The following is a 56,648-nucleotide window of genomic DNA, read 5'->3' as shown; positions in this document are numbered from 1 at the left end:
GGCAGCGATCTTCATGGCAAAACTCCTTCTTCATAAAAAGATGTCCACCCACTAATGACCGCTGAAGCCTGCCGTGGTTGCCGCAAAAGCCTCAACCCCGTTCACGGACAGCCTGGCAACCCTGTTGCCTTGGGCATGAATTCATAACGATCCCATACCTCCTGGCCGCCGCGCTTGTAGATCACCGGCACCGTCTCGGCCTGCCAGCCCGCCTGATAACAACTCAAATGCAGCACATCGGTCCGGGAAGCGCTCTCGGCCTCTTCGGCTTCAGGCTTGCCTGCACAACCGCCCAGCAACCCTGCGATGAGGAACCACGGTAACGCCCTGACCATGTACGACTCCTTGTCCAAATGCCTGGATTCAGGCCTTGGCGCGTTGTTCAAGCACTTCAACTGCGGGCAGAACCTTGCCTTCCACGAATTCGAGGAACGCGCCGCCGCCTGTGGAAATATAGGAAATCTGTTCAGCTACACCGTATTTGTCGATGGCTGCCAGTGTGTCGCCACCGCCCGCAATGGAGAACGCAGAGCTTTCGGCAATGGCTTTGGCCAGCGTCTTGGTGCCTTCGCCGAACTGATCGAATTCAAACACACCGACCGGGCCGTTCCACAGGATAGTCTTCGAAGATTTCAACAAGTCGGCGAAGTGCGCTGCGGTCTGCGGACCAATGTCCAGAATCATGTCGTCATCGGCCACATCGGCAATCAGCTTGACGGTTGCAGTGGCGCTTTCAGCGAATTCCTTGGCGACCACAACATCGGTCGGCAATGGCACGCTGACCTTGGCGGCGATTTCACGCGCAGTGTCCAGCAGGTCCGGCTCGTAGAGGGACTTGCCGACCTTGTGACCGGCTGCGGCCAGGAATGTGTTGGCGATGCCACCGCCGACAATCAACTGATTGCAGATCGCGCTCAGACTGTTAAGCACGTCCAGCTTGGTGGACACCTTGGAACCGGCAACGATGGCCGCCATCGGCTGGGCCGGAGCGCCGAGCGCCTTGCCCAGAGCATCCAGCTCGGCAGCCAGCAGCGGACCTGCCGCAGCGACCTTGGCGAACCTGGCTACGCCGTGAGTCGAGCCCTCGGCACGGTGTGCGGTGCCGAAAGCATCCATCACGAACACGTCACACAGGGCAGCGTATTTCTGCGCCAGTTCGTCGGCGTTCTTTTTCTCGCCCTTGTTGAAACGCACGTTCTCGAACAACACGATATCGCCCGGCTTGACGTCAACGCCGTCCAGGTAATCGGCAACCAGCGGAACGTCACGACCGAGCGCCTTGCTCAGGTAGTCGGCAACCGGCTTGAGGCTGTTCTCGGCCGAGAACTCGCCCTCGGTCGGACGGCCCAGGTGCGAGCAGACCATCACGGCCGCCCCCTTTTCCAGCGCCAGCTTGATGGTCGGCAGCGAAGCAAGGATGCGTGCATCGCTGCTGACGACGCCGTCCTTCACAGGAACGTTGAGGTCTTCACGAATCAGTACACGTTTACCTTGCAGATCGAGGTCGGTCATCTTCAACACGGTCATGAGGCGTTCCTGTTTTTTACTGTTGTTGGTCAGCGACGCGCAGAAAGTGCTCTGCAACGTCGAGCATTCGATTGGCAAAGCCCCACTCGTTATCGAACCAGGCCAGCAGATTTACCAGCCGGGGTCCCGAAACGCGGGTCTGACTCGCATCAACAATCGCCGAATGCGGGTCATGATTGAAATCGCAGCTGGCGTGCGGCAACTCAGTGTAGGCCAGCAGACCCTTCAACGGGCCACTGGTGGCGGCCTCGCGCAGGATTCGGTTGATCTCTTGTGCGTCGGTGTCACGAGCCGTCTGCAACGTGATGTCCAGACAGGACACATTGACGGTCGGCACGCGAACAGCTTTGGCCTGAATTCGGCCGGCAAGTTCCGGAAGCAGCCTTTCGATTCCGCGAGCAAGGCCCGTGGAGACCGGAATGATCGACTGAAACGCCGAGCGCGTGCGGCGCAGATCTTCGTGATGGTAGGCGTCGATCACCGGCTGGTCGTTCATGGCCGAGTGGATCGTAGTGATGGTGACGTACTCCAGCCCGACAGCCTGATCCAGCAGGCGCAGCAGCGGCACACTGCAGTTGGTGGTACAGGAGGCGGCCGACACCAGCAGTTCGTTGCCGGTCAGTTTCTGCTGGTTGATGCCGAACACCACCGTGGCGTCGACATCGCCCTCGCTGGCCATCGGCTGCGAGAACAGCACGCGTGGCGCACCGGCGTCCAGAAAGCGCTGCCCGTCTTCACGGGTGTTGTACACACCGGAGCATTCGAGCACCAGATCGACGTCCAGCGCCGCCCAGTCAATCTCTTCAGGCGTCGAGCTGCGCAGAACCTTGATCCGGTGATCATTGATGTGCAGATACTGCCCTTCGACCCTGACCTGACCGGGAAACCGGCCGTGGGTGGAATCGAAGCGCGTCAGGTATTCGAGACTGGCCATGTCGGCCAGATCATTTATTGCAACCACTTCAAACCCGGCTCTCGTCCCTCGCTCACACAGCGCACGCACGACACAACGACCGATGCGGCCGTAACCGTTCAGGGCAACTTTGTAAGCACGGGGCTGAGGCATGAGGTTCTCTCGGATTTAAGCTGAACCCGCAAAAACGCGCCTGCCAGCTAATGCAACGGTCCAGACAACGAGCTGTCGTCCGAACCATTCATTCGCGGGCAAGCGCGCTCCTGCAAGGAGACACACGTCTTGCTTAGTCTTCGAGCAGCTCTTCGGCGGTGCTCAGGACATTTTCCAGCGTGAAGCCGAACTCTTCGAAAAGCGCAGGCGCAGGCGCCGATTCGCCGAAGGTGGTCATGCCAATCACGCGACCTTCCAGACCGACGTACTTGTACCAATAGTCGGCATGCGCTGCCTCGATGGCGATGCGTGCGCTGACTTGCAGAGGCAGAACGCTCTGCTTGTACCCGGCGTCCTGAGCTTCGAACACGCTGGTGCATGGCATGGAGACTACGCGCACCTTGCGGCCCTGCTCGATCAGTTTGTCGTAAGCCTGAACGGCCAGACCGATTTCCGAGCCGGTGGCGATCAGGATCAGCTCAGGCTCGCCGACGCAGTCGCGCAGCACGTAGCCACCGCGAGCGATGCCAGCCAGTTGGGCTTCGTCACGCGCCTGGTGAGGCAGGTTCTGACGCGAGAAGATCAGCGCCGAAGGACCGTCGTTACGCTCGATGGCGTATTTCCAGGCCACGGCGGATTCCACGGCATCGGCTGGACGCCAGGTGTCCAGATTCGGCGTGGTGCGCAGGCTGGTCAGCTGTTCGACCGGCTGGTGAGTCGGCCCGTCTTCGCCCAGACCGATAGAGTCGTGGGTGAACACATAGATCACGCGCTTCTTCATCAGCGAAGCCATGCGCACTGCGTTACGGGCGTATTCCATGAAGATCAGGAAGGTGGCGCCGTACGGCACGAAACCGCCGTGCAACGCGATGCCGTTCATCATTGCGCCCATGCCGAACTCACGTACACCGTAGTGCAGGTAGTTGCCGTTAGGGTCTTCGCCGGTGATGCTCTTGCAGCCTTTCCAGATGGTCAGGTTGGAGCCGGCCAGGTCAGCCGAACCGCCGAGGATCTCAGGCAGCAAAGGCCCCAGCGCGCTCAGGGCGTTCTGGCTGGCTTTACGGCTGGCGATGGTTTCGCCCTTGGCGTTGACTTCAGCCACGTAAGCAGCAGACTTCTCGGCGAAGTCAGCAGGCAGTTCGCCGCTCATGCGACGGATGAAATCGTTGGCCAGTTCAGGATGCGCAGCGGAGTAGGCCGCAAAACGCTGATCCCAATCGGCTTCGGCAGCCAGACCTTTTTCTTTTGCGTTCCACTCGGCATAGATGTCAGCCGGGATTTCGAAAGGACCGTGGTTCCATTTCAGAGCGGCACGGGTCAGGGCGATTTCGTCAGCGCCCAGTGGAGCACCGTGGGACTCTTCCTTGCCCTGCTTGTTCGGCGAACCGAAACCAATGGTGGTCTTGCAGCAGATCAGGGTCGGCTGATCGCTCTTGCGAGCGGTGTCGATAGCAGTCTTGATCTCGTCGGAATCATGACCGTCGACGTTGCGGATGACCTGCCAGCCGTAGGACTCGAAACGCTTCGGGGTGTCGTCGGTGAACCAGCCTTCGACTTCGCCGTCGATGGAGATACCGTTGTCATCGTAGAACGCGATCAGCTTGCCCAGTTGCAGCGTGCCGGCCAGCGAAGCGACTTCGTGCGAGATACCTTCCATCATGCAGCCGTCACCCATGAACACGTAGGTGTGGTGATCGACGATGGAATGGCCCGGACGGTTGAACTGCGCCGCCAGTGTCTTCTCGGCAGCGGCGAAACCGACCGCATTGGCAAAACCCTGACCCAGCGGACCCGTGGTGGTTTCAACGCCCGGTGTGTAACCGTACTCGGGGTGACCCGGCGTGCGGCTGTGCAACTGGCGGAAATTCTTCAGGTCGTCGATGGACAGGTCGTAGCCGGTCAGGTGCAGCAACGAATAGACCAGCATCGAGCCATGACCGTTGGACATGATGAAACGGTCACGGTCGGCGAACGCAGGGTTGGCCGGGTTGTGCTTCAGATAATCGCGCCAAAGAACCTCGGCGATATCCGCCATGCCCATGGGGGCACCCGGATGGCCGCTGTTGGCTTTTTGCACGGCATCCATGCTGAGTGCACGAATAGCGTTGGCACGCTCACGACGGCTTGGCATCGCTGATCTCCTGGGAATAAAGGATTGGGATCTTAAAAAGGCGGCCATTTTCCCTCAGGGACCGGCCGGGGGCAATCACAGATAGTAGACCTTAGGCTTTTTTCCTGTGTTGTGGACATTAATTAGCCTGTCACTACTGGATAACGCCAGCTCGCGACAAGTTCAGCGGGATCGACAGACGCCACCCATCGAGCAATATCAAAACTTTTTGATATTGGCCTTGCGACCTTACGAATCGATCACTAGACTGCGGACCCTATGAACCTGCGCGTGCCTGCAATCCGCCATGATGCATGCGACGACCTCTCTGCATTGTGCAAGGCCGGCGGCGATCCGTTGCGACTCAACGTTCTGCGTGCCCTGACCAACGACTCGTTCGGCGTGCTGGAGCTGGCGCAGATTTTCGCGATTGGTCAGTCGGGCATGAGTCATCACTTGAAAGTGTTGGCGCAGGCCGATCTGGTCGCGACGCGGCGTGAGGGCAACGCGATTTTTTACCGCCGCGCCCTGCCCCATACCGACTTGCCCGGTGGCAGATTGCACGCCGCCCTGCTCGATGAAGTGGACACGCTGGCATTGCCGGATGACGTTCAGGGGCGTATTGGTCTGGTGCATCGTCAACGCGCCTTGGCCAGTCAGGATTTCTTTGCCCGGACAGCGGAAAAGTTTCGTGCTCAGCAGGACCTGATCGCCGGCCTCGCCCAGTACAGTGAAAGCCTGCTGACACTGCTGGACAAACTCAGCTTCGGCAACGAGGCAACAGCCCTGGAAGTAGGCCCCGGCGACGGCGGCTTTCTCCCGGAGCTGGCAAGACGTTTCAGGCATGTGGTCGCGATGGACAACAGCCCGGCGATGCTGGAACTGGCCCGCAACCTTTGTCAGCGCAAGGCACTGCTCAATGTCGAGCTGAAGCTGGCCGATGCACTGACCGACAGTAAAGTGCGTGCCGACTGCGTCGTCCTGAACATGGTGCTCCATCATTTCGCCGCACCGGCCGAAGCGCTGGCGCAACTGGCCGAATGCGTGCAACCCGGCGGTAGCTTGCTGGTAACAGAATTGTGTAGTCATGACCAGAGCTGGGCCAGGGAGGCCTGTGGCGATCTCTGGTTAGGTTTCGAGCAGGAAGACCTGGCCCGTTGGGCCATCGCTGCGGGGCTAGTTCCCGGGGAAAGCCTCTATGTAGGCTTACGTAATGGTTTCCAGATCCAGGTTCGCCATTTTCAGCGACCGGCTGGCGACACTCACCATCGGTAAAATGAAGGAAACCCGTAGAGATGAGCGAATACTCACTTTTCACCTCCGAGTCCGTGTCCGAAGGGCATCCGGACAAGATCGCCGACCAGATTTCCGATGCGGTTCTGGACGCCATCATCGCTGAAGACAAATACGCCCGTGTGGCGTGCGAAACACTGGTCAAGACCGGTGTGGCGATCATCGCTGGCGAAGTGTCGACTTCGGCCTGGGTCGATCTGGAAGACATCGTGCGTAACGTCATCCTCGACATCGGCTACAACAGCTCCGACGTCGGCTTCGACGGCGCGACCTGCGGCGTGATGAACATCATCGGCAAACAGTCGGTAGACATCGCCCAGGGCGTTGACCGCAGCAAGCCTGAAGATCAGGGTGCCGGCGACCAGGGCCTGATGTTCGGCTACGCCAGCAACGAAACCGATGTACTGATGCCTGCTCCGATCACCTTCTCGCACCAACTGGTCGAGCGTCAGGCCCAGGCCCGTAAATCCGGCCTGCTGCCCTGGCTGCGCCCGGATGCGAAATCCCAGGTCACCTGCCGTTACGAAGACGGCAAGGTCGTGGGCGTCGACGCGATCGTTCTGTCGACCCAGCACAACCCGGACGTTTCCTACAAAGACCTGCGCGAAGGCGTGATGGAACTGATCGTCAAGCACGTCATCCCAGCGCACCTGCTGCACAAGGACACCCAGTTCCACATCAACCCGACCGGCAACTTCATCATCGGTGGCCCGGTGGGTGACTGTGGCCTGACCGGCCGCAAGATCATCGTCGACACCTACGGCGGCATGGCCCGTCACGGCGGCGGCGCGTTCTCCGGCAAGGACCCATCGAAGGTTGACCGTTCGGCTGCGTACGCCGGCCGTTACGTTGCCAAGAACATCGTCGCTGCAGGCCTGGCCGAGCGTTGCGAGATTCAAGTGTCCTACGCCATCGGCGTCGCACAACCGACCTCGATCTCGCTGAACACCTTTGGTACCGGCAAGCTGTCCGACGACAAGATCATCAGCCTGGTTCGCGAGCACTTCGACCTGCGTCCATACGCGATCACCACCATGCTGGATCTGCTGCACCCGATGTACAAGGCCACTGCGGCCTACGGCCATTTCGGTCGTACCCCGGTCGAAATGACCGTTGGCGATGACACCTTCACCGCCTTCACCTGGGAAAAAACCGACCGCGCCGACGCCCTGCGCACTGCTGCCGGTCTGTAATTCTCCTGCGGTCATCAAAAGCCCCCCGGCGACGTGAGTCTCCGGGGGCTTTTGTTTAGGGGGTGTCGCGCTCACTCAGTCAGGATTTTTACTCAAAGAGGGCGTGTATTCGGGCAAGCACATCGTTGATCACAACATCGGGAGCGGCCTCGATACACGTTGCCCCGCGAGCCTCCAGGTCAACCGTGCGAATCTGGTTACATAGAACCACACCCTGCGTCTCGGTGCCTGAACCGCTCAACGGGACTGCAAATCCGGCATAACGGGCGAAATCACCGCCTTGCATTATCGGCGCAACGATTGCCAGGCCCGAGACGTTATACGCGGCGGGAGTAAGAACAAGCGCTGGGCGAAAATCGCCCTGCTGCTCCCGGCCAGCGGTCGGATTCAAATTAATGCGGACGATATCCGCACGATTGAATCTGGGCCGCCTCACACTTCGCGCCCTGTCGGCTGCATGGCGTTCCAATCAGACAATTCCTCAGGCTCGGCTGCTTCCAGATCGCACTGAGCCATCAGGTCGGACAGGCGATAATGCAGCTTGGCCCTGGCAGGCTTGAGCGTTATCACTTCCGTAGAAGCATCGAGCACCAGCACGTCGCCGCTGACAAGGCTCATCTGCTTGAGAACATTGGCTGGCAACCGTATTGCTGCGCTATTGCCCCATTGCTGAATTTTGACTTCCATACATCACCCCGCCAAATAGTAGATACATTGTAGAAACGTCACACCCTCTGCGCAAACAGTTATTTACACGAACACCGGCGCTCATCATCGACCCTTTTTGTAACAGCGAACGAACCTTCCCGACTGGATACAAGCAACATCACGTGCAATGCACCAGGATCGCAAAACCCGGTAACTATGCCGACAAGCCTCACCATCAGGCGACAGCTAGCCTTCCCCGGCCAATCCCAAGCAAGGATGCTTCGATGCTGTCTGTTAACCGCCTGTTGAGCTTCGCCCTCCTGATCACCCTTTCCCCTTTCACCGGCGCCAGCCAATGCCCGAACTGGGCTGCCAGCAAGGCACAGGCAGAAATGCTGTCGCTTCAACAACAGATCGCCGCGTGGGACGACAGCTATCACCGCCTGGGCATCTCACGAATTCCCGATGAGCTTTACGATCAGTCCCGCCAGAAACTGGAGACCTGGCGTGGATGCTTTGCCGTTTCGACGCCGAGCGACAACCCATTGAAGACCGCAGGCGGCTCGGTGACGCACCCGGTTGCGCACACAGGTGTGAACAAGCTGGCTGACGAGACGGATGTCAGAGACTGGCTGCAAGGCCGGACCGACCTGTGGATTCAACCCAAGGTCGACGGTGTGGCCGTCACACTGATTTACGCCAAAGGCAGACTGACCCAGGCCATCAGCCGAGGGGATGGCGTGAAAGGGCAGGACTGGACGCCTCAGGCGCTGCTGATCAAAGCCATTCCCAAACAATTGCCGTGGCCGGACGACCTCATCCTGCAAGGCGAGTTGTACGAGCGATTGCCTGACCATGTCCAAGCATCCTCGGGCAGCGTCAATGCCCGCAGCAAGGTCGCAGGCCTGCTCGCACGCAAGACGCTGAGCCCCGCACAAGCCGACACCATCGGGCTGTTCGTCTGGGACTGGCCCAACGGGCCGAGCACCATGAGCGAGCGTCTGGCCGGACTCAAGGCGCTGGGGTTTGCCGACAGCGCCGCCTACACGCTGCAGCTCACAGATCCCGCTCAGGCCGCACAATGGCGCGAGCACTGGTTTCGCAACCCGCTACCCTTCGCCACTGATGGCGTCATCATGCGTCAGGGCGAACGCCCCTCTTCCGAACGCTGGCAAGCGAAAGCGCCTTACTGGATCGCCGCCTGGAAGCACCCTTATGCGCAAGCGCTGGCCGAGGTGCGCAAGGTGAATTTCACGATTGGTCGCAGCGGCAGGATCACGCCGATGCTTGAGCTGGTGCCGATCCGTCTGGACGACCGGACCGTCAGTCGCATCAGCACCGGCTCGCTGCAACGCTGGCAGACGCTGGACATCCGCCCCGGCGATCAGGTGGCAATCAGTCTGGCCAGGCTGACCATTCCACGCCTCGACGGTGTTATTACACGCAGTGTCGAGCGGGCGCAGGTGAGCGTTCCGCAGGCCAGTGACTTTCATGAACTCAGTTGCTGGCAACCGACTCAGGGCTGCGAAAGTCAGTTCCGGGCGCGGCTGACCTGGCTCAGCGGCAAGAAGGGGCTGGCCTTGAGTGGCGTAGGCCCGGGGACCTGGGACAAGCTCATTGAAAGCGGGAAAATCAACGGACTGGTCGATTGGATGACCCTCGATCAGGCTGAGCTTGTTACCATTCCCGGTCTTGCCGAGCGTAGCAGCGCTAAACTGTTCGCCAGCCTGCAGACGGCGCGTCAAAAGCCGTTCAAGACATGGCTCAAGGCTATCGGCCTGCCGCCTGCCGGAAGCGCTCGACTGGATGTCGATTGGGATCAGTTGGCAGCGCGCAGTGTTGAACAGTGGCAGGCCGAGCCCGGCGTCGGTCCGGGACGAGCGGCAAAACTCACTGCGTTTTTCAACGACCCGCACGTGCAGGCATTAAGCCAGCAATTGCGTGTTTCAGGTATTTCAGGTTTCTAGAGTCCGGGTTTCACTTTTTATGCCCGGACATTGTTGTGTTCAAAAGGAGTTCATATGAAGTTTTTATCACCGCTGGTTCTTTTCACCAGCTGCACGTTACTGGTTACACCGCTGTTCGCCACCGAGCAGGCGCCCCCTTCCGAGTGCCTGCTCAAGAGCCAGGAAATCAATAACAAGATTCAGGAAGCCAAGACCGAGGGCAACAAGGCTCAGCAGGCTGGCCTGGAAACGGCACTGGCCGAGGTCAATGCCAACTGCACCGAGGCGTCACTGGTCAAGCAGCGTGAACAAAAGGTATTGGACGCCAAACGTGAAGTCAGCCGCCGCCAGTCCGACCTGAACAAGGCGATGGACAAGGGCGATCCGGAGAAGATCAACAAGCGCAAGGACAAGCTGGCAGAGTCGCGCAAGGAATTGCAGGATGCGCAGGCAGAACTTGAGAAGGTGCAGCCGGACGAGTAAGCGGCACACCACTTGCGCTGAGTCACATCACCTGATGAGCAGCCACAGGGTTCAGCTGATGCATCGAGTCTGCCGGCTCCCGGCAGATCGCCAGCAAGCCGCCTCCCACAGCCCCGTATTGGCTGCCAGACTGCGCTTTCTCACGGATGCCGGATGGAATCCGTCAGAAAACCTGATCCAGGCAGAGCCTGCAGTCGACGGTGTTTCAGCCAGTCACGCCGCAGCCGGGAATGCCGACACACCGAACAGGGCAATGATCAGCCCCATCCCGACCAGCCAGGCAAGCGAGCGCAACGCTGCCAGATCGGCCAGATAGAAGATGATGTAGAGCAGGCGGCTGGTGATGAACAACACCGCAAGCACGTCGATGGTCACTAGCTGCGCGTTACCCGCAATATGCGCAATGATCACTGCCGCAGCAAACGAGGGTGTCACTTCATAGCTGTTCAGTTGCGCTGCGTGTGCGCGCTTCGGAAACCCTTCCAGATTGTCGAGAAAAGCGCGAGGGTCGTGATTATCGCCTCGCTTGAATTTGCCGCTGCCGATCTTGGCGATGCCTGCACAGGCGATCGGCAAAAGGATCGCCACCAGCACACACCAGAAAGCTACTGTCATACATCCATCCTTTGTTTTTTGGCTTCATCTAGAAGCATGCCAGGCACGAGCAGCCTTAAAGCTCAGAGCAGGATGCGGCCCAAAGGTTCTTCCGGCTTACACCAGTCTGGGGAAAATCAGGCTGAACGTCGTGAACTGCCCTGGCTCACTTTCGACCTTAACCTGCCCTTCGTGCAGGCTCATGATCGACCGGACGATGGCCAGCCCCAGGCCTGTGCCGCCCTGCTGCCGGGCGCGACTGACGTGAACCCGGTAAAAACGGTCGAACAGACGCGGCAGGTGCTCGGCATCTATGCCTTCCCCGGCATTGCGCACCGCCAGCGTGATGTCTTCGGCGCGTGTGGTAATCCTGATCATGATGGCGCTGCCACTCGACCCATGGCGGATCGCATTGGACAGCAGGTTGGAGATCGCCCGCTGAATCATCAGCCGGTCGCCCATGGCTTTCCCGCTGCCTTCGATCTGCAAGGTAATGTCACGATCTTCGGCCGATGCCGAAAACAGCTCGGCCACTTTTTCCGACTCGTCACGCAGATCGATGGGTTCGAGCGCCAACGGGGCCGAGGGCTGGCTGACGCTTGCGAGAAACAGCATCTGGGCGATCATGCGCGACATGCGTTCCAGCTCTTCGGTACAGGACTCAAGCGCCTGCCTGTACTCCTCTGGCGGACGGGGTCGTGACAATGTCACCTGCGCCTTGCCCATCAGGTTATTCATGGGCGAGCGCATCTCGTGGGCCAGATCGTCCGAGAACTGCGACAGTTGCTGAACATCGCCGTCCAGCCGGTGCAGCATGAAGTTCACGGCGTGGGCCAGATCGCGCAGTTCGTCCGGCAGGCCGGTCACTTTCATGCGGTGCGACAGGTCGCGGGCCGAAATCAGCGCGGTCACTTTCCGGAACGCGCCCAGCGGCCTGAGCCCGCGGCGCACGATCCACCAAGCCCCCAGCCCGACCAGCAAAAGGATCACCGGCAGAATCATGAAGGTGGACATCATGTAGGCATGCAGCAGCGAAGAGTCGTTCTTCCGGTCAAGCGTCAGCATGACCAGGATGTTTTCATCCGTCTTGAGACGAATGTTCTTGTAGCCCACCAGCAGCTTGTGACCTTCGCTGGATTCCAGCTCATGAAAACCTTCAGCCTGACCGTCGGCCGCGGGAGGTGGCAGGTTCCGACCCTCCTTGTTGCCGATATTCATGAGAGGCTGGCGCGGCATGCTTGAATCGAAGATGCCCAGCGCAAAACTGTCGTGACCCACAATCTGATCCCGCAACGTATGCGGGTACTGGACGATGTCGCCAACGGACAGGAATCCCTCACTGAGCCCGTGTTCGATTTGCTCGAACTTCTCCCGAAGGCTGTCTGCAGCACGCAGATCAAGCTGATGGGAAATGGCCGCGTAAGCGAACAGCTCCATGATCACCACCAGAAACGCACTCAACGCGGTGACTGTCAGGCCCAGCCGCGTCGAGAGGCGCGTGGGTTTCATTCGCGCACTTCCAGCACATAACCGACGCCACGCAGGGTATGGATCAGCTTGGTCTCGAACGGGTCATCGATCTTGGCCCGCAGGCGGCGGATCGAAACCTCGACCACATTGGTGTCGCAATCGAAGTTCATGTCCCAGACCAGCGAAATGATCTGGGTACGCGACATCACCTCTCCGGTATGGCGCATCAGCAGGTGCAGGAGGGCGAATTCCTTGGTGGTCAGGTCGATACGCTGCTTGCCACGAAATGCCCGGTGGCGCCCCTGATCCAGCTCCAGGTCACCGACCTGCAGGACCTGCGGCGTGCTCGGCTGTTCGGAGCGACGCATCAGGGTCCGGACTCTTGCCAGCAACTCGGGAAACTCGAAAGGCTTGACCAGGTAGTCGTCGGCGCCCATTTCCAGGCCCTTGACCTTCTCTTCAAGACGCCCTCGCGCAGTGACCATCATGATCCGGGTACTGACGGTTTTCCTGAGCCGGGCCAGGACCTCCCAGCCATCCATTTCAGGCAGGTTCACATCCAGAATGACGATGTCATACGCCTGGTGCTGCGCGAGATAGAGACCGTCGAGTCCGGTGGCGGCGATATCGACGACATAGCCACTTTCGGTCAGCCCCTGATGCATGTACTCGGCAGTTTTCGGCTCGTCCTCCACTACAAGGATTCGCATGGATAAATGTCCTGTCTGATGTCGGTTGATCCGCAGTGTACGGGCAAACAGCCAGCCTCCACAGCAGATAACGGAATTGTAATTTTGCAGCAATCCCTCTGATACCTCCGGTTACATAAAGTCCTCCCCATTCAGGTTCAACAGGCCTTTTGGCGCGGTTGTTCTTTCCACTGACGGGGGTGTTGTATGCAACTGGAGAGCCACGATCGTGCTCGGGTTTAAGCAGGCGTCCAGGTGGACGCAGATCAGAACGGGTGCACTGTGCGTGCTGTTGTTTCCATTGATGGCACCTGTCGCAATCGCCCAGGGTCTGAGCCTGCCACAGGCCATCGAAGCGGCGTTTGCCGAAAACCCTGATCTGGCGGCAGCCCGCTGGGAAATCGGGGTGGCTGAAGGCGAGCGCCAGCAGGCGGGCTTGATACCTAACCCGGTCGCGTCCTGGGAGGCGGAGGACACACGCAGCGAGACCCGAACCACCACCGTGATGCTCAGCCAGGCGCTGGAACTGGGCGGCAAGCGCGGTGCGCGAATCGAAGCGGCCAGCCGTGGACAGGACGCCGCCCGGATCGAGCTTGAACGGCGCGGCAACGAATTGCGCGCCGAGGTTGTTCAGGCGTTCTATGCCGCAGCCCGTGCGCAGGCCGGTCTGGATCTGGCGCGACAATCAAGGTCACTGGCCGAGCGTGGCCTGCAGGTGGCCGAAGGTCGCGTCCAGGCGGGCAAGACCTCACCGGTCGAAGCGACACGCGCTCAGGTGCAACTGGCCGAAACCGATCTGCTGGTACGCCGTGCCGAGACCCTGAAAATCAACAGCTACCGCGAGCTGGCACGCACGACAGGCTCACCGACCGCCTCGTTCGACCGGCTGGACTACACCGACCTGTCGCCCGGCAAAGTACCGCCTTCAGCCAGATTACTGACCGCCCTCAACGAAACCGCCGAACTGCGGCTTGCTCAAGCCCAGATCGACCAGCGCGAAGCCGCGCTGGGTTCGGAGCGCGCCAAGCGAGTTCCAGACCTGACAGTCAGCGTCGGCAGCCAGTACAGCCGTGAAGATCGCGAGCGCATCAATGTGGTCGGTCTGTCGATGCCGATTCCCTTGTTCGATCGCAATCAGGGCAATGTGCTTTCTGCTGCCAGACGTTCGGATCAGGCACGCGATCTGCGCAATGCCGTGGAGCTGAAGCTGCGCACCCAGATCCAGTCGGCGCTCGATCAATGGGCCACTGCATCGCGCGAAGTCGAGTCGTTCAACCGGGTCATCCTGCCTGCGGCGCAGCGCGCGGTGGACACGGCAACCCGTGGCTTCGAGATGGGCAAGTTCGGGTTCCTCGAAGTGCTGGATGCCCAGCGCACACTGATTTCCGCCCGTAGCCAGTACCTGGAATCGCTGGCAACGGCCACCGATGCCAGCGTCAGCGTCGAACGCATCTATGGCGATCTCGACCGGTTCAGCCTCAAACCCTGATTTCTCTTTTGCGCACCTATCGAGCGCACCGCAGCGTGCGCAGCACCTACATGATTGCCGGGAGCATCCATGGACAACAAACGAAGCATTGGCATCGCCCTGGCGGTGGTGGTCATCATTGGCCTGGGCAGCCTGACCGTGAACCCTGGCCTGCTACCCTTCAGCGCCCAGGCTGAATCGGACAAGCACGCCAACGAATCGGCAGACGCCCACGCCGGAGAAGAAGCCCACGCCGACGAGGAACATGGTGAGGACAGCCATGGCAGCGAGTCAGAACAGCACGGCGCCGCGAAAGCGGAACCCGCGCACGAGGAAGAAGAAGGTCACCTTGAGCTCAGTGCCGAACAGATCAAGGCCGCCGGCATTGAACTGGTCGCTGCCGAATCGCGGCCGATGAGCACCTCGGTCACCTTCCCCGGCGAAATCCGCTTCGATGAAGACCGCACCGCCCATGTAGTGCCTCGGGTCGGAGGCGTGGTCGAATCGGTCAAGGTCGAGCTGGGGCAGAGCGTCAAAAAAGGCCAGGTGCTGGCGGTCATCGCCAGTCAGCAGATTTCCGATCAACGCAGTGAATTGAGCGCGGCACAGCGCCGTCAGGAGCTGGCGCGACTGACGCTGCAACGCGAGAAGAAGCTCTGGGAAGACCGGATCTCGGCCGAACAGGATTACCAGCAGGCGCGTCAGGCGTTTCAGGAAGCGGACATCAGCCTGTCCAACGCCCGGCAGAAGCTCAGCGCCATCGGGGCAAGTGTCAGCCCTACCGCAGGCAATCGTTACGAGCTGATCGCCCCGTTCGACGCCATGGTCGTGGAAAAACACCTGGCCATCGGCGAAGTGGTCAGCGACGCGAGCAACGCGTTCACGCTGTCAGACCTGTCCCGCGTCTGGGCCACCTTCGGCGTCGCGCCAAAGGATCTGGACAAAGTGATCGTGGGTCGTCCCGTCACCGTCAGCGCACCCGACCTCAACGCTCGCGTAGAGGGGCGCATTGGTTATGTCGGCAGCCTGTTGGGTGAGCAGACACGTGCCGCGACTGTTCGCGTCACCCTCGCCAACCCGAATGGCGCATGGCGACCAGGGCTGTTCGTCTCGGTCGATGTGGCGGCAGAACAGAGCCAGGTCGCAGTCAGCCTGCCCGAGTCAGCGATCCAGACCGTCGAAGACAAGCCTTCGGTGTTCGTGCGCAACGACGAGGGCTTTCAGCTGACGCCCGTCACGCTCGGCCGCAGCGATGGCGGCTACGTGGAAATCGTCCAAGGCCTGGCCGCAGGCTCTCAAGTGGCCGCCGCCGGCAGCTTCATTCTCAAGTCGGAGCTGGGCAAAGGCTCCGCCGAGCACGCCCATTGACCTGCGTCGTACGAGTATTCCCCCATGTTTGAACGGTTGATCAAATTCGCGATTGAACAGCGCATCGTGGTGATGCTCGCGGTCCTGCTGATGGCAGGACTGGGCATCGCCAGCTACCAGAAACTGCCCATCGATGCGGTCCCCGACATCACCAACGTACAGGTGCAGATCAATACCTCGGCACCCGGCTTTTCGCCGCTGGAAACCGAGCAACGCATCACCTTTGCCATCGAAACCAACATGGCCGGCCTGCCCGGCCTGCAACAGACGCGTTCCTTGTCGCGCTCGGGCCTGTCGCAGGTCACAGTAATCTTCGAGGACGGCACCGACCTGTTCTTCGCCCGCCAGCAGGTGAACGAACGGCTGCAGATTGCCAAGGACCAGTTGCCCGAAGGTGTCGAGACCATGATGGGGCCGGTCTCTACCGGTCTCGGCGAGATTTTCCTGTGGACCGTCGAAGCCCGTGAAGGCGCACGCAAGGAGGACGGCACGCCGTACACGCCGACCGATCTGCGGGTGATTCAGGACTGGATCATCAAGCCGCAGTTGCGCAACGTGCCGGGTGTGGCCGAAATCAACACCATTGGCGGCTTCGCCAAACAGTATGAAATCGCGCCAGATCCCAAGAAACTTGCAGCCTACAAGCTGACCCTGAATGATCTGGTCGCGGCGCTGGAGCGCAACAACGCCAACGTCGGTGCAGGCTATATCGAACGAGGCGGCGAACAACTGCTGATCCGCGCACCGGGCCAGCTCGAAAACATCAATGACATTGCCAATATTGTCATCGCCAACGTTCAGGGCACGCCCATCCGCGTCAGCAGCGTGGCCGAAGTCGGCATCGGCAAGGAAATGCGCTCCGGCGCGGCCACTGAAAATGGCCGCGAAGTGGTCCTGGGCACCGTATTCATGCTGATTGGCGAAAACAGCCGCACGGTTTCCCAGGCCGTGGCCGCCAAGCTCGCCGACATCAACCGCACGCTGCCCGCAGGCATCGAAGCGGTCACCGTGTACGACCGCACCAACCTCGTCGAAAAAGCCATTGCAACGGTCAAGAAGAACCTCGTCGAAGGCGCGATTCTGGTTATCGCGATCCTGTTCCTGTTTCTGGGCAACATCCGCGCCGCGCTGATCACCGCGATGGTCATTCCGCTGGCGATGCTGTTTACCTTCACCGGCATGTTTGCCAACAAGGTCAGTGCCAACCTCATGAGCCTCGGCGCACTGGACTTCGGCATCATCGTCGATGGCGCGGTGGTGATCGTTGAGAACTCGATTCGCAGGCTGGCCCACGCCCAGCAGAAACACGGCCGGATGCTGACCCGCGCCGAACGTTTCCATGAAGTCTTCGCTGCGGCGAAAGAAGCTCGCCGTCCGCTGATCTTCGGCCAACTGATCATCATGGTCGTGTACCTGCCGATCTTCGCTCTCACCGGCGTCGAAGGCAAAATGTTCCACCCGATGGCGTTTACCGTGGTCATCGCCCTGCTCGGCGCCATGATCCTGTCGGTCACCTTCGTGCCTGCGGCCATCGCCATGTTCGTGACCGGCAAGGTCAAGGAAGAAGAAGGCTTCGTGATGCGCACGGCTCGTCTGCGTTATGCGCCGGTACTCGGCTGGGTGCTGGGGCATCGCTGGATTGCCTTCACCCTGGCGTTCGTGGTGATGGTGTTGTCCGGATTTACCGCCAGTCGTATGGGCAGTGAGTTCATCCCGAGCCTGAGCGAAGGCGACTTTGCACTACAGGCCCTGCGCGTGCCCGGCACCAGCCTGACGCAATCGGTGGACATGCAGCAGCGCCTCGAAAAAGCCGTGACCGAAAAGATGCCGGAAGTGGAGCGCATGTTCGCGCGCACCGGCACTGCGGAAATCGCCGCCGACCCGATGCCGCCCAACATCTCCGACAGCTACGTGATGCTCAAGCCGCAAAGCGAATGGCCGGATCCGGACAAATCGCGGGAAACCCTGATTGCCGAGCTGCAAAAGGCCGCTGCCAGCGTGCCGGGCAGCAATTACGAGTTGTCCCAGCCGATCCAGTTGCGCTTCAACGAACTGGTGTCAGGCGTGCGCAGCGATGTGGCCGTCAAAGTGTTTGGCGATGACATGGCCGTGCTCAACCAGACGGCCGCCAAAATCGCCGCTGCCATGCAAAAGGTGCCGGGCGCGTCAGAAGTGAAGGTGGAACAAACCACCGGCCTGCCGGTGCTGACCATCAATATCGACCGCGACAAGGCAGCGCGATACGGTCTGAATGTCGCTGATGTGCAGGACGCCATTGCTACCGCACTGGGCGGACGTCAGGCCGGCACGCTTTACGAGGGTGATCGCCGCTTCGACATGGTCGTGAGGTTGTCCGAACAACTGCGAACCGACGTGGCCGGGCTCTCCAGCCTGCTCATCCCGGTGCCCGCCAGCGCAGGCAGCAGCAACCAGCAGATCAGCTTCATCTCGCTGTCGCAGGTCGCCAGCCTCGATCTGGTGTTAGGTCCGAATCAGATCAGCCGCGAGAACGGCAAACGACTGGTGATCGTCAGCGCCAACGTGCGCGGCCGTGACCTGGGCTCGTTCGTCGAAGACGCGGGCCAGACCATTGATAGCAGCGTGCAGATTCCGGCGGGCTACTGGACCAACTGGGGCGGTCAGTTCGAACAGTTGCAATCGGCCGCCAAACGCCTGCAGATCGTCGTCCCCGTGGCGCTGCTGCTGGTCCTGACGTTGCTGTTCCTGATGTTCAACAACCTCAAGGACGGCCTGCTGGTTTTCACCGGCATCCCGTTCGCCCTGACTGGCGGCGTCATGGCGCTGTGGCTGCGAGACATACCGCTGTCGATCTCCGCTGGCGTGGGGTTCATCGCCCTGTCCGGCGTGGCAGTACTCAACGGACTGGTGATGATCTCGTTCATTCGCAACCTGCGCGAAGAAGGCCGCTCCCTGCACGACGCCATCACCGAAGGCGCCCTCACCCGCCTGCGCCCGGTGCTGATGACCGCGCTGGTCGCATCGCTGGGCTTCATTCCCATGGCGCTGGCAACAGGCACCGGCGCCGAGGTGCAACGGCCGCTGGCGACCGTGGTGATCGGCGGGATTCTGTCGTCTACGGCGCTGACCCTGCTGGTGCTGCCTGCGCTGTATCAGTGGGCGCATCGGCGGGAGGAGGAAGAGGTCGAAGCCAAGTGATTGCCTGAGCCATGACGCATAACGAAAAAACGCCCCTCGGGGCGTTTTTTTGTTGCTTGGCGAACAGTCAGAGAACACTCAACGGGTATTCCACAATCACCCTTACCTCATCCAGATCAGACTCAAATGCAGTCGCTCGGGTCGTGGCCTGACGCACACGTACGGACAGATCCTTCATGGTGCCGGTCTGAACGATGTACTTGGCTTCGATGTTGCGCTCCCAGCGTTTCTGGTCGGTCAGCGGGTTGCCCTGCGCGTCGCGGCGCATGTAAGTGCTGTTGGCATTGGAGTAATCGGCATCGGTGCCTTTGCCATAGCGGGTCATGAACGTCAGACCGGGCACGCCGTAGGGCGTCATGTCCAGGTTGTAGGTGACCATCCACGAGCGTTCTTTCGGTGAGTTGAAGTCGCTGTACTGGATGGAGTTGGCCAGAAAGATCGAGTCGGACAGTCTCAGGTAATCGAAGTCGTCATCGCCCTGGTTGCGTTGATGGGAAACCGCCAGGCTATGTGCGCCGTATTTCAGGCCGACACTGGCACTCCAGATGTCGTTGTCAAACTCGCCGAGCAACCGTTTGCCTTCGTCGGTCGCGTTGTAATAGTTCAGGCTGCTGGTCATGGTCAGGTCGCTGGTGATCGGCAGCGCGTAGGAGGCCGAGCCGTATTTCTGATCCCAGGCATCCTTCAACCGGCTGGTGTACAGCGAGAGGTTCAGTCTGTCGGTGGCCTCATAGTCGCCGCCGAAGTAGGCGAGCCAGGGCGAGTCGACCGGGCCGGCGTAGAACGTGGAAAAGCCTTCCTTCATATCGCTGGACGCGGGCTGGCTCATCCCGTTGAGGCGACCACCCTGCACGGTCAGGCCTTTGATGCTGGTGTTACTGGCTGTCACGCCGCGAAAGCTTTCCGGCAACAGACGCGCATCGCCGTAGGCGACCACCGGCGTCACGGGAAACACATCGCCGATATGAACCACGGTGTCGAAGGCTCTGGCTTTCAGCGCGCCGCCGACTTTGGTGTACTCGTCGCGGGCGTTGCCGTCCGAGTCGACAGGCATCACCGAGAACGGAGTCTGCAGGCCGTTGCGGCCGTCACCCGTGTCCAGCTTGATGCCCACCATGGCGAACGCATCGAGGCCAACACCGATGGTGCCTTGAGTAAAGCCGGATTCGAACCGCCCCATGATGCCGTGCGCCCAGCCTTCGGAGTAGCCGCTGCCCGTCGGGCTCGACTCGCCATTGCGGTGGTCACGGTTCATGTAGAAGTTTCGGTTGAGGATATTGAGCGTGCTGCCTTCGACAAACCCTTCTTTCTGCTCTTCTGCGAAGGCGGCAAAGGGGGTCATCCCGGCGAGGGTCGAACACAAGGCGAGGGAAAGTCTTTTACGTTGATTCATGTGCACTCCGTTCATTTGGCAGATCGGGTAAACGTGTCGACCTGGCATGTTGTTATCAATAAAAGGCTGCCAGTGACACACGATCTTGAAGAGGTGGAGATAACGTGAAGATGACGGGCGGATTACAAATCTGAAAGAAAACCCTGCCTGCACTAAAAATGGAATAACACTTCAGAAAGACGCAACTAATACAATATGCCAACTGGCATATTGTGCTTTTCAAAAGCGCAAAAAAAAGCGCCCCGAAGGACGCTTAAAGATTCGCCTCAACCAAAGGAGCCGGAAAGCTGCCAAAGGCGAACAAGGGTGCTGCTCATTGCAGACCAAACGCGTTAGCCTTCGGTCTTGTCGGATTTGTCAGACTTGGATTTCTCATCCGAGTTGACGTACTGCTCACCCTGCTTGCCGGCCTGACGCTCCTGGAAACGCTGCTCCTGGGCCATGCGCATCTTGTCTGCAGCGGTGCTTGCGAATTCGTTGCCGTCGTCAGCAAAGGCACTTGTAAAGGACAAGGCGGCGACTGCAAAGACCATCGATTTAATCAGTTTCATCGTCATTTCCTCTTTCTCTCGTTAATGTTTGGATCCTGTTATGCGCTGGGCGCTTTTCAGGAATGAGCCCATCTTACGAGCCGGTACCTAACAGGAAGGTGAGCGGAAAATGACAAATTTGTCATAAATAAAAAACGTTAAAAAAACCGGGTAATCTCCAAACTTACAAAAACGTAATTATTCAGTAACGTTCGCGTTAACCCTCGACCGTTACATTGAACTCACTTTCAAACAACGGAGAAAACGAACATGCGTACCACTGCTAAATCCCTGCTGCTGGCTCTGGCGATTCTTTCCCCTCTGAGCGCTTTTGCTTACACCTCGGATGAGGTAAAGGCAGAAACCCTGATCAAGGATCACCAGGCCGCCATCCAGAAATACGCAACGCTTCACAAGAAGACGATGCCTGAGATCCAGGAGTACAAGTACGGGATGAAACTGGACGTTGCCAAAGTCGTCCGCAAATCCCCGGACCTGAAGACCTGCAGCGTAATGCCGAAACTGATGACGTATCAGGATTCCAAGGGCGATCTGAAGACTGTTCAGTATCAGGTTCTCAGCGGGTGCCGAAACAGCCAATGATTTCAGACCTGCCAGGAGGCCACCCCGATACCCCGAACCCCATGTTCCACCCACCCTCAGCCCGGACAGTCGTCCGGGCTGATTTTTTTGCATTTTCCGCTTTTTATTCCGCCGCCGATTACAACCCTTCGTCCCATTGATTGCCGAGCTTTTGCAACGCCTGCGTCTTTGCATGGTCAACGCAGACCCTCGTGCGTGTTTGAAGCAATGTGCCTGAACAGCTATCCGGGCCATCACAGTCTGCTCCGGGCATGACTCGGTCACGCTGAACGCTGCCGACCACGCTGCAATTGAAACTGGATACACGGATTCTGGAATGACGGATGCTTGAACTTGTTGCTGCTTTTATCTGCCTCACTTCGCTGCTGACCTATGTGAATTTTCGCTTCATCGGTCTGCCCCCCACCATCGGCGTGATGGTCACTGCGCTGATGTTCTCGCTGATCCTGCAGGGCCTGAGCCTGATGGGTTTTCCGGGCCTCGAAAATCGCGTTCAGGAACTGATCGGCCAGATCGATTTCGGCGATCTGCTGATGAACTGGATGCTTTCGTTCCTGCTGTTTGCAGGCGCCCTGCACGTCAACCTCGCGGACCTGCGCAGCTATCGCTGGCCCATCGGGCTGCTGGCAACGTTCGGCGTGTTGATCGCAACCACGGTGATCGGCGCCCTGGCGTACTGGATCTTTGCCCTGTTCGGCTGGCACGTCAGCCCGCTCTACTGCCTGCTGTTCGGCGCGCTGATTTCGCCGACCGACCCCATCGCGGTACTGGGCGTGCTGCGCACCGCCAATGCCTCAAAGCCGCTCAAGACCACCATCGTCGGCGAAAGCCTTTTCAACGACGGCACTGCGGTTGTGGTGTTCACGGTTTTACTGGGCATCGCGCAACTGGGTGAAACCCCGACCGTGGGCGAAACGGCCATGCTGTTCGTGCACGAAGCCGTTGGCGGCGTGCTGTTCGGCGGTCTGATCGGCTATGCCGTGTACCTGATGATCAAGAGCATCGAGCAGTATCAGATCGAGGTCATGCTGACTCTGGCACTGGTCATCGGCGGTTCGGCGATGGCGTCGGAGCTGCATGTTTCCGGCCCAATCGCGATGGTCGTGGCCGGTCTGATCATCGGTAACCTGGGACGCAACCTGGCGATGAACGACATGACCCGTCGCTACATGGACGGTTTCTGGGAATTGCTGGATGACATGCTCAACGCGATGCTGTTCGCGCTGATCGGCATGGAGCTGTTGCTGCTGCCGTTCTCGTGGCAGCACCTGATTGCCGCCAGCCTGTTGGCCGTGGCCATTCTGCTGTCGAGGTTTGTCACCGTGGCACCGGCGATTCTGCTGCTGCGTCGCTGGCGCTCTGTGCCACAGGGCACCGTGCGTATCCTGACCTGGGGCGGTTTGCGTGGCGGTGTTTCAGTCGCCCTGGCGCTGGCCCTGCCGACCGGACCGGAACGCGACCTGCTGCTGAGCATTACTTACATCGTGGTGCTGCTGTCGATCCTGTTGCAGGGCCTGACCATCGGCAAACTGGTCAAGGCCGTGACGCGGGAGCCGCAGGTCAAGGACTCGGCGCACTGAGTGATCCGCAACCGGTTGCGAACTCTCAGGCGCTGCGCGCGGTGTTGAACAGGGTCATCGCCATGGCGCGTCGGTAATCGCTGGGTGTCTGGCCCGTCTCGACGCGAAAGTGCCGGTTGAAGTTGGAGAGGTTGGCATAGCCGACCTCGAAGCAGATGTCCGAAACCGACATGTCGGACTGCAGCAGCAGTCGACAGGCGCGCTGAATCCTCAGTTTGCGCATCAGGTCGATGAAACCGTGCCCAGTGTTGCGTTTGAAGAAGCGTGAAAAACCGGGATCGGTCATCTCGAGACGCTGCGCGATCACCGAGAGACGGATGTCGTTGGTCAGCTCGGTCAACAGATAGTCGAACGCCTTGTTGATCCGCTCGGAACTGCGCGCGTCCAGCGTCGGTGCGTAGCAACTGCTGGCGAGCAGGTGAGCGTCCCGAGACGGAGCCTTGACCAGCGTGTTGATCAATTGCAGAAAAAGTATCAGCCGCTCCAGACCTTGCGCCCTGCCGATGTCTTCCATCAGCCGCGCCGCCTGCACCGCCGTGGCCCCCGTGAACTCAAGACCACGACGCGCCTGTTCGAACAGACACTGCAGCTCGCCCAACTCCGGCAGCGTCTTGCGCAATGCCAGCAGCGCAGCACCATCGAACTGCAAGACCACGTCGCGCCCCTGCAAATGCTCGCCCGGCGCCAGATCACCTATCCAGTCATGGGGCAGGTCGGGACCGATCAACGCAACATGGCCTGCGTCGAACCCGCCGATGTAATCGCCCGCCACCAGTTTGCCGCTGCCACGGCGGATCAGGTGAATCTCGAATTCCGGATGATGATTCCATCGCGCCAAGGCGTAGGGATAGTCGTGTTCGTACCAGCGAAAGCACTGGTCGGGCTCGGGAAGGATGACTTCAAGTTCGGCAGGACGCTGCTCGAAAAGAGCCGCTCGGCTGTCAGGCATTGCAGGCCCCTTTTATCGTTATGGGTGCTTCGTGCAGGCACCAACATACGCTTGCCCGATCCTGCCTCGCTAGCGGTGATTGTGACCGGCACTGATACTTTTTTGATTTCGGACGGCCGGAGAGCGTTCGGTTAAAAAAGTATCGGCGCGTTGTGCGCAACGCGTTTGTTCGGGTCTTGCCTGACTGCTGTAATCCACTCGCCGCCGTGGCAGTCGCTTGAATCTGTGGGAAGCCGCATGGTTTCACGAACACCACGGCCAACAACAAAAACAATTACTCCCGCCATCAGCGGCGCGGAGTGGAGAGCACGACGATGAAGATGCACAAAGCGCTTTTCCTGTCTGCCGGTCTGTCCTTTGCCCTCGTCGGCCACGCGGCTGAAACCATCACCATCGCCACCGTGAACAACGGCGACATGATCCGCATGCAGCGCCTGTCGAAAATCTTCGAGCAGCAGCACCCCGACGTGAAGCTCAACTGGGTGGTGCTGGAAGAAAACGTGCTGCGCCAGCGACTGACCACCGACATCGCGACCCAGGGCGGTCAGTTCGATGTGTTGACCATCGGCACTTACGAAACCCCGCTGTGGGGCGCCAAACAGTGGCTTGAGCCCATCACCGGTTTGCCGCCTGAATACGATTTGCAAGACATCTTCCCCGCCGTGCGTCAGGGCCTGTCGGTGAAGGACACGCTGTACGCCCTGCCGTTTTACGGCGAAAGCACCCTGACCTATTACCGCACCGACCTGTTCAAGCAGGCCGGACTGAGCATGCCGGAACACCCGACCTGGACGCAGTTGGGCGAATTCGCCGCCAGACTGCATCAGCCGGACAAGGGCCTGTATGGCATGTGCCTTCGTGGCAAGGCCGGCTGGGGCGAAAACATCGCGCTGCTCAGCACCATGGCCAATGCGTTCGGCGCGCGCTGGTTCGATGAACAATGGAAGCCTGAACTGACCAGCCCGGAATGGACCAGAGCAGCCAACTTCTATGTCGACACCCTCAAGAAGTACGGGTCTCCCGGCGTGACCAGCAATGGCTTCAACGAAACGCTGGCCCTGTTCAACAGCGGCAAGTGTGCACTGTGGGTGGACGCCAGCGTCGCAGGCTCGTTTACCACCGACAAGGAACAAAGCCGCGTCGTCGACAGCGTCGGCTTTGCGCCTGCGCCTACCGAAGCCACCGACAAGGGATCATCGTGGCTCTATGCGTGGTCGCTGGCAATTCCTGTCACGTCCAAACATAAAGAGGCAGCCAAGGCGTTCATCACCTGGGCGACGTCCAAGGAATACATCCAGTTGGTGACCGAAAAAGACGGCATCAGCAACGTACCGCCGGGCACTCGCACCTCGACCTATAACGAGGCGTATCTGCAGGCAGCGCCGTTCGCCAAAGTGACCTTGCAGATGATGCAGCACGCCGACCCCGCCCATCCGTCCGCCAAACCGGTGCCTTACGTGGGCATTCAATACGTGACCATCCCGGAATTCCAGGCCATCGGCACCTCGGTCGGCAAACTGTTCACTGCGGCGTTGACCGGGCAGACCACCGTCGAACAGACCCTCGCTGCGGCCCAGACAGTGACTGAACGGGAAATGAAGCGCGCCGGGTATCCCAAGTAATCCGACACACTCTGAAGGACGGATAACGAATCATGAAAAGACTGGAAGGTAAAAGTGCGCTCATCACAGGCTCTGCCCGCGGCATCGGGCGCACCCTGGCGCAGGCCTATATCCGCGAAGGCGCAACCGCCGCCATCGCCGATATCAATCTGGAACGTGCACAAGCCACCGCAAACGAACTCGGGCCGAACGCTTATGCAGTCAGGATGGACGTGACCGATCAAGCCTCCATTGATCACGCAATCGCTGCGGTGGTGGCGCAGACCGGCAAGCTGGACATTCTGATCAACAACGCCGCGCTGTTCGATCTGGCGCCGATTGTCGACATCACCCGCGAAAGCTTCGAGCGTCTGTTCTCGATCAACGTCGGCGGCACGCTGTTCACCCTGCAGGCGGCAGCCCGGCAGATGATTGCCCAGGGGCACGGCGGCAAGATCATCAACATGGCCAGCCAGGCGGGACGTCGAGGGGAAGCACTGGTCGGTGTGTACTGCGCGACCAAAGCCGCAGTGATCAGTCTGACCCAGTCGGCCGGGCTGGACCTGATCAAACACCGGATCAACGTCAACGCCATCGCGCCCGGCGTGGTGGACGGCGAACACTGGGACGGGGTCGATGCGATGTTCGCCCGCTATGAAAACCGGCCTCTGGGTGAAAAGAAAAGACTGGTCGGCGAGCAGGTACCCTTCGGGCGCATGGGCACGGCAGACGACCTGTCGGGCATGGCCGTTTTCCTGGCCTCGGCGGACAGCGAGTACGTGGTAGCGCAGACGTACAACGTGGACGGCGGCAACTGGATGAGCTGATCCTGTGAACAAAAGCCGGTCGCCACTTCCATTGACGGGGCGATTGGCTAAGATGCCCGGACCGCACGTCGTGATCCGCGGCATCACCGAGGCACAGGAGCTGCAATGTCCACCGAAGAGGAGCTCGCCATATCCGGCGGCACACCGATGATTCCCGATCAGCGTCGGGAGCTGATGCTGCGTCAGTTGCGCAAGCATCAGGTGCTCAGCGTGCATCAGTTGATGGAGATGTTCGAGTGCTCGCACATGACCATCCGCCGTGACATCGCGTTGCTGGAACAGGAGGGTCGTGCCTATTCGGTCACCGGCGGCGTGCGTATTGCCAGTCAGGTGCACAGCGAGCCCAGCCATCAATCCAAGGCCGTGGTGGAGCTTCCTCACAAACAGGGCATGGCAAGGCTGGCGGCCGGTCTGCTGCATCCGGACATGACGATTTATCTGGACGCAGGCACCAGCACTCTGGAAATCGTGCCGCACATTGTCGCGTTGTCCGGCATGACCGTGGTCACCAATGATTTTGGCGTGGTGAATGCACTGGCCGATGCCGGGCACGTGGATGTGATTCACACCGGCGGCCTGCTCGATCATCCGAATCGCTCAAGCGTCGGCGGGCTGGCGGCTGCGACCCTGCGGCAACTGGCGACGGATGTGGCGTTCATGTCCACCAGTTCGTGGGATCTGCAACGCGGGACCACGACGCCCTCGGCACTGAAAGTCGAGGTCAAGCAGGCTGCCATGCAGTCCGCTTCGCAAACCGTGCTGGTCGCGACCAGCTCCAAGTACGGCACCTTTGGCATGTACAAGGTCGCCGCGCTGGACCAGTTCGACACCATCATCACCGACGCCGCCCTGGCCGAAGCCGCCGCCGACGGTATCCGCAAACAGCGCATCGAACTGCTGCTCGCCCCAGTGAGCGGCAAACGCTAGGGTCACATCCCGAAGCGGACGCAGAGCGTCCAGAGATGCATTCCCACGCTGGAGCGTGGGAACGAGCGTGTGTCTCAAGCCCCCCATCGATCCTGCGCCTGTGACCCTCTGCGTCACCGCCTCACGCTGTCCGATGGAAAAACCCTATCGATGTTAACTTATGTGAAAAATAAAAATACTTCACATTATTTACTCATTGATCCACTATCCATTTCACAGATCAGAACAATATCGTCCACCTGCCGGCATCACAGGCGCGGACACTGACTTTGAGGATTACTGCATGAACACTAAGAATGTTGGCGTCATCGGCCTGGGTGCGATGGGTCTGGGCATTGCCCGTTCATTGCTGCGCAGCGGCTTCAATGTGCATGCCTGCGATGTGCGCACCAGCGTGACCGAGGCGTTCGCTCAGGAAGGTGGTGTTGCCTGTGAATCCCCGGCGGCCATGGCCGCTGCCTGTGACGTGATCGTCACGGTCGTGGTCAACGCCGAGCAGACCGAAACCGTGCTGTTCGGCGAGAACGGCGCCATTGCAGCGCTGCGTCCGGGCAGTCTGGTGATCGGCTGCGCCACCGTCGCGCCGACCTTCGCTGTCGAGCTGGGCGAGCGTCTGGCCGCACAGAATCTGCTGTACCTCGACGCCCCGATCTCCGGCGGCGCAGCCAAGGCCGCTTCCGGCCAGATGACCATGATGACCTCCGGCCCGGCCGAGTCGTATGCCAAGGCAGAAGCGATCCTCAACGGCATGGCGGGCAAGGTCTATCGCCTGGGCGACGTCCATGGCCTGGGCTCGAAAGTCAAAATCATCAACCAATTGCTGGCAGGCGTGCACATCGCCGCGAGCGCCGAAGCCATGGCACTGGGCCTGCGCGAAGGTGTCGATGCCGACGCGCTGTACGAAGTGATCACCAACAGCGCCGGCAACTCGTGGATGTTCGAAAACCGCGTGCCACACATTCTCAATGCCGATTACACGCCGCTGTCGGCCGTCGACATTTTCGTCAAGGACCTGGGGCTGGTGCTGGATACCGCCCGCAGCAGCAAATTCCCGCTGCCGCTGTCGGCCACCGCACACCAGATGTTCATGCAGGCCTCCAGCGCCGGTTTCGGTCGCGAGGATGACTCGGCCGTAATCAAGATCTTCCCGGGCATCGAACTGCCGAAAGCCAAGACCGATAAAGCCTGAGGAGCCTTTGATGAGCCTTAACGACTCTCGCCCGCTGCTGGGCTGCATTGCCGATGACTTCACCGGCGCGACTGACCTGGCCAACATGCTGGTGCGCGGCGGTATGCGCACGGTGCAAAGCATCGGTATCCCGAGCGCCGAAATGGCAGCCGGTCTGGATGCCGACGCCATAGTCATCGCCCTCAAATCCCGCACCACGCCGTCGGCCGACGCGGTCGCCGAGTCGCTGGCAGCCCTGGAATGGCTGCGCGAACGCGGCTGTGAACAGATTTTCTTCAAGTACTGCTCGACCTTCGACTCCACCGCCGCAGGCAACATCGGCCAGGTCAGCGAAGCGTTGCTGGAACAACTGGGCAGCGACTTTACCCTGGCGTGCCCGGCATTCCCGGAAAACGGCCGCACGATTTTCCGTGGCCATCTGTTCGTGCAAGACCAATTGCTCAGCGAATCGGGCATGCAGAATCATCCGCTGACGCCGATGACCGACGCCAATCTGGTGCGCGTCCTGCAAGCGCAGACCGCCCACAAAGTCGGCCTGCTGCGTTACGACAGCGTCTCCAAAGGCGTGGAAAGCGTGCGCGGCAGGATTGCCGAGCTGCGTGCCGAGGGCGTGAGCATGGCGATCGCCGATGCGTTGTCCGATGCCGATCTGTATGTGCTGGGAGAAGCCTGCGCCGACCTGCCGCTGTTGACGGGCGGTTCTGGCCTGGCGCTGGGCTTGCCGGGCAACTTCCGTAAGGCAGGCAAACTGCGCGATATGGACGCAGCCAGACACGTTGACGTCGGCGGCGGCGAAGTGGTGCTGGCAGGCAGTGCGTCGGTCGCTACCAACGGTCAGGTTGCGGCTTGGCTGGAAGGCAATCGCCCTGCCCTGCGCATCAATCCGCTGGACCTGGCTGCGGGCAAACCCGTGGTCGAGCAGGCACTGGCGTTCGCCAGAGATGCCGGGCAAACCGTGCTGATCTACGCGACCAGCACACCGGATGAAGTCAAGGTCGTGCAGAACGAGTTGGGTGTCGAACGCTCCGGTGCGATGGTCGAGGAAGCGCTGGGCCAGATCGCCAGAGGCCTGCTCGACGCCGGCGTGCGACGCTTCGTGGTCGCAGGCGGCGAAACGTCCGGGGCAGTGGTTCAGGCGCTGGGCGTGCAACTGCTGCAGATCGGCGCACAAATCGATCCGGGCGTTCCGGCCACCTTCAGCAACGGCGCCCAACCGCTGGCGCTGGCGCTCAAGTCAGGCAACTTCGGTGCCCGCGACTTCTTCGCCAAAGCCCTCAAGCAACTGGCGGGGGAAGCCTGATGATCGACGAGAACGCACTGCGTCAGGAAATCTGTGATGTCGGCAGGCTGCTTTACGGCCGTGGCTATACGGTCGGCAGCGCGGGCAACATCAGCGCGCGTCTTGATGACGGCTGGCTGATCACGCCGACCGATGCCTGCCTGGGCCGCATGGACCCGGCCGACATCGCCAAGGTCAACCTGGCGGGCGAATGGGTGTCCGGCAGCAAGCCGTCCAAGACCCTCGCTCTGCACCGCGAAGTCTACGACCGCAACCCGAACGTCGGCGGCGTCGTACATACCCATTCCACGCACCTGGTGGCGCTGACCCTGGCAGGCGTGTGGCGTGAGGACGACATTCTGCCGCCACTGACGCCGTATCAGGTGATGAAAGTCGGGCATATCCCGCTGATCGCTTACGAGCGTCCAGGCTCGCCGAAAGTGGCCGAGCAGGTCGCGCAACTGGCCAACAGCGTGCGCGGCGTGATGCTTGAGCGTTTGGGCCCGGTGGTCTGGGAAAGCTCGGTGGCCAAGGCCTGCTACGCCTTGGAAGAGCTCGAAGAAACGGCCCGTCTGTGGCTGATGACAAACCCCAAACCTGCCCCGCTGGAGCCCGCAGCTCTGGAAGAACTGCGGCAGGTATTCGGCGCCAGGTGGTAACCGAAGCGTATTGATCGGGAGGCGCATCGCGTCTCCCGGACAACCCCGGCGTGGCCGGAAAACAATAACAACAGGAATCGAGAGCATGACTTACCTACATCCCGTTTTTGTTCGGATTTGCTCGCTGTCACCCTTTGTCACTCCTGAAGGGAGCGCTCAGGCATGACGCCAATCATGTTGATGGTCGTGGCCGGTGCGGGCATCGCACTGCTGTTGTTCCTGGTCCTCAAGTATAAATTCCAGCCTTTTGTCGCCCTGATGCTGGTCAGCATCATCGTGGCGCTGGTCGCGGGCGTTAAGCCTGCCGATCTGGTCGCCACGATTGAAGGCGGCATGGGCAAGACTCTGGGTCATATCGCGATCATCATTGCCCTGGGTGCGATGATCGGGCGCATCATCGAACTCTCCGGTGGCGCCGAGGCGCTGGCCAGAACCCTGATCAACCGCTTCGGCAACAAGCGCACGCCGCTGGCGCTGACGGTGGCGGGTTTCATGGTCGGCATTCCGGTGTTCTTCGAAGTCGGCGTGATCATTCTCATGCCACTGGCTTATGGCGTGGCTCGTGCCGCTCGCAAGCCGCTGATGATCTTCGCTCTGCCGATGTGCGCTGCCTTGCTGGCAGTCCACGCCTTTCTGCCGCCGCATCCGGGCGCTGTTGCCGCAGCCAGCCAGTTGGGCGCGGACCTGGGTCGCGTACTGATGCTGGGCATTCCGATTGTTGCCGTGCTGTGTGTCATCGGTTACTTCGTGGCCGGTCGCATGACCCGCAAGACCTACCCGATGACCGACGACATCCGCGCCGAAGTCTATGGCCCGCACGTCACCAACGAAGACCTGGAAGCCTGGGCGCGCAACGACTATTCGACGGTGCGTGAAACCACCGAAACCCGCACGGTGGGTGTCGAGGAAAGCGCCAGCAGTCTGGCGAGCAAACTGCCGCCGGCTCCGGCGCCGGGCTTCGGTCTGATCATCGCGCTGATTCTGCTGCCGATCGTGCTGATTCTGATGGGCACGCTGGCAACCACCCTGTTGCCCGCCGATTCCACATTGCGCGCCATCCTGACCGTCCTCGGCGCTCCACTCGTGGCGCTGTTGATCGACACATTGCTGTGTGCCTGGCTGCTGGGCTCGCGCCGTGGCTGGAGCCGCACGCAGGTCTCTGACGTGATCGGTTCGGCGTTGCCGGGCGTGGCGATGGTGATCCTGATCGCGGGTGCCGGTGGCGTCTTCGGCAAGGTGCTGGTCGATACCGGCATCGGTGCGGTCGTCTCCGAGGCGCTACGCAATACCGGTCTTCCGGTACTGGCGCTGGGCTTCCTGCTGACCCTGCTGCTGCGCGCTGTGCAAGGTTCGACCACCGTTGCACTGGTCACTACCGCCGGCATTCTGAGCCCGCTGATCGCGACCCTGGACCTGAGCGCCAACCATCTGGCCCTGCTGTGCCTGGCCATGGGCGGTGGCGGTCTGGCGATGTCGCACATCAACGATGCCGGTTACTGGATGTTCACCAAACTGGCTGGCCTGAACGTCGCCGACGGCTTGCGCACCTGGACCGTACTGGTCACGCTGCTGGGCACACTGGGCTTCGTGATTACCTTGCTGCTTTGGCCATTCGTCTAACCCTTTGAAGACTGGAGTCAACATGCCCCGTTTTGCCGCCAACCTCAGCATGCTGTACCCGCAGCACGATTTCCTTGAGCGCTTTGCCGCAGCGGCCGCCGATGGTTTCGGCGCGGTCGAGTACCTGTTTCCCTACGCCTGGACCCCGCAGGAGCTCAAGCAGCGCCTGAGCGACAACGGCCTGGTGCAGGCACTGTTCAATGCACCGCCAGGCGACTGGGACGCGTGCGAGCGAGGCATTGCCACACTACCGGGTCGTGAAACGGAATTTCGCAGCGGTATCGAGCGTGCGCTGGAGTACGCGCAGGTGCTGGGCAATGACCGAATTCACGTCATGGCCGGTCTGCTGCCCAGCGAAGACCTGCGCGAGCGTCATCAGGCAGTGTATCTGGAGAACCTTGCGTTCGCGGCCCAACAGGCCAGGGGGGCAGGCGTCACGATCTTGATCGAGCCGATCAACACCCGCGACATGCCGGGTTTCTTCCTCAATCGTCAGGACCAGGCGCAGGACATCTGCAAACTGGTGGGTGCCGATAACCTCAAGGTTCAGTTCGACTGCTACCACTGCCAGATCGTCGAAGGCGACCTGACCAGCAAACTGCGTCGCGACTTTGCCGGTATCGGCCACATTCAGATTGCCGGTGTGCCGGATCGCAACGAGCCGGACCTGGGCGAACTGAACTACGAGCACCTGTTCAACGTCATCGATGAGCTGGGCTACCAAGGCTGGATCGGCTGCGAATACCGCCCCAAAGGCGATACCAGCGAAGGTCTGGCGTGGTTGCGGCAGTTGCAGGGGCAGTAGGCGACCCGATCATGCCCATGCTCTGCATGGGCATGCACCCCGTGACGTTCTGCGTCACATCCGAGAGCCGACGCAGAGCGTGTAAACGATCAATACTGCTTACTCGGTCGCGTCAAACTGATCCTTGATGTAGCGAATCTCGGTCCGGCCATGCGGCGCGGGCTGGCCGTCTTCGCCCAGGTTCACGAACACCATCTTCTCGACTGTCAGGATGCTCTTGCGGGTGATCTTGTTGCGGACCTGACACATCAGCGTGATCGAGGTGCGACCAAACTCGGTGGCAGTGATGCCAAGCTCGATGATGTCGCCCTGACGCGACGCACTGACAAAGTTGATCTCGGAAATGTACTTGGTCACCACACGCTGATTGCCCAACTGGACAATGGCGTAGATGGCCGCCTCTTCATCGATCCAGCGCAACAGGCTGCCGCCGAACAGGGTGCCGTTGGGGTTCAGGTCTTCAGGCTTGACCCACTTGCGGGTATGGAAATTCATGTTCACTCCTGAGCGTCTTCGATAAGAGAACCGCATGATGGCAGAGCCAGCCGCTCGCGCCCATGCCTTGCCCCATTGTGACTGTGTATCGGTGCAATTGACGCCCCGCGACCTTCATGAACAAACAGAACAACCAAGCTGCTGTGCGATAAGCACATTCCGGCTAACGCCGATCCAGAGGCTCGTCAGCCGACAGAAAACCTTGGGAAGAATCGCGAGCGAGGCTATACTGCCATCCGTTTCAAGCGGCCATCCTCGCTGATGCCGTTCCCGCCACCTGTCCGAGGGGCGCTGCAGCAGGTTCTCCCTGTCAGGCTCGGATGGGGCGTTGTTTGACCGACTGATGCCCAGTCGGCAAGCCTTAAACGCACAACGGCGCCCATTCGCATTTTTATGGAATGGAGACTCTCAATGAGTGCTGTAATCACGCCCGCAGAATTCAACGATTTCAAGGTTGCCGACATTTCCCTGGCTGCCTGGGGCCGTCGCGAAACCATCATTGCCGAATCCGAAATGCCAGCCCTGATGGGTCTGCGCCGCAAGTACGCCGGTGAGCAGCCTTTGAAAGGCGCGAAAATCCTCGGCTGCATTCACATGACCATTCAGACTGCCGTGCTGATCGAAACCCTGGTTGCCCTGGGTGCCGAAGTGCGCTGGTCGTCCTGCAACATTTTCTCCACTCAGGATCAGGCCGCTGCTGCCATCGCCGCAGCCGGTATCCCTGTGTTCGCCTGGAAAGGCGAGACCGAAGAAGAGTACGAGTGGTGCATCGAACAGACCATCCTGAAGGACGGTCAGCCATGGGACGCCAACATGATCCTCGACGACGGCGGCGACCTGACCGAGATCATCCACAAGAAATACCCGGCGATGCTGGACAAGATCCACGGCGTCACCGAAGAAACCACCACGGGCGTTCACCGCCTGCTGGACATGCTGGCCAAGGGCGAACTGAAGATCCCGGCCATCAACGTCAACGACTCGGTGACCAAGAGCAAGAACGACAACAAGTACGGCTGCCGTCACAGCCTGAATGACGCCATCAAGCGCGGCACCGACCACTTGCTGTCCGGCAAGCAGGCGCTGGTGATCGGCTACGGTGACGTGGGCAAGGGTTCGGCCCAGTCCCTGCGTCAAGAAGGCATGATCGTCAAAGTGACCGAAGTTGACCCGATCTGCGCGATGCAAGCGTGCATGGACGGTTTCGAACTGGTTTCCCCGTTCATCGACGGCGAAAACGACGGCACCGAAGCGAGCATCGACAAGGCACTGCTGGGCAAGATCGACCTGATAGTTACCACCACCGGTAACGTCAACGTCTGCGACGCCAACATGCTCAAGGCATTGAAGAAGCGTGCCGTGGTCTGCAACATCGGTCACTTCGATAACGAAATCGACACCGCTTTCATGCGCAAGAACTGGGCATGGGAAGAAGTGAAGCCACAGGTTCACAAGATCCACCGCACCGGCCCTGGCGCGTTCGACGCCCAGAACGATGACTACCTGATCCTGCTGGCCGAAGGCCGTCTGGTGAACCTGGGCAACGCCACTGGCCACCCGAGCCGCATCATGGACGGATCGTTCGCCAACCAGGTTCTGGCCCAGATCTTCCTGTTCGAGCAGAAGTACGCCAACCTGTCGCCAGCCCAGAAAGCCGAGCGCCTGACCGTTGAAGTACTGCCGAAGAAACTCGACGAAGAAGTGGCCCTGGAAATGGTCCGCGGTTTCGGCGGCGTCGTGACCAAACTGACCAAGACCCAGGCCGACTACATCGGCGTGACCGTCGAAGGTCCGTTCAAGCCACACGCTTACCGCTACTGATTGATCTTCTGTGAGCGTGCGTGGCATTTTCTGATGCTCTGCATGCTCGCAGCAGTCGATGACCGTAGGAGCGGACTTGTCCGCGAAGGCATTTGGTTTATTACCCGTCTTTCGGTGACAGGCAGATTACTTCGCGGACAAGTCCGCTCCCACTCTGCGACCTCCCGTTCGCTTCAAGATGAGATCGGCCTCCATGAGCCAAGAACGTCGCTACAGCTTCGAGTTCTTCCCGACCAAGACCGATGCTGGACATGAAAAGCTGCTGAACGTTGCCCGTCAGCTGGCAAGCTACAACCCGGATTTTTTCTCCTGCACCTACGGTGCCGGTGGTTCGACCCGCGACCGCACGCTCAATACCGTGCTGCAGCTGGAAAACGAAGTCAAAGTACCGGCCGCGCCGCACCTGTCGTGCGTGGGTGACAGCAAGGCAGACCTGCGCGGCCTGCTGAGCCAGTACAAGGAAGCCGGCATCAAGCGCATCGTTGCACTGCGCGGCGACCTGCCTTCCGGCATGGGCATGGCCAGTGGTGAACTGCGTCACGCCAATGATCTGGTCAGCTTCATTCGTGAAGAGACCGGCAGCCATTTCCATATCGAAGTCGCCGCCTACCCGGAAATGCACCCGCAGGCCCGCAATTTCGAAGACGACCTCAAGCACTTCGTCAACAAGGCCAACGCCGGTGCCGACAGTGCGATCACTCAGTACTTCTTCAACGCCGACAGCTATTTCTATTTTGTCGAGCGTGTGCAGAAGCTGGGCGTGAACATCCCCGTCGTGCCGGGCATCATGCCGATCACCAACTACAGCAAGCTGGCACGCTTCTCCGACGCCTGCGGTGCGGAAATCCCGCGCTGGATCCGCAAGCAGCTGGAAGCGTACGGCGATGACGTGCAGAGCATTCAGTCGTTCGGTGAGGAAGTCATCACCGAAATGTGCGAGCGTCTGCTGCAAGGCGGCGCGCCCGGCCTGCACTTTTATACCCTGAATCAGGCGGACCCGAGCCTGGCAGTCTGGAACAACCTCAAACTGCCACGCTGACAACCGCTGCAATACCGCGATTTCCCTGACAATTTCCGGGAGATCGCGGCGCAATACACCGTTGGGCAGCAGGAACGCGGCGGATTGCGCTCGCTCTGTTATACTCCAGCCTTCCCGCCAGGCTTACGCCCGGACGCTCGGTCTTGCAAACGCCACCTCGCTCACGCCAACAGCACGTTTTTCATCCAGTGCAGGCGTCAGGAGAAGGCTGAAGACCCCGCAGGACCGGACGGGATCGCGTTGTCTTTACACGCCATTCACGCCAGGCAAGACATCCCTTGAGCTTAAGCTCCAACAGAACAGGATTACTCATGTCCTTTGCTTCCCTCGGTCTCTCCGAGGCTCTAGTCCGCGCCATCGAGGCAGCGGGCTACACCCAGCCTACTCCGGTGCAACAGCGGGCCATTCCCGCCGTGTTGCAAGGTCGTGACCTGATGGTTGCGGCACAGACAGGTACTGGTAAAACCGGCGGTTTCGCCCTCCCTATTCTGGAGCGGCTGTTTCCCAATGGTGTTCCGGACAAATCCCAGCGTCACGGCCCGCGCCAACCCCGCGTTCTGGTCCTGACCCCGACCCGCGAACTGGCCGCACAGGTGCATGAGAGCTTCAAGATCTATGCCCGTGATCTGAAGTTCGTCAGCGCCTGCATCTTCGGCGGCGTCGGCATGAACCCGCAGGTTCAGGCCATGTCCCGCGGAGTAGACGTCCTGGTGGCCTGCCCTGGCCGCCTGCTCGATCTGGCCGGTCAAGGCAGCGTCGACCTGTCCCACGTTGAAATCCTGGTGCTCGATGAAGCAGACCGGATGCTCGACATGGGCTTCGTCCACGACGTGAAAAAGGTTCTGGCCCGCTTGCCTGCCAAGCGTCAGAACCTGCTGTTCTCGGCGACCTTTTCCAACGACATCACAGCGTTGGCGGGCAAGCTGCTGCACAACCCCGAGCGCATCGAAGTCACGCCGCCGAACACCACGGTCGAGCGTATCGAGCAACGGGTTTTCCGTCTGGCGGCCAACCACAAGCGTTCGCTGCTGGCGCACCTGATCACCGTTGGCGCCTGGGAACAGGTGCTGGTGTTCACCCGCACCAAGCACGGCGCGAACCGTCTGGCCGAGTACCTGGACAAGCATGGCCTTTCGGCCGTCGCCATCCACGGCAACAAGAGCCAGAACGCGCGCACCAAGGCCCTGGCTGACTTCAAGGCGGGCGAGGTCCGCATCATGGTCGCCACCGATATCGCCGCTCGCGGTCTGGACATCGACCAGTTGCCGCACGTGGTCAACTTCGAACTGCCGAACGTTGACGAAGACTACGTTCACCGCATCGGTCGTACTGGCCGTGCCGGTCGTTCGGGCGAGGCGATCTCGCTGGTCGCTCCGGATGAAGAGAAGCTGCTCAAAAGCATCGAGCGCATGACCAGGCAGAAAATCCCGGACGGCGATCTGATGGGCTTCGACATCACTGCAGTCGAGGCTGAAAAGCCTGAAGTGCGTGAGCGTCCGGATGTTCGCAATCCACGTGGCGCACGTCCGGCCCGTGGTGATGGCGACAAGAACAACGGCGGTCGTCGCGACAAGGGAAAGGATAAAGGCAAGGAAAAACCAGCCGCAGCGGCCGCCAATGGCGAACGTCCTGCCCGCCCGCCACGCGAAAAAAAACCTCGTGAAGGCACGCCTCGCGGCGAACAGCGTTCTTCGCAGGCTGCAGCACCACGTCCACAATCGGACCGTGCGCCTGACGAGTTTCTGGATGACGAAGTGGATAACTTCGGCAACCGCGCCGATTACGTCAGCCCGTATCAGGGCAAAGGCCAGAATCGTGGCCGTCGTCCGGCGGCAGCGCCTGGCGCAGCACCGGCGGCCGGTGGCGCAGCGCGTCCAGCCAACCCGGGTCGTACCGGTGGTGGCGCACGTACAGGTTCCGGCACCGGCGCACCGAAGCGTAACGGCGCAGGCGCAGGCTCTGCACCCCGCTCGCGCGATGGTCAGGCTCCGCGCAACCGTCGTCCGTCAGCACCTCGTGAAGACCGCGCACCTCGTGAGCCACAGGAACCGGCAGTTCGCAGCCAGCGCGAGGGTCAGCCACAGCCGAAGATCGTGCACAAGGAGTCCAAGATCGACCGCTTCCCGTCGGCCGAGCAACTGGATCAATTGCCAGCCCGTCCACGCGGTGAAAAACCGGCCCTGCTGACCCGCAACCGCGACAGCTGATAGCCGAGCAGCAAACAAAACGCCCCAGCTTGCCGGGGCGTTTTTGTGTGTGTCGGTTACACGTCTTGATGCAACCAACGGGTTGTGGGAGGCGGCTTGCCGGCGAGGCTTTTCTAAAGCGACACCTCGTTGACTGAACTGAGGCCATCGCCGGCAAGCCGCATCCCACGGGTATGCATTCAGTCAGACACTTTCGCTTCGCCCCCCGTTTTGCGCGATGTCCAGACCTCTGCGCGGGCATACAGCCCATGAAGCTGTGCGTCACCTCCTCAGACTGCACAGACGCCACACACAAAAACGCCGACCCAAGGGTCGGCGTTTTTTCGTTCAGGCGAACACTTACTTCTTCTGTACGCCTTCGAAGGTGATGTCCAGATCCAGCGTCTGCGACGTCGGGCCTGGGCCTTTGATGCCGAAGTCGTTCAGGTTCAGCGTCGAAGTACCGTTGAAGCCGGCACGGTAGCCGCCCCACGGATCCTTGCCTTCGCCGTTGAAGGTCGCCTTGATCACGATTGGCTTGGTCACGCCGTGCAGGGTCAGGTCGCCGGTCACGTCAGCAGTCTTCTCGCCGGTGGACTTGACGCTGGTGGACACGAACTTGGCTTCCGGGAATTTGCCGGCGTCCAGGAAGTCCTTGCTCAGGATGTGCTTGTCACGTTCAGCGTGGTTGGTGAACAGGCTGGCGGTCTTCAACTCGACAGCGATCTTGCTGGCTTCCGGCTTGGCAGCGTCGAAGCTGAAGGTACCGTCCCAGTCCTTGAACGTGCCGTGGATGAAGCTGTAACCCAGGTGGCTGATCTTGAAGTCAACGAAAGCGTGCTGACCTTCCTTGTCGATAACATAGTCGGCAGCCATTGCCTGGCCGGCGGACAACAGTGCGGTACCCAGAGCCAGAGCGGCGAGAGACTTCTTCAACATGCTTTTATTCCCGTTTTGGTTGAACAATCAATGACGACCCAACATGCGTTTGAGGGTCACATCGCGATCGATGAAGTGGTGTTTCAGTGCAGCCAGGCCATGGAGCCCCGCGAAGATCACGAGGGTCCAGGCCAGATACAGGTGAATCCAGCCAGCGGTTTCCGCCTGTTCCGGAAGGCCGGAAACCAGAGCAGGTATTTCGAACAGACCGAATACCGGAATCCCGACGCCATCGGCGGTGGAGATCAGGTAGCCGGCAAACATCACGGCAAAGAGTGCGACGTACAGAAACAGATGACCAAAGGTCGCGCCGATGCGCGTCAGGCGGCTGTAGCTGGACAACGGCGGAGGCGGCGGGCTGAGCAAACGCCAGACCACGCGGACCAGCATGACTGCAAACAGCGTGATGCCAATGCTCTTGTGCAGATCAGGCCCGGCCTTGCGCCAGGTATCGTAGTAATCCAGGCCGACCATCCAGAGCCCTAGCGCGAACAAACCAACCACTACAGCGGCTACACCCCAGTGCAGCACCATGCTGACCAGACCGTAGCGAGAGGATGAGTTACGTAGCTGCATTGCCAATACCTTGTCAGAAGTGTTACCAGACTAGCTTTTTATCTATCGAATGAAAGCGCAAAATTTCGCTTTGATGCATCGAAGAATATGATCGATCGTTTGCAGAAGTTTTTATGCCTGACCGATTTTTCACGTCCTTCGTTACCTGAAACAGGCCCATCACCCCTTCCAGATTACTCAATGCTGGCTTTGCTGCATCAGCATCCCGATAATTTCAGCGCTGTAACACTTTGCCGGGACCATCGGCCGTTCGATGCCGATGAACGGCATCATGGAACCCGCGAAACGGTTTCACCGCCTGCCCTGAAGATCAAACGAATTCGTCGACCATAAAAAAAGGGGCGCGGTTTGCACCGTGCCCCCTTCTGCTCAGCGACAGCCGTCAGTTCTTGACGTCGGCAGGCGCTGTATCGGTTGTGGCCTTGGCCGCAGGCTTTTTGGCCTCGTCGGTCTTGGCCGGAGCCTTTTTCACCGGCTCTTTTTTCACAGGTTCTTTCTTGGCCGGTTCTTTTTTCGCAGGCTCCTTGTGCTGCGTCTTCTTCGCAGGCTCCGCCTTCGCGGCAGGCTTCTTGACCGGCTCAGCCTTGACGGGCGGTGTCACTACAGGTGCAACAACCGGCGCAACAGGAACCGGCGCAGGTGCAGGAGCGGGTTCTGGTGCCTTCTCGACAGGCGCAGGCGCTGCCACCGGCGTGTCCGAACCACCGAACAGGCGCGAGAAGAAGCCAGGTTTCTCCGCTTGCGGCTTGGCAGGCTCGACCGGTTTATCGGAAGTGCAACCAAACAGGCTGGTAAAGAAGTTACAGTCCGACTTCTGCGATGCCGGTGCCGGTGCCTTCGGCGGCGCAACCTTGACCGGCTCGAACGACTTGCCTGCCGCCAGATCCTGCACCTGACTGGCCGCACGCTGACCACTGCGCAGCGCGCCTTCCAGCGTGCCAGGGTAAAGGGTATCGGTGTGTTCACCCGCGAACGCTACACGCTGGATCGGCCTTTCCCACAGACGCCAGTATTTGCTGATCTGGCCGGGACCAAAGGCCAGATAAGAACCGCCGGTCGAAGGGTCGACGCTGTAACGACGGATTTCGTAGCCGGTGTAGGCACCGCGAGCCTCAGGGTAGAACGCATGCAGACGAATCAGCACCTGATCCACCAGTTGCTTGTCGCCAAAGGCCTGCATGATCCGGGCGTTGTCGCCGGACAGGTTGATCACCACGTTGGCGCCGCCCTTGAGCGCGGGCTCGATCCACAGCATGCCCAGGCCCGTATTGCTGAATACTTCACCCGACATACGCGCCTTGCTGTCCCAGACCGGGGTCTTGAACTTGAGCATGATCTGGTCGCGCCAGCCGTAGTTGGTGCTCTTGATCGCGCCCATGTGCTGGGCATCCAGCGACGGCGTCATCTGGATCTTGCCCAGCGAACGCAATGGCACGGCCATGACGAGGTAGTCGGCGGTGTAGCTCGCCGCGCCAGCCTTCACTGTGACGTGGTCCTTGTCCTGAACGACGGACGAGACGGGCGAATTGGTCTTGATGGTTTTCAGCTGTTTGACGAACGCCTGAGCCAGCACCGTGCTGCCACCCGGCAGGCGCGAGGCGCGCAGGTCACGCTCATCCACCGAGCGGTAGACGCTGGACTGCTGAGCGAAATACAGCAGTGACAGGCGCGAAGGCTCGTCGTAACGGGTGCGAATCTGCTGATTGATCAACTGACGCGCCGTCGCAGGCAGGTTCAGGCGATCCAGCCAGTTGGCGACGTTGATCTGGTCCAGTGCGAAAAGGGTGCTGTTGGACGCCGGGTTTTCCGGATCAGTAATGGAGCGCGCCAGGTTGTCCAGCGTGTCGTTGTAACGCTTGATGGCTTCTGCGGTGGCTGGCTGCTTGACCGCCAGATCCGCCTGGGTGAAGTGAACACCGTCGATCAGGTAGCTGGGCGTACGTACGAACTCGGGAGCAGGCACGGTGGCCAGCTTGAAGGTGTCCAGATAACGGTTCAGCACCGGCTGCGCCTTGGTGTTGCCGATCCATTCGCTGGTGGCCAGACCCGAACGTCCGCCCAGACTCGGCTTGGCTTCCAGCAGCGTGACCTGCCAGCCCTTGGCCTGCAGTTCGTAGGCCGCCGTCAGGCCTGCCATACCGCCGCCGACGACAATCGCGGTTCGTTGTTTGTCATCGGCGAGCGTCGAAACGCTGACCAGCCCTGTCACTATCAGCGCACACGCGCGCAGCCACCCAGAAAGCATTCCGTGAACTCCGAAAAAACAAGGGGAAGGTTGGGCAAGTCAGCCCGGAACATCGAATAGCAAGGCAGGATACGCGAGCCATCAGATAGCCGCCAGCAATGTCCGTCGCCCCTTAAAACTGCATCAAAGGTTGTGACACAGCCGGGCATTGCATAGGCTTGCGCGATTGTTCGTCCTCGCCTCAAGCGAGTCGCTACCCGGAGATTGCAAATGGGCCTGAATGACCAGTGGATGCAGCGTGACCTCAAGGTCCTGTGGCACCCCTGCACCCAGATGAAAGACCACGAAAGCCTGCCGCTGATCCCCATCAAGCGGGGCGAAGGCGTGTGGCTCGAAGACTTCGAAGGCAAGCGCTACCTGGACGCCGTCAGCTCCTGGTGGGTCAACGTGTTCGGGCACGCCAACCCGCGCATCAATCAGCGCATCAAAGATCAGGTCGATCAGCTGGAGCATGTGATCCTGGCCGGCTTCAGCCACCAGCCGGTGATCGAGCTGTCGGAGCGTCTGGTCAAGATCACCCCGGAAGGTCTGACACGCTGTTTCTATGCCGACAATGGTTCGTCCTGCATCGAAGTCGCATTGAAAATGAGCTTTCATTACTGGCTCAATCGCGGTCAGCCCGATAAAAAGCGTTTCGTGACCCTGACCAACAGTTACCACGGCGAAACCATGGCAGCGATGTCGGTCGGCGACGTGCCGCTGTTCACCGAAACTTACAAGGCGCTGTTGCTGGACACCATCAAAGTGCCCAGCCCCGACTGCTACCACCGCCCGGACGGCATGAGCTGGGAAGAGCATTCGCGCACTATGTTTGCGGCCATGGAGCAGACCCTGGCGGAGAATCATGCCAGCGTGGCTGCCGTGATCGTCGAGCCGCTGATTCAGGGCGCAGGCGGCATGCGCATGTATCACCCGATCTACCTCAAGCTGCTCCGCGAAGCCTGCGACCGTTATGGCGTGCACCTGATCCACGACGAGATCGCAGTGGGCTTCGGCCGCACCGGCACGATGTTCGCCTGTGAACAGGCAGGAATTCGTCCGGATTTCCTCTGTCTGTCCAAGGCGCTGACCGGAGGCTATCTGCCACTGGCGGCCTGCCTGACGACCGATGATGTCTACGATGCGTTCTACGACGACTACCCGACTCTGCGGGCCTTTCTGCATTCGCACAGTTACACCGGCAATCCGTTGGCCTGTGCTGCAGCGCTCGCCACACTGGATATCTTCGAGCAGGACAACGTCATCGAGAACAACAAGGCGCTGGCTCAACGCATGGCAACCGCCACGGCGCACCTTGTGGATCATCCCCATGTGGCCGAAGTGCGTCAGACCGGTATGGCGATTGCCATCGAGATGGTTCAGGACAAGGCCAGCAAGACCGCCTATCCATGGCAGGAGCGCCGTGGCATGAAAGTGTTTCAGCATGCCCTGGAACGCGGCGCGCTGTTGAGACCGCTGGGCAGCGTGGTGTATTTCCTGCCGCCTTACGTGATCACGCCGGAGCAGATCGACTTTCTGGCCGAGGTCGCCACCGAAGGCATCGACATCGCCACGCGCAGCAGCATCAACGTGGCGGTGCGCAAGAATTTCCATCCGGATTTCAGGGATCCGGGCTGATCCGGCGAGAACCGGCCGACACCGTCCCAAGACAAACACATCCGTATGCCCACAGAGAAACACCATGAGACTGTCCCGCTTTTTCACCGACACGCCCCTGAGCCTTGGCGAGCACGAATTGCCCGAAGCCCAGGCGCATTACATCAGTCGCGTGCTGCGCATGACCGAAGGCGACGCACTGCAGTTGTTCGACGGCTCCGGCAGCGAGTTTCGCGGCACCTTGCTGGAAGTCGGCAAGAAGCGCGTGCGCGTGCAGCTGGATGAATGCTTTGCCGGACAGGTCGAATCCGGTCTGCGTCTCCATCTGGGTCAGGGTCTGTCGCGGGGCGAGCGAATGGACTGGGCGATTCAGAAAGCGACCGAACTGGGCGTCAGCGAAATCACCCCGATCATCAGCGAACGCTGCGAAGTGCGCCTCAAGGACGAGCGTGCGGAAAAACGCCAGATGCATTGGCAGCAGATCGCGATCAGCGCCTGCGAACAATGCGGCCGTTCAGTGGTGCCGGTGATCCATCCACCGATGCCGCTGGCCGACTGGCTGAAACAGACTGAGGCTGATCTGAAACTGGTCCTGCACCCGGTTGCCGAACCCCTGACCAGCCACGAAAAGCCGGCAAGCCTGGCCTTCCTCATCGGCCCGGAAGGCGGGTTGAACGACGCTGAAGTCGATCAGGCCAAAAACGCCGGCTTCCACGCCGCCCGCCTAGGCCCACGCGTCCTGCGCACCGAAACCGCCCCGGTTGTAGCGCTTAGCGTGGCGCAGCAATTATGGGGAGATTTCCAGGTATGACGCGCAGTCCTTGTGGGAGGGGGCTTGCCCGCGATGAACGATGACGCGGTAGGTCAGGAAAATCGTGCCATCGCCGGCAAGCCGCCTCCCACGGGATCTTTAGTCAGGCAGCCGCTATTGTTTCAGACTGATTGCGCTTTTTTGACCTGTGTACAACGCTGAGTGTTGTACGTGGTAACGCTTCTCGGGAGCCCCCGGAGTGGTGATCAAATCCCCTCAAAGCACATAAAAACAGATCGCCACAAAGTGCATCAGGCTGCCGCCGATCACGAACAGGTGCCAGATGCCGTGCCAGTGGCGGATGTGGTCGTAGGCGAAGAAGAGGATGCCGACGGTGTAGAGGATGCCGCCGCCTGCCAGCCAGATGAAACCGGCCACGCCGAGCGCTGCCAGCAGCGGCTTGATGGCGACCAGGACGATCCAGCCCATCACGGCGTAGATCACTATCGAGAGAATGCGCGCTTCGGAGCGAGGTTTGATTTCCTGCAGGATGCCAATCAGCGCCAGCGCCCAGACGATGCCGAACAGGGTCCAGCCCCATGGGCCGCGCAGGGTCACGAGGCAGAACGGTGTGTAACTGCCCGCGATCATCAGGTAGATCGAAAAGTGATCGACCTTCTGCATGATCGATTTCGGACGCCCTTTGACGCTGTGGTAAACCGTGGAGACGCTGTAGAGCGTGACCAGACAGACGCCATAAATGGCCATGCTGACCACCTTCCAGACATCACCATGCAGACTCGCCATGACCAGCAGCCAGATCGCCCCGACGGCTGCCAGCACCGCGCCGACCAGATGAGACCAGGCGTTGAATTTTTCTCCGTAATACATCCGCGTAATACCCTGTTTTACCGAAGACATTGATTGCAGAGGCTCCCGGTTATTGAAACAAAGTGCAACATGTCTGTCTGCGACACAGATTTCAGGCAGCGAATCCTGAGTGAGTTGTGCACAATCCACCCCACACCAACAATAAGCGCCACGCCATGCAGATTGATGACGAACTCACCCTGAAGAAGCTGGAAATCTTCCTGGCCTTCATGCGCACCGGAAACCTGGCCCGCGCAGCGGCGGAATTGCAGACCAGCAACGTCAGCGTGCATCGCGCGATTCATTCACTGGAAAGCGCCCTGCGCTGCCCGCTGTTCAAGCACGAAGGTCGCAATCTGACGCCGCTGGAAAGTGCCTATGTGCTTGAGGAGCGTGCACAGAAACTGGTGCACGACGTCGTCACCACCGTGGAACTGACGCGTCAGGCCGCGGGTTTCTCGGCGGCGCGCTTTCGGCTCGGGGCCTTGTATTCGCTGACGGTCAAGACGGTGCCGCAGTTGATCATGGGGCTGAAGATTCGCCGCAGCGAGCTGAATATCGACCTGATTCTGGGCTCCAACATCGACTTGCTCTACAAGCTCAAGAACATGGAAGTGGACGCGATGCTGGTGTCGCTGGATGAAAGCACCAACGATCCGGACTGCGAGCACCTTGCGTTGTTCTCGGACGACATCTTTCTGGCCGTGCCCACCGACTCGCCGTTTGCCGAACACAGCGAAGTGGACCTGAGTGACCTGCGTGAAGCGACGTTCATCACCCTGACCCAGGGCTTCGCCACACACCGCGACGGCATCCGGGTATTCGAACAGGCCGGGTTCGAGCCCAAGGTGGCGATGCAGGTCAATGACATCTTCACGCTGCTGAGCATGGTCAGTTCTGGCGTCGGCTACGCGCTGTTGCCAGGGCGCATCGCCGCAGTCTATGAAAACCGGGTGCGGCTGATCCCGCTGCAGCAGCGCTACCGAATGCAGCAACACATCGGCATGGTGTTCCTCAAGGCCAAGGAGCGCGACCCCAACCTGCTGGCGCTGGTGGCGGAATGCCGGATGTATGCGAACCGGCTGACGGGGCAGGCGACCTGAGCATTCCATGCCTGAAGCTGAAATGCTCCGAAGCAAGGTCTAGCCGACGATGCCCCGCACGATGAAATACAGCAACGAAGGCCCTAGCAGGCAGCCAAGCCCGGTGTGAAACGTCGCGGTCAGTGCGCCATAGGGCACCAGACGCCTATCGGTCGCAGCGAGCCCCGCAGTCACTCCGCTGACGGTCCCGGCCAGACCGCCGAAGACCATCGCCGAGCGTGGATTGTCCAGCCCCATCCAGCGTGCCGCCATAGGTGTACCCACCATTACCAGAATGGCCTTGATCAGGCCGGTGGCAATAGACAGTGCCATGACGTCAGACGTGGCGCCCAGCGCCGCGCCAGTCACCGGCCCAACGATGTAGGTCACGGCGCCTGCACCGATGGTGGTCATGCTGATTGCATCGCGATAGCCGAAGACCCAGGCAATGCTCGCCCCCACGATGAACGGCAGAATGGTGCCCAGCAGCAGGGCCACCGCACCGATCATCCCGGCCTTGCGCGCTTCGGTGGCCTGGACTTCAAAGGCGGTCGCCACGATGGCGAAATCGCGTAGCATCGCACCGCCCATCAAGCCGATTCCAGAAAACAAAGCCATATCGGCCAACCCCTTTTGGCCGCCCGTCAGCGTGCCGCCGACCCACGCCAGAACAAGACCGATGACAATCGCGATGGCCGAACCGTGCACACGGCCAAACGTCAGCCGCTTCGATAACACCACCGATACCCACATGATGACGCCGACGAACGCGAACGCGGTGATCAGGCCGTTGTGCTCAAGTCCTTTTTCGATGAGATCCCACATATCAGCGACCTCCTGCAGGAGTGACATCAGGGACCAGCAGCGACTCTTCCCTGGGCAACGGTTCGCCCCGGTTGGTGCGGCTGATGAACGCGATGGTGCAGGCACACAATACGACCGAGCCGATGGCCGCGAGCACCGCAACCGGGCCGCCCTTTAGGGCCGTCACGACGTTCTGTTGCGCCGCCATGGCGACCACGACCGGAATGTACATCGCGCCCCAGAAGCCGACGCCCATTTCACAATCCTTGGTCATGCCGCCGTGCTTCTGCATCCACAGGCGGGCGCAGATCAGCAGGATCATGGCGATACCCACGCCGCCGACATTGGATTTCACGCCCAGCAGCACGCCCAGCATATCGCCAAGAATCACCCCGGCCAGGGTGCAAATAGCGAGTAGAGCCACACCGTAAATAATCATTGTTGTCATTCCTCTGTTTGCATTGCTGAAGTTGTTGTTTTTGTCCTTCGTAGCAGCTGCACGGCGTCTCTATTGGGTGCGGGTACCCTCCTCTCGCGATAGCGCAACCAGACTGTCCAGACGCGCAGCCTGAAAGGCGACTGCCGTTCCCTGTTCGAACACCCGACGCGCCAGCTCGGTCAGCACGGCACCGGGCGGCCATTCGATCTGCAGACGTACGCCTCGCTCGTAGGCGGTCTCAACAGTGCTGCGCCAGTCGACAACCCGGCACATGTTGAACGCCAGGTCATCACGCAGCTTTTCAAGGTCCATGACCGGCCGCGCCGTGCTGCCGCTCAGGTATCGAACGTTCGGCTTTCTGAGATCGACCCTGGAGAAGGCCTCGGCCAGCGTTCGCGCGGGCGCTTCGAGCAATGCGCAATGCGACGGCACGCTGACCGCCAGACGCTTGATGGCCGCCGCACCTGCGGCCCTGGCAAGCTGGCCGACCTGCCGCATCGCCTCGGCGCTGCCAGCCATCACGAGCTGGTTGTCGGCATTGATATTGGCAAGAAAAACCGGCGTCTCGACCGTGTGAACCTGAGCGATCATCGCTTCGACCTGCGCCTGATCCAGCCCCATGACGGCTGTCATGCCGTAGCCTTCGGGGTAGGCGCGCTGCATCAACTCACCGCGCAACGCCACCAGCCGAACCGCATCCTCGAACGCCAGCGCGCCCGCAATCACGGCGGCCGGATAAGCACCGATGGACAGTCCGGCCACGTAGTCAGGTTGGCAGCCACGCGCCTGCAACAGCCGGGCACAGGCCACGCCCGCGATCAGCAGACACAACTGAACGGCGCGGGTCGATTGCAGCGCCTGAGCGGTATCCAGCGCCATGACGTCTTCACCCAGCGCTGTCGAAGCCTGCTGCAGGCAATCGCGAACCACAGGATCGTCCGGCAACTGATGCAGCATGTTTGCCTGCTGCGCGCCCTGACCGGGAAAAACCCAGAAGCTGCTCATGCGCATACCTCGGCCAGTTGCCAGGGGTCGGCAACCAGACGCGCACCGCTTGCGCTCTTGAGCAGCACTCGACCCGACGGCCGCGCCCATTCGCGCAGTGCAACCGCGCCCTGTTCGAGCTGCAACTGAACGTCGATCCGGCACACAGCCGTTTCCAGCGCCTCGACCAGTTCGGCCGCCCAGCAGCGCTCTACAGGCTGCGGCGTGCGCAGGATCAGATCCAGATCGCTGCCCTGATGCAGCGCCGTAAAACCGCTCGCCAGTTCGAATCCGGCACTCCCACCCACGCCCCAACTCAGTTCCAGCGAATCCATGACTGGACGAATCAGACGCAAGGCGCGCAGCGCAGGCCAATCGTGCAGGCAGCCATCGACCACATCCACCAGTTGCTCCGGGCTGACGCGACGGGAAATGTCCGCGCACGCCATGATCGCTGCATAACGCTGCTCACGAGCCCGCCCCCGCAGACCGACTGCAACCTGCCCCGACGCCACAACCTGACGACGCACCACCACCGGCCGACCGGCCAGCACTGCGTCGACGGCCCAGTCAGGCGCGTCTTCAGGCAAGGCGGACAGCGGCATGCCCCACAACAAGTCATGGGGCAGCACGGTCGATGAAAAATGCGTCACCACTGCGCTCGCAGCAATTGGCGCACGTGGGCCGATGCCGCACGGTTGCTCGCGCCCAAGCGACTGCTCAGATCAGTGCCACTGGCCTTCACGTCCTTGATCGCACTGCCAAGCACACTGCGCACCTGGGCCAGATCGTCAGCGCCCGGCTGCTCGATCTGGCTGACTGACAGGGTTTCCCACAGCAGCCCGAGGCTGGCGTAGTTGTCGATGTCATACGCCATCGGTGGAATGGTCGAAGCGAGCTTTTCCAGCTCTTCGACACTGCGCAGGGTGACGCGGGCCGCCGACGCCTTGCCCATCGCATGCACCATGACGCCAGGATCACGCAGGGCGATCAGTCGGTTGGCCTGATAACCGTGAGCCAGAAACGCCCCGGACATCGCCTTGCCGACCAGCAGCCCGATCACCGGATGTCCGGCCAGCCGTGCCCGCGCATAACTGTCCACAGCCCCCGCCAGCGCCTGATGAATGCCCAGTGCTTCTTCGCGACGACCATAAGCCTGACTCGGCACATCGACGATGGCGATCAACGCGCGTTTGTCAGGTCGCTCACGGTCCAGCTCGACAGCCTCGTCCACCGCCTTGGCCAGGCCCCAGCCTTCCAGCAGACCGACCTCGCCCTGGCGCGCGCGGGGAAAGCGGTTGTCCGGATCGGCCACCACGGCCAGAAAACGCACCGGCTGTTCGCCCAGCATGCCGTCGGCGACCTTGAGCGATGCAGGCAGACCGCCGACCGGCGTGGCACCTGCACTCAATGCGTTGAACCAGTTCAAGCCCCGTTGTTGAGTGCTCATGACCGGGCTCCTTGAAAGAGGGTGCGGACGGTCTGCGGATCAATCTGCGACGCCGTGTCCAGAGTCCCCAGACGCTCCAGAAACAGCGCGTGCCGACCACTGCGATGCTGCGCAGGCACGCCCTGCCTGAGCCGATCGCTGACCTGTTGCCTGATGTCGGCCACGTCATCGGCGGCAAAACCGTCCACCAGACCACTGGCAAAACGCTGCTCGCCACCGGTCAGACTCCAGATGAACGGCCGGTCGCGGGAGTCGTATTCCTCGATGCCGGCTTCCTGTTCGATCACCTGCGGACCGTTCAGACCGAGACGGGCTTCCTGAGTCACCAACAGATAGCTGCACAGCCCGGCCGCAATGGACATGCCGCCAAAGCAACCGACGCTGCCTGCCACCACACCGATCACCGGCTGGTACTGACGCAGATCGACCATCGCAGCATGGATCTCGGCAATCGCGGCCAGCCCCAGATTGGCTTCCTGCAAGCGCACGCCGCCGGTTTCCAGCAGCACGATCGCAGCGGTCGGGATGCCGTTGCGGTTGTCCTCGGCGGCCAGTTCGAGGGCGCCAGCCATTTTCGCGCCGCCCACTTCGCCCATGCTGCCGCCCTGAAACGAGCCTTCGATGGCCGCAATCACCACCGGCAGACCATCGACCGTGCCTTTGGCTACCACCACACCATCATCGGCTTGGGGCACCACGCCCTGACGGGCCAGCCAGGGCGACATGACGCGGTCGAACGGGTCGATCAATTCGCGAAAAGTGCCCGCATCCAGCAAGGCACGGGCGCGCTGGCGGGCGCCGAGTTCGATGAAACTGTGCTGGCTCAACAAACGTGCGGTATCAGTCATGGCCGACCTCCTCGAAACCCTGCTCCATGCGCAGCCGCACCACGCCGGGCGTGGCGCCGAAATCATGAATATCGATGCTCAGCGCAGGCGGCGTCTGGCCGTCGAACATGCGCTCGAACAGGTGTTTCCAGCGCAACGATGCGCCATTGACCGAGGTCACCACTTCAATCGTCAGCTTGCCCGGCTGTCCGGGTTCCAGCAGCACTTCCAGATCGCCGGAGCCGACGCAACCCACCAGCGCACGGCCCTTGGGCGGCTGTCCGGCGGGGAATTCAAAAGACAGGGTTTCCATATCAGGCACTCCTCGGTGCAGGGCTCGATACAAGGCCGAGCGCAGGCTCAAGACCGTCGATAAACAGGCAGGCCGCCAGCAGGTCGGCTGCGCCACCGGGCGAAGCGTTGATGGCCAGCAATTGCTGATCCAGCTCGTGCAGTTCACGACGCCCGGCCAGACTGGCGCTGCCGCCCGCCTCCAGCACGCGCTGCGCGCCCTGTTGCATGACCTGCAAACCCTCAGGGCCGGCGCGATACAGCACGCAGGTGTCGGCCAGAGTGGTCATGATTGCCAGCAACGCATCCAGACGCGCGTTCTGCTCGCCACTGCCCGCAGCGCGGCTGCGCTGCAATTGCGGCAGCGCACGATTCATCACGGCAGGAAAGCCCTGTTGCGCCTGTTCGCGAGCGCCCATTGCGCCATAGCGTCGAGCAACGATGCTGCCGTGGCTGTTGCTGGCGACCACCTGACGATCCTCGATCAGTGCCAGACGGGCCGCGCGCTGGCAAATCGCGGCTGGCGTGCAGTCGTTGACGTCCAGCGCTGCCGCGGTCACGAGAAGACCCAACGCCCAGATCGCGCCGCGATGGGTGTTGACACCGCCCGTGGTGCGCAGCATTGCGGCTTCACCTTCGCGGCCCAGCCGACCGAGTTCTTCGCGCAGCGGTTGTCCGAGGGTCTGGAGGTGCGCAGCGGCCTCGGCCATCAGTTTGAAGGTCGGCCAGAGCGACAGGGCGGACGCGTGCATCAGGCCCAGGTGCAGGTCGGTATGCGCGCCGTTGCCACGGCGGTCCACCAGCGCAGGCTTTGGCGACAGGTTGGCTTCGTCCATCAGCGCATCGACGGCCAGATCAGCCAGATGCTCGGCCAGCGAGACGGGTTGTGGTGTCAGTTGAAGTGCACTCATCACCAACTCCTGAATTTGGCAGGCGGGTTGTAGAGGCCACCGGACCACTCGACCAGATCGGCGATGCTTTTCGCGGCCAGCAGTTCGCGACTGGCGTCGGTGCGGCGGATGCCGAGGTCTTCGGGCAGGGCGATCAGCCCTTCGCGGCGCATGCGGGCGGTGTCTTTCGGGTTGTGGCGCAGACCAATGGCGGTCACACCTGCCACAGCAGCAATCATCGCCTGACGCTCTTCGAGGCTGCGCGCCTTGTACAGATAAGCGATGCCCTCTTCAGTCAGCAGGTGAGTCACGTCATCGCCGTAGATCATGATCGGAGCCAGCGGCATGCCGCTCTTGCGGGCCACTTCGACGGCGTCAAGGGTTTCGACGAAGGTCGGTTTGCCGCCTTCCTGAAAGGTTTCGACCATCTGAACCACCAGCTTCTTGCCGCGTTCCAGATAGGCGGCCGGGCCGTCATCGGTCTGCTGGCGCATGTCCAGCCAGGCCGGGGTTGCGTGGCGACGGCCGCGCGGGTCATGGCCCATGTTCGGCGCGCCACCGAAACCTGCCAGACGACCTCGGGTCACGGTTGAGGAATGACCGTCGCCATCGACCTGCAAGGTCGCGCCGATGAACAGATCCACCGCGTACTGCCCCGCCAGCTGGCACAACTGCCGGTTGGAGCGCAGCGAACCGTCGCGCCCGGTGAAAAATACGTCCGGGCGCGCAGCGATGTAGTTTTCCATGCCCAGTTCGGTGCCGAAGCAATGCACGCTTTCGACCCAGCCGCTTTCGATGGCCGGTATAAGGGTCGGATGCGGGTTGAGCGTCCAGTTGCGGCAGATCTTGCCTTTCAGGCCCAGCGATTCGCCGTAGGTCGGCAGGATCAGCTCGATGGCCGCGGTGTTGAAGCCAATGCCGTGGTTCAGCGACTGGACGTTGTGCTTCTCGTAGATGCCGCGTATGGCCATCATCGCCATCAGCACATGCACCGGCTTGATGTGACGCGGATCGCGGGTGAACAGCGGCTCGATGTAGAACGGCTTGTCGGCCACGACCACGAAGTCGACCCACGAAGCGGGAATGTCCACGCGCGGCAAGTCAGTCACGTCATCGACCAGCTGATTGACCTGCACGATGACAATGCCGTCGCTGAAGGCGGCCGGTTCAATCAGCGCGGGAGTGTCTTCGGTACTCGGCCCGGTGTAGATGTTGCCGGCCCTGTCAGCCATGAAGCCTGCGGCCAGCACCACGTTGGGGATCAGATCGACCACCAGTCGCGAATACAGCTCGATGTAGGTGTGAATCGCGCCGATTTCCAGCAGGCCGTCTTCAAGCAACTGGCTGATGCGCAGGCTTTGCGTACCGGCGAAAGAGAAGTCCAGCTTGCGGGCAATGCCTTGTTCGAACAGGTCCAGGTGCTCGGAACGCCCGACGCTTGGCATGATCATGTGCAGGTCGTGCACCTTGGCGGGATCAACCCTGGCCAGCGCACGGGACAGAAAGTCGGCCTGCTTCTGATTGTTGCCCTCAAGTACCACCCGGTCACCGGACACCAGCAAGGCTTCCAGCGCTGCGACGATCTTGTCGGTCGGCAGCACCACGCCGTCGGCCAGGGCTCGCACCTGTTCGAGCCGCCGCTGCTTCTCGGTGCGGCGACGCGTCCAGCGCGCGTCGGGGGAAGTTGTTGTTGTCATGATCGCTCCACGATTTCGCTGTCGTGGTTCACCTTAGGAGCGGGACAGGTCAGGCATCAATCAAGCAGACCATTGGATCATTACGCCTGGAGTAACGATTGCCGATCAAAAAGCCGCGCTCTGCAACATTTCCCAACCTCAGGATGACTTTCCTGTAGGAACAGTCCTTAACCGCTGACTCGGCCCCCTGTGCAACGGCTTTGCGCCTAGCATTCGGCTTCCCACAATCCAAAGGAAGCAGCTCTATGCCATTCATAGTCAGGGAAGGTGATACGACCACCAGCGGCGGCTTTGTGTCGAATACCTCGTCACGCGTAATTCTGGACGAGCAGCGTGTGGCGCTCATGGGCGACCCGGTGTGGTGTCCGCTTTGCCGCAGCGCGGGCTTCATCGCCCAGGGCAATCCGACCTATGTCGATGAGTTTGTGGCGGTTGCCACGCACGGCCACGAAGTGCGATGCGGTTGCCCGCCAGGCAGCAACCGTCTGATCGCTTCTCAGAACAAATTCCAGGCCGACATGGACGCTGCCATCGACATTCCCGAGGACATGATCACCGAAGCGCGCCGGCGAGCCGACGCCCTGACCCAAGAAATCAAGGATGTGCGTTGGTTTCCAGCAACTGATGAAGGTCGACGAACTGCCTTGTCAGCTTGTGGCGCGGGTCGAGATGGATCAGAGGCAGACAGGCCTCGTGAGACTCGCGCATCTTCACTGACGCATTGAGGTAGACCGGCAATACCGGGAGGCCTTCGGCAACCAGTTCATCCAGCATCTGCTGCGGCAGGCTCGCGCGCGGCTGGAACTGGTTGACGATGATTCCTTCCACTTGCAGGTTCTCGTTGTGGTCTTCCTTCAACTCCTCGATTTCCCGCAGCAGGCCGTAGAGCGCCTGCCGGGAAAAACTGTCGCAATCAAAAGGAATGAGGACGCGATCTGCCGCGATCAGAGCCGAAACCGCGTAGAAATTGAGCGCGGGCGGCGTATCCAGATAAATGCGTTCGTAATCTTCGCCCAATTCATCCAGCAATTTGCGAAGCTTGTTGATCTTGTGCTTGGCCTCGAGTTTCGGCTGCAGATCAGCGAGTTCCGCGGTGGCCGTTACCACATGCAGGTTATCGAACGGCGTCTCGTAGATATCAACATGATTCTTCTTGCCGAACGGCGCGGAAGACAACGTCTGCTTGAAGAACTCGGCAATCCCCATCGGGATATCGTGGCCCGTCAGACCGGTGAGGTACTGGGTGGAGTTGGCCTGGGCATCGAGGTCGATCAACAGGGTTCGATAGCCTTCGTTAGCGCTGACTGCAGCCAGATTGCAGGCAATGCTCGACTTGCCGACACCGCCTTTCTGATTGAATACCACGCGACGCATGCTTTGGATTCCTCGATAGATTAAGAAACGACGTGACTGACCGATAAAGGCTGTAAGCGTGGTCGAGTCTAGGCAATGCATACGACAAGGGCGACCTTATCGGCGACCTTATCAAAAATACGACACATTTATGTCGGTTCAATGACTGTACCGGGTTGAGCGTCAAGGCGTACGCCTGAGTTACCCGGATGAGAATGGATGCTGTGTAAACCCTTTACTTGCAACAAATTTGCTAGTCACGATCCCCACAAGGATAATGCGCGCACCCATTCAACTTACCGCCCAGACTGATGCCGTCCTGGTATCGAAGTAGCGAGAAACAAGCCCGCAGGGGCGGGAAGAGAAGTTTTGATCACCTTCAACATTGCACGATGGCGCGCCTGGGCACCTGGCCTGGCGAGCGCAGACGAGTGGGAGCAATGGAGCCGCACCCCTACACAGTTGCAGGACAGCAACGAGGCACCGGATGTGTCTTTTCTGCCTGCGATGCAGCGCCGACGGCTGGGCCGCATGGCGCGCATGGCGTTCGCGGTCGGCTGGCCGCTCAGCGAGGGTTACGAACGCATGCCGCTGGTGTTCGTGTCCCGCCACGGCGAAACGCCCCGCACGTTCGAAATCCTTCGCGATCTGGCCGCTGACGAGCCCATGTCGCCGACCCAGTTCAGCCTGTCGGTGCATAACGCCGTGATTGGCCTGTGGTCGATCCTGCGCGGTGAAACCAGCGAAATGACCGCACTGGCGGCCGCAGGCGACGGACTTGAATACGGCGCATTCGAAGCCGCGGCCCTGCTGGCCGAGGGCGCACCGGCAGTGCTGCTGGTGGTGACCGAAGAACAGCCTCCGCACGCCTACGCCAAATGGATCGACGACGTGCCCTTTCCCTATGCCGTCGGCCTGCTGCTGACGCCGGGCAACGAATGGCAACTGTCCCTGAACACCGACACGCAAGGCGCGCAACGCACGCAGTGGCCCCATGCCCTGAATCTGTTGCAAGTCCTGCACACCCACCAGTCTTCATGCCTGCATCCGTGGAACAACCGATTATGGAAGTGGCAACGCAACCAGTGAAGAAAGGCCGGGATGCCTATTACTGGCGTCTGCTGGCAACCGGGTTCAGCTTTGCCCTGTTCGGGGTAAGCGGGCTGTGTCTGCGCGTGTTCGTCTTTCCAGTCCTGAGTTGCTTTCCGGGGAGCGTCGCAGACCATCAGCGACGTGCCCGCCGGACCATCAGCCGGCTGTTCTGGCGTTTCATCAGAATCATGGCGCGGCTGGGCGTGCTGACCTACGAGGTCAAAGGC

The 56,648-nt window shown here is 60.6% G+C and carries 54 protein-coding genes, 1 pseudogene and 1 riboswitch (2 of these 56 cut by a window edge); of the genes and pseudogenes, 27 read left to right on the top strand and 28 right to left on the bottom strand.

The window, feature by feature from the left end; genetic code table 11:
* The 5 genes from KDX39_RS22005 to tkt form a co-directional block, all read right to left on the bottom strand.
* Window positions 1–15, bottom strand: partial view of a hypothetical protein gene (locus tag KDX39_RS22005; RefSeq protein ID WP_004880231.1) — the start only. Its footprint begins 177 nt before the window's first position; only the first 15 of its 192 coding nucleotides appear in the window; its start codon is at window positions 13–15; its stop codon lies off the left edge, out of view.
* An 86-nt stretch (window positions 16–101) separates the two neighbouring features.
* On the bottom strand, window positions 102–335 hold the full coding sequence (locus KDX39_RS22000; protein WP_004880233.1) for a hypothetical protein: 234 nt from the start codon (window positions 333–335) through the stop codon (window positions 102–104).
* A gap of 28 nt (window positions 336–363) precedes the next feature.
* A complete protein-coding gene (locus KDX39_RS21995) occupies window positions 364–1,527 on the bottom strand; it encodes a phosphoglycerate kinase (RefSeq protein ID WP_210042059.1) in 1,164 nt (387 codons plus the stop codon).
* 16 nt (window positions 1,528–1,543) lie between these two features.
* The gene (epd, locus tag KDX39_RS21990; protein ID WP_231661794.1) at window positions 1,544–2,593 is read right to left on the bottom strand and encodes an erythrose-4-phosphate dehydrogenase; all 1,050 of its coding nucleotides are present in this window, start codon (window positions 2,591–2,593) and stop codon (window positions 1,544–1,546) included.
* 133 nt (window positions 2,594–2,726) lie between these two features.
* Entirely contained in the window at window positions 2,727–4,724 is a 1,998-nt protein-coding gene (tkt, locus tag KDX39_RS21985; RefSeq protein ID WP_210071481.1) for a transketolase, read from the bottom strand.
* A gap of 258 nt (window positions 4,725–4,982) precedes the next feature.
* On the opposite strand from tkt, the gene KDX39_RS21980 reads away from it, so the two are divergent.
* A complete protein-coding gene (locus tag KDX39_RS21980) occupies window positions 4,983–5,978 on the top strand; it encodes an ArsR/SmtB family transcription factor (RefSeq protein ID WP_231661793.1) in 996 nt (331 codons plus the stop codon).
* Between the two features lie 20 nt (window positions 5,979–5,998).
* A complete protein-coding gene (gene metK / locus KDX39_RS21975) occupies window positions 5,999–7,189 on the top strand; it encodes a methionine adenosyltransferase (RefSeq protein ID WP_231661792.1) in 1,191 nt (396 codons plus the stop codon).
* Between the two features lie 88 nt (window positions 7,190–7,277).
* Here the strand turns inward: metK and KDX39_RS21970 are convergent, their stop codons facing one another.
* Together KDX39_RS21970 and KDX39_RS21965 are read right to left on the bottom strand one after the other, a co-directional pair.
* Complete coding sequence (locus KDX39_RS21970; RefSeq protein ID WP_231661870.1) at window positions 7,278–7,625, bottom strand: type II toxin-antitoxin system ChpB family toxin; 348 nt, start codon at window positions 7,623–7,625, stop codon at window positions 7,278–7,280.
* Window positions 7,622–7,876 (bottom strand): AbrB/MazE/SpoVT family DNA-binding domain-containing protein, encoded by a 255-nt coding sequence (locus KDX39_RS21965; protein ID WP_210071480.1) that lies wholly within the window; start codon window positions 7,874–7,876, stop codon window positions 7,622–7,624. The genes KDX39_RS21970 and KDX39_RS21965 overlap by 4 nt, the downstream gene beginning before the upstream one ends.
* Window positions 7,877–8,121: 245 nt before the next feature.
* Between KDX39_RS21965 and ligB the strand changes: the two genes are divergently transcribed.
* Window positions 8,122–9,804, top strand: coding sequence for an NAD-dependent DNA ligase LigB (gene ligB / locus KDX39_RS21960; RefSeq protein WP_231661791.1), 1,683 nt, complete (start codon window positions 8,122–8,124; stop codon window positions 9,802–9,804).
* 54 nt (window positions 9,805–9,858) lie between these two features.
* Entirely contained in the window at window positions 9,859–10,266 is a 408-nt protein-coding gene (locus KDX39_RS21955) for a DUF1090 domain-containing protein (protein ID WP_099228700.1), read from the top strand.
* Window positions 10,267–10,479: 213 nt separating this feature from the next.
* On the opposite strand, the gene KDX39_RS21950 is transcribed toward KDX39_RS21955, so the two are convergent.
* The 3 genes from KDX39_RS21950 to KDX39_RS21940 all read right to left on the bottom strand — a co-directional run bounded on the left by KDX39_RS21950 (window position 10,480) and on the right by KDX39_RS21940 (window position 13,040).
* Window positions 10,480–10,881, bottom strand: coding sequence for an MAPEG family protein (locus tag KDX39_RS21950; RefSeq protein WP_099228701.1), 402 nt, complete (start codon window positions 10,879–10,881; stop codon window positions 10,480–10,482).
* Between the two features lie 96 nt (window positions 10,882–10,977).
* On the bottom strand, window positions 10,978–12,369 hold the full coding sequence (locus KDX39_RS21945; RefSeq protein ID WP_231661790.1) for a heavy metal sensor histidine kinase: 1,392 nt from the start codon (window positions 12,367–12,369) through the stop codon (window positions 10,978–10,980).
* Window positions 12,366–13,040 (bottom strand): heavy metal response regulator transcription factor, encoded by a 675-nt coding sequence (locus KDX39_RS21940; protein ID WP_210071477.1) that lies wholly within the window; start codon window positions 13,038–13,040, stop codon window positions 12,366–12,368. The genes KDX39_RS21945 and KDX39_RS21940 overlap by 4 nt, the downstream gene beginning before the upstream one ends.
* A gap of 244 nt (window positions 13,041–13,284) precedes the next feature.
* Between KDX39_RS21940 and KDX39_RS21935 the strand changes: the two genes are divergently transcribed.
* From KDX39_RS21935 to KDX39_RS21925, 3 genes are all read left to right on the top strand, one after another.
* Entirely contained in the window at window positions 13,285–14,508 is a 1,224-nt protein-coding gene (locus KDX39_RS21935) for a TolC family protein (protein WP_184322510.1), read from the top strand.
* Between the two features lie 69 nt (window positions 14,509–14,577).
* On the top strand, window positions 14,578–15,855 hold the full coding sequence (locus tag KDX39_RS21930; RefSeq protein ID WP_231661789.1) for an efflux RND transporter periplasmic adaptor subunit: 1,278 nt from the start codon (window positions 14,578–14,580) through the stop codon (window positions 15,853–15,855).
* A gap of 24 nt (window positions 15,856–15,879) precedes the next feature.
* Window positions 15,880–19,032 (top strand): CusA/CzcA family heavy metal efflux RND transporter, encoded by a 3,153-nt coding sequence (locus tag KDX39_RS21925; RefSeq protein WP_231661788.1) that lies wholly within the window; start codon window positions 15,880–15,882, stop codon window positions 19,030–19,032.
* A 67-nt stretch (window positions 19,033–19,099) separates the two neighbouring features.
* Here the strand turns inward: KDX39_RS21925 and KDX39_RS21920 are convergent, their stop codons facing one another.
* Window positions 19,100–20,425, bottom strand: a complete 1,326-nt coding sequence (locus KDX39_RS21920) for an OprD family porin (protein WP_231661787.1) — start codon at window positions 20,423–20,425, stop codon at window positions 19,100–19,102.
* Window positions 20,426–20,757: 332 nt separating this feature from the next.
* Window positions 20,758–20,982 carry a hypothetical protein gene (locus KDX39_RS21915; protein WP_180274344.1) on the bottom strand — a complete coding sequence of 75 codons (225 nt, stop codon included), beginning with the start codon at window positions 20,980–20,982 and terminating at the stop codon, window positions 20,758–20,760.
* A gap of 243 nt (window positions 20,983–21,225) precedes the next feature.
* Here KDX39_RS21915 and KDX39_RS21910 point away from each other — a divergent pair, with 243 nt between their 5' ends.
* Together KDX39_RS21910 and KDX39_RS21905 are read left to right on the top strand one after the other, a co-directional pair.
* Window positions 21,226–21,558, top strand: a complete 333-nt coding sequence (locus KDX39_RS21910; RefSeq protein ID WP_099228708.1) for a DUF2790 domain-containing protein — start codon at window positions 21,226–21,228, stop codon at window positions 21,556–21,558.
* 323 nt (window positions 21,559–21,881) lie between these two features.
* Entirely contained in the window at window positions 21,882–23,138 is a 1,257-nt protein-coding gene (locus KDX39_RS21905; RefSeq protein ID WP_099228709.1) for a cation:proton antiporter, read from the top strand.
* Window positions 23,139–23,163: 25 nt separating this feature from the next.
* Here KDX39_RS21905 and KDX39_RS21900 read toward each other — a convergent pair whose 3' ends face one another.
* On the bottom strand, window positions 23,164–24,087 hold the full coding sequence (locus tag KDX39_RS21900) for a helix-turn-helix domain-containing protein (RefSeq protein WP_231661786.1): 924 nt from the start codon (window positions 24,085–24,087) through the stop codon (window positions 23,164–23,166).
* A 314-nt stretch (window positions 24,088–24,401) separates the two neighbouring features.
* Between KDX39_RS21900 and KDX39_RS21895 the strand changes: the two genes are divergently transcribed.
* The 8 genes from KDX39_RS21895 (at window position 24,402) to otnI (ending at window position 32,994) form a co-directional block, all read left to right on the top strand.
* Complete coding sequence (locus KDX39_RS21895; protein ID WP_231661785.1) at window positions 24,402–25,709, top strand: ABC transporter substrate-binding protein; 1,308 nt, start codon at window positions 24,402–24,404, stop codon at window positions 25,707–25,709.
* A gap of 32 nt (window positions 25,710–25,741) precedes the next feature.
* Entirely contained in the window at window positions 25,742–26,515 is a 774-nt protein-coding gene (locus KDX39_RS21890; RefSeq protein WP_099228712.1) for an L-iditol 2-dehydrogenase, read from the top strand.
* 105 nt (window positions 26,516–26,620) lie between these two features.
* Entirely contained in the window at window positions 26,621–27,442 is an 822-nt protein-coding gene (locus tag KDX39_RS21885) for a DeoR/GlpR family DNA-binding transcription regulator (RefSeq protein WP_099228713.1), read from the top strand.
* Window positions 27,443–27,725: 283 nt separating this feature from the next.
* Window positions 27,726–28,631 (top strand): L-threonate dehydrogenase, encoded by a 906-nt coding sequence (gene ltnD / locus KDX39_RS21880; protein ID WP_024685313.1) that lies wholly within the window; start codon window positions 27,726–27,728, stop codon window positions 28,629–28,631.
* A 10-nt stretch (window positions 28,632–28,641) separates the two neighbouring features.
* Complete coding sequence (otnK, locus tag KDX39_RS21875; RefSeq protein ID WP_231661784.1) at window positions 28,642–29,931, top strand: 3-oxo-tetronate kinase; 1,290 nt, start codon at window positions 28,642–28,644, stop codon at window positions 29,929–29,931.
* Window positions 29,931–30,569: a 3-oxo-tetronate 4-phosphate decarboxylase gene (gene otnC / locus KDX39_RS21870; protein WP_231661783.1), complete on the top strand. Its 639-nt coding sequence runs from the start codon at window positions 29,931–29,933 to the stop codon at window positions 30,567–30,569. Before otnK ends, otnC begins: the two co-directional genes overlap by 1 nt.
* 162 nt (window positions 30,570–30,731) lie before the next feature.
* Window positions 30,732–32,189, top strand: a complete 1,458-nt coding sequence (locus tag KDX39_RS21865; RefSeq protein WP_231661782.1) for a GntT/GntP/DsdX family permease — start codon at window positions 30,732–30,734, stop codon at window positions 32,187–32,189.
* A 22-nt stretch (window positions 32,190–32,211) separates the two neighbouring features.
* Window positions 32,212–32,994 (top strand): 2-oxo-tetronate isomerase, encoded by a 783-nt coding sequence (otnI, locus tag KDX39_RS21860; RefSeq protein ID WP_231661781.1) that lies wholly within the window; start codon window positions 32,212–32,214, stop codon window positions 32,992–32,994.
* Between the two features lie 99 nt (window positions 32,995–33,093).
* Here otnI and KDX39_RS21855 read toward each other — a convergent pair whose 3' ends face one another.
* Window positions 33,094–33,489: an acyl-CoA thioesterase gene (locus KDX39_RS21855; protein WP_306456622.1), complete on the bottom strand. Its 396-nt coding sequence runs from the start codon at window positions 33,487–33,489 to the stop codon at window positions 33,094–33,096.
* Between the two features lie 277 nt (window positions 33,490–33,766).
* Window positions 33,767–33,877, top strand: a riboswitch (S-adenosyl-L-homocysteine riboswitch).
* Between the two features lie 23 nt (window positions 33,878–33,900).
* On the opposite strand from KDX39_RS21855, the gene ahcY reads away from it, so the two are divergent.
* From ahcY to KDX39_RS21840, 3 genes are all read left to right on the top strand, one after another.
* Window positions 33,901–35,310: an adenosylhomocysteinase gene (ahcY, locus tag KDX39_RS21850; RefSeq protein ID WP_004880290.1), complete on the top strand. Its 1,410-nt coding sequence runs from the start codon at window positions 33,901–33,903 to the stop codon at window positions 35,308–35,310.
* Between the two features lie 178 nt (window positions 35,311–35,488).
* On the top strand, window positions 35,489–36,349 hold the full coding sequence (metF, locus tag KDX39_RS21845) for a methylenetetrahydrofolate reductase [NAD(P)H] (protein WP_257212070.1): 861 nt from the start codon (window positions 35,489–35,491) through the stop codon (window positions 36,347–36,349).
* 311 nt (window positions 36,350–36,660) lie between these two features.
* Window positions 36,661–38,556 (top strand): DEAD/DEAH box helicase, encoded by a 1,896-nt coding sequence (locus KDX39_RS21840; protein WP_231661780.1) that lies wholly within the window; start codon window positions 36,661–36,663, stop codon window positions 38,554–38,556.
* A gap of 339 nt (window positions 38,557–38,895) precedes the next feature.
* On the opposite strand, the gene KDX39_RS21835 is transcribed toward KDX39_RS21840, so the two are convergent.
* Together KDX39_RS21835 and KDX39_RS21830 are read right to left on the bottom strand one after the other, a co-directional pair.
* On the bottom strand, window positions 38,896–39,474 hold the full coding sequence (locus KDX39_RS21835) for a YceI family protein (RefSeq protein WP_004880308.1): 579 nt from the start codon (window positions 39,472–39,474) through the stop codon (window positions 38,896–38,898).
* A gap of 27 nt (window positions 39,475–39,501) precedes the next feature.
* Window positions 39,502–40,050 carry a cytochrome b gene (locus KDX39_RS21830; protein ID WP_099228721.1) on the bottom strand — a complete coding sequence of 183 codons (549 nt, stop codon included), beginning with the start codon at window positions 40,048–40,050 and terminating at the stop codon, window positions 39,502–39,504.
* A gap of 87 nt (window positions 40,051–40,137) precedes the next feature.
* On the opposite strand from KDX39_RS21830, the gene KDX39_RS21825 reads away from it, so the two are divergent.
* Window positions 40,138–40,383 (top strand): hypothetical protein, encoded by a 246-nt coding sequence (locus KDX39_RS21825; protein WP_231661779.1) that lies wholly within the window; start codon window positions 40,138–40,140, stop codon window positions 40,381–40,383.
* A gap of 49 nt (window positions 40,384–40,432) precedes the next feature.
* Here KDX39_RS21825 and KDX39_RS21820 read toward each other — a convergent pair whose 3' ends face one another.
* Complete coding sequence (locus tag KDX39_RS21820) at window positions 40,433–42,295, bottom strand: FAD-dependent oxidoreductase (RefSeq protein ID WP_231661778.1); 1,863 nt, start codon at window positions 42,293–42,295, stop codon at window positions 40,433–40,435.
* A gap of 210 nt (window positions 42,296–42,505) precedes the next feature.
* Between KDX39_RS21820 and KDX39_RS21815 the strand changes: the two genes are divergently transcribed.
* Together KDX39_RS21815 and KDX39_RS21810 are read left to right on the top strand one after the other, a co-directional pair.
* Complete coding sequence (locus KDX39_RS21815) at window positions 42,506–43,912, top strand: adenosylmethionine--8-amino-7-oxononanoate transaminase (protein WP_231661777.1); 1,407 nt, start codon at window positions 42,506–42,508, stop codon at window positions 43,910–43,912.
* Between the two features lie 64 nt (window positions 43,913–43,976).
* The gene (locus KDX39_RS21810) at window positions 43,977–44,702 is read left to right on the top strand and encodes a 16S rRNA (uracil(1498)-N(3))-methyltransferase (protein WP_231661776.1); all 726 of its coding nucleotides are present in this window, start codon (window positions 43,977–43,979) and stop codon (window positions 44,700–44,702) included.
* A gap of 216 nt (window positions 44,703–44,918) precedes the next feature.
* Here KDX39_RS21810 and trhA read toward each other — a convergent pair whose 3' ends face one another.
* Complete coding sequence (gene trhA / locus KDX39_RS21805; RefSeq protein ID WP_099228727.1) at window positions 44,919–45,533, bottom strand: PAQR family membrane homeostasis protein TrhA; 615 nt, start codon at window positions 45,531–45,533, stop codon at window positions 44,919–44,921.
* 155 nt (window positions 45,534–45,688) lie between these two features.
* Between trhA and KDX39_RS21800 the strand changes: the two genes are divergently transcribed.
* Entirely contained in the window at window positions 45,689–46,615 is a 927-nt protein-coding gene (locus tag KDX39_RS21800) for a LysR family transcriptional regulator (protein ID WP_231661869.1), read from the top strand.
* Between the two features lie 39 nt (window positions 46,616–46,654).
* Here the strand turns inward: KDX39_RS21800 and madM are convergent, their stop codons facing one another.
* The 9 genes from madM to mdcA all read right to left on the bottom strand — a co-directional run bounded on the left by madM (window position 46,655) and on the right by mdcA (window position 53,976).
* The gene (madM, locus tag KDX39_RS21795) at window positions 46,655–47,419 is read right to left on the bottom strand and encodes a malonate transporter subunit MadM (protein WP_231661775.1); all 765 of its coding nucleotides are present in this window, start codon (window positions 47,417–47,419) and stop codon (window positions 46,655–46,657) included.
* A 1-nt stretch (window position 47,420) separates the two neighbouring features.
* Window positions 47,421–47,837, bottom strand: a complete 417-nt coding sequence (gene madL, locus KDX39_RS21790; protein WP_231661774.1) for a malonate transporter subunit MadL — start codon at window positions 47,835–47,837, stop codon at window positions 47,421–47,423.
* A gap of 69 nt (window positions 47,838–47,906) precedes the next feature.
* On the bottom strand, window positions 47,907–48,842 hold the full coding sequence (gene mdcH, locus KDX39_RS21785; RefSeq protein ID WP_231661773.1) for a malonate decarboxylase subunit epsilon: 936 nt from the start codon (window positions 48,840–48,842) through the stop codon (window positions 47,907–47,909).
* Window positions 48,839–49,474, bottom strand: a complete 636-nt coding sequence (locus KDX39_RS21780) for a malonate decarboxylase holo-ACP synthase (protein WP_331462083.1) — start codon at window positions 49,472–49,474, stop codon at window positions 48,839–48,841. The genes mdcH and KDX39_RS21780 overlap by 4 nt, the downstream gene beginning before the upstream one ends.
* A complete protein-coding gene (gene mdcE / locus KDX39_RS21775) occupies window positions 49,471–50,271 on the bottom strand; it encodes a biotin-independent malonate decarboxylase subunit gamma (protein WP_231661772.1) in 801 nt (266 codons plus the stop codon). Before mdcE ends, KDX39_RS21780 begins: the two co-directional genes overlap by 4 nt.
* The gene (locus tag KDX39_RS21770) at window positions 50,268–51,119 is read right to left on the bottom strand and encodes a biotin-independent malonate decarboxylase subunit beta (protein WP_231661771.1); all 852 of its coding nucleotides are present in this window, start codon (window positions 51,117–51,119) and stop codon (window positions 50,268–50,270) included. Before KDX39_RS21770 ends, mdcE begins: the two co-directional genes overlap by 4 nt.
* On the bottom strand, window positions 51,112–51,411 hold the full coding sequence (locus KDX39_RS21765) for a malonate decarboxylase subunit delta (RefSeq protein WP_029244352.1): 300 nt from the start codon (window positions 51,409–51,411) through the stop codon (window positions 51,112–51,114). The genes KDX39_RS21770 and KDX39_RS21765 overlap by 8 nt, the downstream gene beginning before the upstream one ends.
* A gap of 1 nt (window position 51,412) precedes the next feature.
* Window positions 51,413–52,300 (bottom strand): triphosphoribosyl-dephospho-CoA synthase, encoded by an 888-nt coding sequence (locus KDX39_RS21760; protein WP_231661770.1) that lies wholly within the window; start codon window positions 52,298–52,300, stop codon window positions 51,413–51,415.
* Complete coding sequence (mdcA, locus tag KDX39_RS21755; RefSeq protein WP_184322287.1) at window positions 52,300–53,976, bottom strand: malonate decarboxylase subunit alpha; 1,677 nt, start codon at window positions 53,974–53,976, stop codon at window positions 52,300–52,302. Before mdcA ends, KDX39_RS21760 begins: the two co-directional genes overlap by 1 nt.
* A 245-nt stretch (window positions 53,977–54,221) precedes the next feature.
* Here mdcA and KDX39_RS26455 point away from each other — a divergent pair.
* A pseudogene (locus tag KDX39_RS26455) lies at window positions 54,222–54,516 on the top strand (PAAR domain-containing protein); the annotation flags it as partial.
* Between the two features lie 54 nt (window positions 54,517–54,570).
* Here the strand turns inward: KDX39_RS26455 and KDX39_RS21745 are convergent.
* Window positions 54,571–55,350 (bottom strand): ParA family protein, encoded by a 780-nt coding sequence (locus KDX39_RS21745; protein ID WP_231661769.1) that lies wholly within the window; start codon window positions 55,348–55,350, stop codon window positions 54,571–54,573.
* Between the two features lie 348 nt (window positions 55,351–55,698).
* Between KDX39_RS21745 and KDX39_RS21740 the strand changes: the two genes are divergently transcribed.
* The gene (locus KDX39_RS21740) at window positions 55,699–56,418 is read left to right on the top strand and encodes a beta-ketoacyl synthase chain length factor (RefSeq protein WP_231661768.1); all 720 of its coding nucleotides are present in this window, start codon (window positions 55,699–55,701) and stop codon (window positions 56,416–56,418) included.
* Window positions 56,394–56,648, top strand: partial view of a lysophospholipid acyltransferase family protein gene (locus KDX39_RS21735; protein WP_099228736.1) — the 5' end (the start) only. Its footprint extends 558 nt past the window's final position; 255 of the gene's 813 nt are visible here — the first part of the coding sequence; it begins with the start codon at window positions 56,394–56,396; its stop codon lies beyond the right edge, outside the window. Before KDX39_RS21740 ends, KDX39_RS21735 begins: the two co-directional genes overlap by 25 nt.

The organism is Pseudomonas sp. CDFA 610 (genome assembly GCF_021147865.1).
Classification (GTDB): Bacteria; Pseudomonadota; Gammaproteobacteria; order Pseudomonadales; family Pseudomonadaceae; genus Aquipseudomonas; species Aquipseudomonas alliivorans.
This window is presented reverse-complemented; position numbering and strand designations above follow the sequence as displayed.

Bases quoted from the DNA above. Each gene is read 5' to 3' on its own strand.
- KDX39_RS21955 (WP_099228700.1), top strand. From the start codon at position 9,859: ATGAAGTTTTTATCACCGCTGGTTCTTTTCACCAGCTGCACGTTACTG.
- KDX39_RS21765 (WP_029244352.1), bottom strand. From the start codon at position 51,411: ATGGAAACCCTGTCTTTTGAATTCCCCGCCGGACAGCCGCCCAAGGGC.
- tkt (WP_210071481.1), bottom strand. From the start codon at position 4,724: ATGCCAAGCCGTCGTGAGCGTGCCAACGCTATTCGTGCACTCAGCATG.
- mdcE (WP_231661772.1), bottom strand. From the start codon at position 50,271: ATGAGCACTCAACAACGGGGCTTGAACTGGTTCAACGCATTGAGTGCA.
- KDX39_RS21980 (WP_231661793.1), top strand. From the start codon at position 4,983: ATGAACCTGCGCGTGCCTGCAATCCGCCATGATGCATGCGACGACCTC.
- KDX39_RS21950 (WP_099228701.1), bottom strand. From the start codon at position 10,881: ATGACAGTAGCTTTCTGGTGTGTGCTGGTGGCGATCCTTTTGCCGATC.
- KDX39_RS21810 (WP_231661776.1), top strand. From the start codon at position 43,977: ATGAGACTGTCCCGCTTTTTCACCGACACGCCCCTGAGCCTTGGCGAG.
- KDX39_RS21940 (WP_210071477.1), bottom strand. From the start codon at position 13,040: ATGCGAATCCTTGTAGTGGAGGACGAGCCGAAAACTGCCGAGTACATG.
- KDX39_RS21900 (WP_231661786.1), bottom strand. From the start codon at position 24,087: ATGCCTGACAGCCGAGCGGCTCTTTTCGAGCAGCGTCCTGCCGAACTT.
- KDX39_RS22000 (WP_004880233.1), bottom strand. From the start codon at position 335: ATGGTCAGGGCGTTACCGTGGTTCCTCATCGCAGGGTTGCTGGGCGGT.
- ahcY (WP_004880290.1), top strand. From the start codon at position 33,901: ATGAGTGCTGTAATCACGCCCGCAGAATTCAACGATTTCAAGGTTGCC.
- KDX39_RS21830 (WP_099228721.1), bottom strand. From the start codon at position 40,050: ATGCAGCTACGTAACTCATCCTCTCGCTACGGTCTGGTCAGCATGGTG.
- KDX39_RS21840 (WP_231661780.1), top strand. From the start codon at position 36,661: ATGTCCTTTGCTTCCCTCGGTCTCTCCGAGGCTCTAGTCCGCGCCATC.
- KDX39_RS21865 (WP_231661782.1), top strand. From the start codon at position 30,732: ATGACGCCAATCATGTTGATGGTCGTGGCCGGTGCGGGCATCGCACTG.
- KDX39_RS21835 (WP_004880308.1), bottom strand. From the start codon at position 39,474: ATGTTGAAGAAGTCTCTCGCCGCTCTGGCTCTGGGTACCGCACTGTTG.
- KDX39_RS21930 (WP_231661789.1), top strand. From the start codon at position 14,578: ATGGACAACAAACGAAGCATTGGCATCGCCCTGGCGGTGGTGGTCATC.
- KDX39_RS21925 (WP_231661788.1), top strand. From the start codon at position 15,880: ATGTTTGAACGGTTGATCAAATTCGCGATTGAACAGCGCATCGTGGTG.
- KDX39_RS21815 (WP_231661777.1), top strand. From the start codon at position 42,506: ATGGGCCTGAATGACCAGTGGATGCAGCGTGACCTCAAGGTCCTGTGG.
- KDX39_RS21745 (WP_231661769.1), bottom strand. From the start codon at position 55,350: ATGCGTCGCGTGGTATTCAATCAGAAAGGCGGTGTCGGCAAGTCGAGC.
- otnC (WP_231661783.1), top strand. From the start codon at position 29,931: ATGATCGACGAGAACGCACTGCGTCAGGAAATCTGTGATGTCGGCAGG.
- epd (WP_231661794.1), bottom strand. From the start codon at position 2,593: ATGCCTCAGCCCCGTGCTTACAAAGTTGCCCTGAACGGTTACGGCCGC.
- KDX39_RS21945 (WP_231661790.1), bottom strand. From the start codon at position 12,369: ATGAAACCCACGCGCCTCTCGACGCGGCTGGGCCTGACAGTCACCGCG.
- trhA (WP_099228727.1), bottom strand. From the start codon at position 45,533: ATGTATTACGGAGAAAAATTCAACGCCTGGTCTCATCTGGTCGGCGCG.
- metF (WP_257212070.1), top strand. From the start codon at position 35,489: ATGAGATCGGCCTCCATGAGCCAAGAACGTCGCTACAGCTTCGAGTTC.
- otnI (WP_231661781.1), top strand. From the start codon at position 32,212: ATGCCCCGTTTTGCCGCCAACCTCAGCATGCTGTACCCGCAGCACGAT.
- mdcH (WP_231661773.1), bottom strand. From the start codon at position 48,842: ATGAGCAGCTTCTGGGTTTTTCCCGGTCAGGGCGCGCAGCAGGCAAAC.
- KDX39_RS21825 (WP_231661779.1), top strand. From the start codon at position 40,138: ATGATCGATCGTTTGCAGAAGTTTTTATGCCTGACCGATTTTTCACGT.
- madM (WP_231661775.1), bottom strand. From the start codon at position 47,419: ATGTGGGATCTCATCGAAAAAGGACTTGAGCACAACGGCCTGATCACC.
- KDX39_RS21905 (WP_099228709.1), top strand. From the start codon at position 21,882: ATGCTTGAACTTGTTGCTGCTTTTATCTGCCTCACTTCGCTGCTGACC.
- KDX39_RS21885 (WP_099228713.1), top strand. From the start codon at position 26,621: ATGTCCACCGAAGAGGAGCTCGCCATATCCGGCGGCACACCGATGATT.
- ltnD (WP_024685313.1), top strand. From the start codon at position 27,726: ATGAACACTAAGAATGTTGGCGTCATCGGCCTGGGTGCGATGGGTCTG.
- KDX39_RS21820 (WP_231661778.1), bottom strand. From the start codon at position 42,295: ATGCTTTCTGGGTGGCTGCGCGCGTGTGCGCTGATAGTGACAGGGCTG.
- KDX39_RS21770 (WP_231661771.1), bottom strand. From the start codon at position 51,119: ATGACTGATACCGCACGTTTGTTGAGCCAGCACAGTTTCATCGAACTC.
- mdcA (WP_184322287.1), bottom strand. From the start codon at position 53,976: ATGACAACAACAACTTCCCCCGACGCGCGCTGGACGCGTCGCCGCACC.
- KDX39_RS21895 (WP_231661785.1), top strand. From the start codon at position 24,402: ATGAAGATGCACAAAGCGCTTTTCCTGTCTGCCGGTCTGTCCTTTGCC.
- madL (WP_231661774.1), bottom strand. From the start codon at position 47,837: ATGATTATTTACGGTGTGGCTCTACTCGCTATTTGCACCCTGGCCGGG.
- otnK (WP_231661784.1), top strand. From the start codon at position 28,642: ATGAGCCTTAACGACTCTCGCCCGCTGCTGGGCTGCATTGCCGATGAC.
- metK (WP_231661792.1), top strand. From the start codon at position 5,999: ATGAGCGAATACTCACTTTTCACCTCCGAGTCCGTGTCCGAAGGGCAT.
- KDX39_RS21800 (WP_231661869.1), top strand. From the start codon at position 45,689: ATGCAGATTGATGACGAACTCACCCTGAAGAAGCTGGAAATCTTCCTG.
- KDX39_RS21890 (WP_099228712.1), top strand. From the start codon at position 25,742: ATGAAAAGACTGGAAGGTAAAAGTGCGCTCATCACAGGCTCTGCCCGC.
- KDX39_RS21915 (WP_180274344.1), bottom strand. From the start codon at position 20,982: ATGACGATGAAACTGATTAAATCGATGGTCTTTGCAGTCGCCGCCTTG.
- KDX39_RS21920 (WP_231661787.1), bottom strand. From the start codon at position 20,425: ATGAATCAACGTAAAAGACTTTCCCTCGCCTTGTGTTCGACCCTCGCC.
- KDX39_RS21965 (WP_210071480.1), bottom strand. From the start codon at position 7,876: ATGGAAGTCAAAATTCAGCAATGGGGCAATAGCGCAGCAATACGGTTG.
- KDX39_RS21910 (WP_099228708.1), top strand. From the start codon at position 21,226: ATGCGTACCACTGCTAAATCCCTGCTGCTGGCTCTGGCGATTCTTTCC.
- KDX39_RS21760 (WP_231661770.1), bottom strand. From the start codon at position 52,300: ATGAGTGCACTTCAACTGACACCACAACCCGTCTCGCTGGCCGAGCAT.
- KDX39_RS21995 (WP_210042059.1), bottom strand. From the start codon at position 1,527: ATGACCGTGTTGAAGATGACCGACCTCGATCTGCAAGGTAAACGTGTA.
- ligB (WP_231661791.1), top strand. From the start codon at position 8,122: ATGCTGTCTGTTAACCGCCTGTTGAGCTTCGCCCTCCTGATCACCCTT.
- KDX39_RS21855 (WP_306456622.1), bottom strand. From the start codon at position 33,489: ATGAATTTCCATACCCGCAAGTGGGTCAAGCCTGAAGACCTGAACCCC.